The organism is Aeromonas sp. 601027, from assembly GCF_049174455.1.
GTDB classification, from domain to species: Bacteria; Pseudomonadota; Gammaproteobacteria; order Enterobacterales; family Aeromonadaceae; genus Aeromonas; species Aeromonas veronii_A.
The window spans coordinates 1-57671 of record NZ_JAAKTN010000016.1; the positions used below are offsets into that span (position 1 = coordinate 1).

At 57.0% G+C, this 57671-nt stretch carries 48 protein-coding genes, 4 tRNA genes and 1 riboswitch (1 of these 53 running past the window's edge); of the genes, 31 read left to right on the plus strand and 21 right to left on the minus strand.

Annotation, left to right across the window (positions count from 1 at the left end):
• The first annotated feature begins 521 nt into the window (after positions 1 to 521).
• Complete coding sequence (locus G5193_RS18170; protein WP_005339200.1) at positions 522 to 1013, plus strand: RNA recognition motif domain-containing protein; 492 nt, start codon at positions 522 to 524, stop codon at positions 1011 to 1013.
• Positions 1014 to 1020: 7 nt separating this feature from the next.
• Here the strand turns inward: G5193_RS18170 and murI are convergent, their stop codons facing one another.
• The 3 genes from murI to G5193_RS18185 all read right to left on the minus strand — a co-directional run bounded on the left by murI (position 1021) and on the right by G5193_RS18185 (position 4966).
• The gene (gene murI / locus G5193_RS18175; RefSeq protein WP_216979762.1) at positions 1021 to 1824 is read right to left on the minus strand and encodes a glutamate racemase; all 804 of its coding nucleotides are present in this window, start codon (positions 1822 to 1824) and stop codon (positions 1021 to 1023) included.
• Positions 1825 to 1932: 108 nt separating this feature from the next.
• Positions 1933 to 3798 (minus strand): TonB-dependent receptor domain-containing protein, encoded by a 1866-nt coding sequence (locus G5193_RS18180; RefSeq protein ID WP_421206738.1) that lies wholly within the window; start codon positions 3796 to 3798, stop codon positions 1933 to 1935.
• Between the two features lie 51 nt (positions 3799 to 3849).
• A riboswitch (cobalamin riboswitch) is annotated at positions 3850 to 4028 on the minus strand.
• Between the two features lie 35 nt (positions 4029 to 4063).
• Positions 4064 to 4966 carry a LysR family transcriptional regulator gene (locus tag G5193_RS18185; protein WP_107683393.1) on the minus strand — a complete coding sequence of 301 codons (903 nt, stop codon included), beginning with the start codon at positions 4964 to 4966 and terminating at the stop codon, positions 4064 to 4066.
• A 109-nt stretch (positions 4967 to 5075) separates the two neighbouring features.
• On the opposite strand from G5193_RS18185, the gene G5193_RS18190 reads away from it, so the two are divergent.
• The 4 genes from G5193_RS18190 to G5193_RS18205 all read left to right on the plus strand — a co-directional run bounded on the left by G5193_RS18190 (position 5076) and on the right by G5193_RS18205 (position 8002).
• The gene (locus G5193_RS18190) at positions 5076 to 6002 is read left to right on the plus strand and encodes a sodium-dependent bicarbonate transport family permease (protein WP_040069609.1); all 927 of its coding nucleotides are present in this window, start codon (positions 5076 to 5078) and stop codon (positions 6000 to 6002) included.
• Positions 6003 to 6006: 4 nt separating this feature from the next.
• Positions 6007 to 6309 carry a P-II family nitrogen regulator gene (locus G5193_RS18195; protein WP_005321666.1) on the plus strand — a complete coding sequence of 101 codons (303 nt, stop codon included), beginning with the start codon at positions 6007 to 6009 and terminating at the stop codon, positions 6307 to 6309.
• Positions 6310 to 6371: 62 nt separating this feature from the next.
• Complete coding sequence (purE, locus tag G5193_RS18200) at positions 6372 to 6881, plus strand: 5-(carboxyamino)imidazole ribonucleotide mutase (protein WP_335832887.1); 510 nt, start codon at positions 6372 to 6374, stop codon at positions 6879 to 6881.
• On the plus strand, positions 6878 to 8002 hold the full coding sequence (locus G5193_RS18205) for a 5-(carboxyamino)imidazole ribonucleotide synthase (protein WP_421206741.1): 1125 nt from the start codon (positions 6878 to 6880) through the stop codon (positions 8000 to 8002). The genes purE and G5193_RS18205 overlap by 4 nt, the downstream gene beginning before the upstream one ends.
• A 73-nt stretch (positions 8003 to 8075) precedes the next feature.
• Here G5193_RS18205 and G5193_RS18210 read toward each other — a convergent pair whose 3' ends face one another.
• The 3 genes from G5193_RS18210 to G5193_RS18220 all read right to left on the minus strand — a co-directional run bounded on the left by G5193_RS18210 (position 8076) and on the right by G5193_RS18220 (position 11922).
• Positions 8076 to 9266, minus strand: coding sequence for an L-lactate MFS transporter (locus tag G5193_RS18210; RefSeq protein WP_040069602.1), 1191 nt, complete (start codon positions 9264 to 9266; stop codon positions 8076 to 8078).
• A gap of 109 nt (positions 9267 to 9375) precedes the next feature.
• A complete protein-coding gene (locus tag G5193_RS18215) occupies positions 9376 to 10119 on the minus strand; it encodes a LytR/AlgR family response regulator transcription factor (protein ID WP_421206743.1) in 744 nt (247 codons plus the stop codon).
• A 129-nt stretch (positions 10120 to 10248) separates the two neighbouring features.
• Positions 10249 to 11922 carry a sensor histidine kinase gene (locus tag G5193_RS18220; RefSeq protein WP_160880862.1) on the minus strand — a complete coding sequence of 558 codons (1674 nt, stop codon included), beginning with the start codon at positions 11920 to 11922 and terminating at the stop codon, positions 10249 to 10251.
• Between the two features lie 133 nt (positions 11923 to 12055).
• On the opposite strand from G5193_RS18220, the gene G5193_RS18225 reads away from it, so the two are divergent.
• Positions 12056 to 12460, plus strand: coding sequence for a hypothetical protein (locus G5193_RS18225; protein ID WP_421203620.1), 405 nt, complete (start codon positions 12056 to 12058; stop codon positions 12458 to 12460).
• A 25-nt stretch (positions 12461 to 12485) separates the two neighbouring features.
• Here the strand turns inward: G5193_RS18225 and G5193_RS18230 are convergent, their stop codons facing one another.
• Both G5193_RS18230 and G5193_RS18235 read right to left on the minus strand, forming a co-directional pair.
• Positions 12486 to 16097 carry a response regulator gene (locus G5193_RS18230; RefSeq protein WP_421206745.1) on the minus strand — a complete coding sequence of 1204 codons (3612 nt, stop codon included), beginning with the start codon at positions 16095 to 16097 and terminating at the stop codon, positions 12486 to 12488.
• Between the two features lie 10 nt (positions 16098 to 16107).
• A complete protein-coding gene (locus G5193_RS18235; protein ID WP_421203623.1) occupies positions 16108 to 16731 on the minus strand; it encodes a response regulator in 624 nt (207 codons plus the stop codon).
• A 639-nt stretch (positions 16732 to 17370) separates the two neighbouring features.
• Here G5193_RS18235 and ecpA point away from each other — a divergent pair.
• From ecpA to G5193_RS18260, 5 genes are all read left to right on the plus strand, one after another.
• Positions 17371 to 17958: a common pilus major fimbrillin subunit EcpA gene (gene ecpA / locus G5193_RS18240; protein WP_421203624.1), complete on the plus strand. Its 588-nt coding sequence runs from the start codon at positions 17371 to 17373 to the stop codon at positions 17956 to 17958.
• A gap of 65 nt (positions 17959 to 18023) precedes the next feature.
• Positions 18024 to 18686, plus strand: a complete 663-nt coding sequence (locus tag G5193_RS18245) for a hypothetical protein (protein ID WP_421203626.1) — start codon at positions 18024 to 18026, stop codon at positions 18684 to 18686.
• Between the two features lie 51 nt (positions 18687 to 18737).
• Entirely contained in the window at positions 18738 to 21200 is a 2463-nt protein-coding gene (locus G5193_RS18250; protein ID WP_421206747.1) for a TcfC E-set like domain-containing protein, read from the plus strand.
• A 309-nt stretch (positions 21201 to 21509) separates the two neighbouring features.
• A complete protein-coding gene (locus G5193_RS18255) occupies positions 21510 to 22184 on the plus strand; it encodes a fimbria/pilus periplasmic chaperone (RefSeq protein ID WP_421206749.1) in 675 nt (224 codons plus the stop codon).
• 113 nt (positions 22185 to 22297) lie between these two features.
• Positions 22298 to 23914 (plus strand): hypothetical protein, encoded by a 1617-nt coding sequence (locus G5193_RS18260; protein WP_421206751.1) that lies wholly within the window; start codon positions 22298 to 22300, stop codon positions 23912 to 23914.
• Between the two features lie 388 nt (positions 23915 to 24302).
• Here the strand turns inward: G5193_RS18260 and G5193_RS18265 are convergent, their stop codons facing one another.
• The 4 genes from G5193_RS18265 to fabV form a co-directional block, all read right to left on the minus strand.
• The gene (locus tag G5193_RS18265) at positions 24303 to 24911 is read right to left on the minus strand and encodes a hypothetical protein (protein WP_421203633.1); all 609 of its coding nucleotides are present in this window, start codon (positions 24909 to 24911) and stop codon (positions 24303 to 24305) included.
• Positions 24912 to 25041: 130 nt separating this feature from the next.
• Complete coding sequence (locus G5193_RS18270; protein WP_421206753.1) at positions 25042 to 26226, minus strand: NAD(P)/FAD-dependent oxidoreductase; 1185 nt, start codon at positions 26224 to 26226, stop codon at positions 25042 to 25044.
• A gap of 150 nt (positions 26227 to 26376) precedes the next feature.
• Positions 26377 to 26901, minus strand: coding sequence for a non-heme ferritin (gene ftnA, locus G5193_RS18275; protein WP_005339225.1), 525 nt, complete (start codon positions 26899 to 26901; stop codon positions 26377 to 26379).
• A 92-nt stretch (positions 26902 to 26993) separates the two neighbouring features.
• On the minus strand, positions 26994 to 28181 hold the full coding sequence (fabV, locus tag G5193_RS18280; protein ID WP_227341711.1) for an enoyl-ACP reductase FabV: 1188 nt from the start codon (positions 28179 to 28181) through the stop codon (positions 26994 to 26996).
• Positions 28182 to 28582: 401 nt separating this feature from the next.
• Between fabV and G5193_RS18285 the strand changes: the two genes are divergently transcribed.
• Together G5193_RS18285 and trpS are read left to right on the plus strand one after the other, a co-directional pair.
• Positions 28583 to 29020 carry a universal stress protein gene (locus tag G5193_RS18285; RefSeq protein WP_005339229.1) on the plus strand — a complete coding sequence of 146 codons (438 nt, stop codon included), beginning with the start codon at positions 28583 to 28585 and terminating at the stop codon, positions 29018 to 29020.
• 192 nt (positions 29021 to 29212) lie between these two features.
• A complete protein-coding gene (gene trpS / locus G5193_RS18290) occupies positions 29213 to 30226 on the plus strand; it encodes a tryptophan--tRNA ligase (RefSeq protein WP_005357108.1) in 1014 nt (337 codons plus the stop codon).
• On the opposite strand, the gene G5193_RS18295 is transcribed toward trpS, so the two are convergent.
• Complete coding sequence (locus G5193_RS18295; RefSeq protein ID WP_227341710.1) at positions 30205 to 31164, minus strand: LysR family transcriptional regulator; 960 nt, start codon at positions 31162 to 31164, stop codon at positions 30205 to 30207. The genes trpS and G5193_RS18295 overlap by 22 nt on opposite strands.
• A gap of 91 nt (positions 31165 to 31255) precedes the next feature.
• On the opposite strand from G5193_RS18295, the gene G5193_RS18300 reads away from it, so the two are divergent.
• Positions 31256 to 32155: a DMT family transporter gene (locus G5193_RS18300; RefSeq protein ID WP_219265247.1), complete on the plus strand. Its 900-nt coding sequence runs from the start codon at positions 31256 to 31258 to the stop codon at positions 32153 to 32155.
• Positions 32140 to 32301 carry a hypothetical protein gene (locus G5193_RS18305; RefSeq protein WP_158111039.1) on the plus strand — a complete coding sequence of 54 codons (162 nt, stop codon included), beginning with the start codon at positions 32140 to 32142 and terminating at the stop codon, positions 32299 to 32301. The genes G5193_RS18300 and G5193_RS18305 overlap by 16 nt, the downstream gene beginning before the upstream one ends.
• A 504-nt stretch (positions 32302 to 32805) precedes the next feature.
• On the opposite strand, the gene G5193_RS18310 is transcribed toward G5193_RS18305, so the two are convergent.
• Complete coding sequence (locus tag G5193_RS18310) at positions 32806 to 33264, minus strand: DUF6314 family protein (protein ID WP_421206846.1); 459 nt, start codon at positions 33262 to 33264, stop codon at positions 32806 to 32808.
• 42 nt (positions 33265 to 33306) lie between these two features.
• Between G5193_RS18310 and G5193_RS18315 the strand changes: the two genes are divergently transcribed.
• Positions 33307 to 34161 (plus strand): carboxylate/amino acid/amine transporter, encoded by an 855-nt coding sequence (locus tag G5193_RS18315; RefSeq protein ID WP_204384776.1) that lies wholly within the window; start codon positions 33307 to 33309, stop codon positions 34159 to 34161.
• 6 nt (positions 34162 to 34167) lie between these two features.
• Here the strand turns inward: G5193_RS18315 and G5193_RS18320 are convergent, their stop codons facing one another.
• Positions 34168 to 35031, minus strand: coding sequence for a sensor domain-containing diguanylate cyclase (locus tag G5193_RS18320; protein ID WP_421206756.1), 864 nt, complete (start codon positions 35029 to 35031; stop codon positions 34168 to 34170).
• Between the two features lie 70 nt (positions 35032 to 35101).
• Entirely contained in the window at positions 35102 to 35815 is a 714-nt protein-coding gene (locus G5193_RS18325; RefSeq protein ID WP_005339249.1) for a 3-deoxy-D-manno-octulosonic acid kinase, read from the minus strand.
• 222 nt (positions 35816 to 36037) lie between these two features.
• Between G5193_RS18325 and G5193_RS18330 the strand changes: the two genes are divergently transcribed.
• The 8 genes from G5193_RS18330 to G5193_RS18365 all read left to right on the plus strand — a co-directional run bounded on the left by G5193_RS18330 (position 36038) and on the right by G5193_RS18365 (position 44004).
• Entirely contained in the window at positions 36038 to 37090 is a 1053-nt protein-coding gene (locus G5193_RS18330) for a glycosyltransferase family 9 protein (protein ID WP_421206758.1), read from the plus strand.
• Positions 37091 to 37393: 303 nt separating this feature from the next.
• Complete coding sequence (gene gmk, locus G5193_RS18335; protein ID WP_005339253.1) at positions 37394 to 38020, plus strand: guanylate kinase; 627 nt, start codon at positions 37394 to 37396, stop codon at positions 38018 to 38020.
• 79 nt (positions 38021 to 38099) lie between these two features.
• Complete coding sequence (gene rpoZ, locus G5193_RS18340; protein WP_005307060.1) at positions 38100 to 38375, plus strand: DNA-directed RNA polymerase subunit omega; 276 nt, start codon at positions 38100 to 38102, stop codon at positions 38373 to 38375.
• Positions 38376 to 38506: 131 nt separating this feature from the next.
• Positions 38507 to 40624 (plus strand): bifunctional GTP diphosphokinase/guanosine-3',5'-bis pyrophosphate 3'-pyrophosphohydrolase, encoded by a 2118-nt coding sequence (spoT, locus tag G5193_RS18345; RefSeq protein ID WP_005339255.1) that lies wholly within the window; start codon positions 38507 to 38509, stop codon positions 40622 to 40624.
• Positions 40625 to 40668: 44 nt separating this feature from the next.
• Positions 40669 to 41400 carry a tRNA (guanosine(18)-2'-O)-methyltransferase TrmH gene (gene trmH / locus G5193_RS18350; protein WP_421206760.1) on the plus strand — a complete coding sequence of 244 codons (732 nt, stop codon included), beginning with the start codon at positions 40669 to 40671 and terminating at the stop codon, positions 41398 to 41400.
• Positions 41400 to 42059, plus strand: a complete 660-nt coding sequence (locus G5193_RS18355) for a CatB-related O-acetyltransferase (RefSeq protein WP_421206762.1) — start codon at positions 41400 to 41402, stop codon at positions 42057 to 42059. Before trmH ends, G5193_RS18355 begins: the two co-directional genes overlap by 1 nt.
• Positions 42059 to 43099, plus strand: coding sequence for an alpha/beta fold hydrolase (locus G5193_RS18360; protein ID WP_421206764.1), 1041 nt, complete (start codon positions 42059 to 42061; stop codon positions 43097 to 43099). The genes G5193_RS18355 and G5193_RS18360 overlap by 1 nt, the downstream gene beginning before the upstream one ends.
• Positions 43100 to 43188: 89 nt before the next feature.
• A complete protein-coding gene (locus G5193_RS18365; RefSeq protein WP_005339262.1) occupies positions 43189 to 44004 on the plus strand; it encodes a Cof-type HAD-IIB family hydrolase in 816 nt (271 codons plus the stop codon).
• A gap of 34 nt (positions 44005 to 44038) precedes the next feature.
• Here the strand turns inward: G5193_RS18365 and G5193_RS18370 are convergent, their stop codons facing one another.
• The 5 genes from G5193_RS18370 to G5193_RS18390 form a co-directional block, all read right to left on the minus strand.
• Positions 44039 to 44554: a ricin-type beta-trefoil lectin domain protein gene (locus G5193_RS18370; RefSeq protein WP_421206766.1), complete on the minus strand. Its 516-nt coding sequence runs from the start codon at positions 44552 to 44554 to the stop codon at positions 44039 to 44041.
• Between the two features lie 179 nt (positions 44555 to 44733).
• Positions 44734 to 44810: transfer RNA gene (locus G5193_RS18375), tRNA-Pro, on the minus strand.
• A 76-nt stretch (positions 44811 to 44886) separates the two neighbouring features.
• A tRNA-Leu gene (locus G5193_RS18380) sits at positions 44887 to 44972 on the minus strand.
• 20 nt (positions 44973 to 44992) lie between these two features.
• Positions 44993 to 45068 (minus strand) — tRNA-His (locus tag G5193_RS18385).
• A gap of 51 nt (positions 45069 to 45119) precedes the next feature.
• Positions 45120 to 45196, minus strand: a tRNA-Arg gene (locus tag G5193_RS18390).
• Between the two features lie 232 nt (positions 45197 to 45428).
• Between G5193_RS18390 and G5193_RS18395 the strand changes: the two genes are divergently transcribed.
• The 7 genes from G5193_RS18395 to kdpB form a co-directional block, all read left to right on the plus strand.
• Entirely contained in the window at positions 45429 to 46025 is a 597-nt protein-coding gene (locus G5193_RS18395) for a TetR/AcrR family transcriptional regulator (protein ID WP_005339267.1), read from the plus strand.
• Complete coding sequence (locus tag G5193_RS18400) at positions 46022 to 47155, plus strand: efflux RND transporter periplasmic adaptor subunit (RefSeq protein WP_216952544.1); 1134 nt, start codon at positions 46022 to 46024, stop codon at positions 47153 to 47155. Before G5193_RS18395 ends, G5193_RS18400 begins: the two co-directional genes overlap by 4 nt.
• Before the next feature lie 15 nt (positions 47156 to 47170).
• On the plus strand, positions 47171 to 50251 hold the full coding sequence (locus G5193_RS18405) for a multidrug efflux RND transporter permease subunit (RefSeq protein WP_421206769.1): 3081 nt from the start codon (positions 47171 to 47173) through the stop codon (positions 50249 to 50251).
• 118 nt (positions 50252 to 50369) lie between these two features.
• The gene (locus G5193_RS18410) at positions 50370 to 52337 is read left to right on the plus strand and encodes an ATP-binding protein (protein WP_421206770.1); all 1968 of its coding nucleotides are present in this window, start codon (positions 50370 to 50372) and stop codon (positions 52335 to 52337) included.
• Positions 52338 to 52413: 76 nt separating this feature from the next.
• On the plus strand, positions 52414 to 53763 hold the full coding sequence (gorA, locus tag G5193_RS18415; protein ID WP_421206772.1) for a glutathione-disulfide reductase: 1350 nt from the start codon (positions 52414 to 52416) through the stop codon (positions 53761 to 53763).
• Positions 53764 to 54325: 562 nt separating this feature from the next.
• The gene (kdpA, locus tag G5193_RS18420; RefSeq protein ID WP_421206774.1) at positions 54326 to 56020 is read left to right on the plus strand and encodes a potassium-transporting ATPase subunit KdpA; all 1695 of its coding nucleotides are present in this window, start codon (positions 54326 to 54328) and stop codon (positions 56018 to 56020) included.
• A gap of 67 nt (positions 56021 to 56087) precedes the next feature.
• Positions 56088 to 57671, plus strand: the 5' portion of a protein-coding gene (gene kdpB / locus G5193_RS18425; protein WP_421206776.1) for a potassium-transporting ATPase subunit KdpB. 474 nt of this gene lie beyond the right edge of the window; 1584 of the gene's 2058 nt are visible here — the first part of the coding sequence; it begins with the start codon at positions 56088 to 56090; its stop codon lies beyond the right edge, outside the window.

The following is a 57671-nucleotide window of genomic DNA, read 5'->3' on the forward strand; positions in this document are numbered from 1 at the left end:
ATTGAAAATCAAAAATTGTTTTTGATGCTCGATGCTGTGAGTGCCCACACAGATTGCTTGATTCAAATTGTTAAAGAACGTCACGCTTGTCGCGTTGAGGAGGCGCATATTACGCTTCTCACCTCGAAAGTCAAGCAGTTGTTTTCGCTTTTCTTTCGGCGCCCACTTCGCTAGGAAGCTGGCTCATCAGTCCGGCGTGTTCCGCCGTGCTGGTAGGGGCGCATTATAGGGGGCGGCGCTGCGATGACAAGACTTTTTTTTGAAGATAATCACGAAAATTTCAAATTATTCAATTAGAAACAGCTTATTCAGTGTATATATACAATGTTATCCACAATCCGGTTGTTTCACTCCCATTTTAGCGTCATTTATGTCGCCTTCAGTGACCTTGGGAATGCCATACTGGAGCCGATAACCTCTCCCGAGTGGTCCATGGTAGCGCCAATCAGGAAAGCTGGTTACCATGGAGGTGAATATAGTGTTGCACCTTTTTTGCTTTCATTTACAAAAGGTCTTTTAAGATGAATTTATCCAAGTTTCCCGTATATATGCAGGCCGCAATCCTTGCTCTGGTATTGGCAGTGGTTGGCTACCTGGTTGCCCAGGCCCTGCAGTTCTCTTTGAAAGCGGAAGTGATTTTTGCAGCAGGTCTGGCCATCGGCGGTTTCGTGGTACCGCTGTTCCTGAAGCGAACCCCGGCTAATGTTGCCGAGTCGATCGCCAATCAGGAGACTTGCACCTTATATGTAGGCAACCTGCCCTATCGCGCCAATGAGATCGCAGTGCGCGAATTGTTTGCCGAACAGGGCCAGGTCATTTCCGTGCGGTTGATGAAAGACAAGGCAACCGGCAAGCGCAGAGGTTTCGGTTTCGTGGAGATGCCCGCCGCCGATGCCGCCAAAGCGATTGCCGCTTTGAATGATAAAGAGTATCAGCAGCGCACCCTCAAGGTGCGTGAAGCGAATGACAAACGTGATAAAGAGGAAAGAGAAGGTAGCGAAACTGACGCCTAACCGCTCGTCAGTACTTCACCTCTTCCAGTGATGACAGCCCCCATGCTTGCAAGGGGGCTGTCAGTTTTTGAGCCTCCCCATCCAGCCGGGTACAGTAAGCCCTGGCAATTACCTCTTCTATATGTACAGGCTGCACTGTGGCATGCCCGCCATTGTTCAGCAACCAGGCCACCCGTTTGGCAACAGCACTGCCCGAGTCAATAAGCTGGCATTGCGGCATCAGTTGCCCAATCTCTTCATTAAGTAGCGGGAAGTGAGTACAACCGAGCACCAGCGTATCCGGCTGCTCTTCCCCATCCAGCCAGTCGGCCAATACCTCGCGCAGCAACGCCATATTGACCGGCAAGCCCGCCAGCTTGTGTTCGGCTTCTATGACCAGCTCGGTGGTGCCCTTGAGCAGCACCCGCTTGCCGGGAGCAAACTGGGCGATCAGTTCGTGGGTATAGTCGCGGCTCACAGTGCCTGGCGTAGCCAGCAGACCGATACAACCATTGCGAGTCTGTGCAGCGGCAGGCTTGATGGCTGGCACCACCCCCACCACAGGAATATCCAGTGCCTCACGCAGGGCTGGCAGCGCTATGGTGCTGGCCGTATTACAGGCAATCACCACCAGATCGATATGATGACGGGCCACCATGGTGGTCACCAAGCGGGTGCAGGCAGCAATCAGGGCGGGCTCGCTCAATTCACCATAGGGGAAGTTGGCATTATCGAAGCAGTAGAAATAGTTGTGTGCCGGCAGAACGCGGCGGATCTCGCGGTAGATGGTCAGGCCACCCATACCGGAATCAAACACGAGAATATTGGCCACTTGAGCTCCCCTTTGGTGCAAGGCGGCGATCATACTCCCGCCTGCCGCCAATAGAAAAGGCCCTGCCAATAGCAGGGCCCCAGATTTTTCCGCTTGGCCGGGTCCGGCTTAGAGTGAGTAATCCATCGTCACGTAGTAAGCGCGCTCATCGGCCGGATACCCCACTGCAGTCTGATACTCCTTATCCAGCAGGTTGTTGATCTTGCCAGATACCTTGAGCGCCGGGGTGACCTTGTAGCCGACCGCCAGATTCCACACGCTGTAGCCACCGAGTTTGGTGGTGTTGGCCACATCGCCATAGCGCTCCCCCTGATAGATCCAGCTCAATGAACCATCAAACTGCTGCCACTGCGCCTGCGTCACCCACTTGGCCCCTTTACGGGAGATCAGCTGCAACTGCTTGTCGGTCACCTTGTCTTTGGGAGACTTATACTCGGCAGAGACCCTATGACTCAACCAGCCAGTGTCGAACTCCCCTTCCAGCTCGATCCCTTCAATGCGCGCCTTGCCAACGTTTTGTGGTGTCCACATCCCCTGACTGTTGGGAGCCCACTGGATCATCTGTTCGAAGTCATTGCGATAACCGGTGGCTCGCCACTCGACACCCGCAGTTTGACCATCCAGCATCAGCTCGCTGCTCTTCGACTCTTCCGGCTTCAGGTTAGGATTGCCAGAGCCCGGATAGTAGAGGTCATTAAAGGAGGGGGCGCGGAAACCGGTGCCATAGCGGGCGCTCAGGCGGTAATCCTCGACAAAACGCCAGCCTGCGCCAGTTTGCCAGGTGTTGTGACGACCAAACTGCTCGTTGTCATCACTGCGGCCGCTCAGCTCGGCCTGCCAGGTCTGGTTGTCGAACTGAGCAAGGGCATAGAGGCCGTTGTTGTCACGCTCTTTGGCGTCGGCCGGATACGTGGAGCCGGAGGAGCGGGAGCGATCATCCAGTCGATCACTCTGCCAATCGGCCCCGCCTCCCAGCGTCCAGCTCTCGTTCAATTTCAAGCTGTTGACCCAGTTCAGGCTGTACTGGCGGGTGTAGGTCCGGTTATTGGCCTGATCGCGGCCACTGTTGTCCTGATAGTCGTACGCATCCTGTTTGGAGAAGGCGCCACGCAACTCACTCAGATAGCGATCATCGTGATAGCGCGACCCCAGCTGATAGCTCTGGTTTTCAGTCCAGGTCTCGTTGCGCTGATGGGTGGCAGGCCCCCAGGCGGAAGCCGCAGAAGAGCGGTCGTACTGGGCGACATTGCGGAACCAGCGGGTTGTACCGAACAGATCCCAATTGCTGCCGAGCGCCTGCTGGTAGTCCAGCATGGCGTTGTAGCCCTGATGCCCGTGACGGTCACCATCGTTGATGCCGGGCAAGGGGTGTACGTTGTAACCCTCTTCATCATCAAAACCGCCAGCCACCTTGAGCTGACCCGCCTCACCTACCTGGCTGGCACTACTGAAAGCGGCCTGACGCTGTTGATGGGAACCAGCACCGATATTGAACTTGTGCTGATTTGTCCCCTTGTCGGGACGGGTAATGATGTTGATCACCCCACCGATGGCGTCGGAGCCGTAGATGGTGGCGCGCGGGCCGCGGATATACTCGATCCGCTCGACCTGATTGAGTGGCAGATTGTTCAGTTCGGTCATCCCGGCGGTCAGGGAGGCACTGCGTACCCCATCCACCAGCACCAGCGTCTGGGAAGAGGTGCCACCACGCACCCGCAGCGAGCTGAGCTGGCCTCGGCCACCATTGCTGACCACTTCCACACCGGGCAGGGTCTTGACCACATCGGTCACGGTCTGGGCTTGCAGGCGATCGATCTCGTCCCGGGTCACCACATTGACCGGGGCCAGAACGCTGGAGGCAGGTTGGGCGACGCGGGTAGCGGTCACCACCATGGTGGGATTGACGGGAATGGTCAGCTGCTGGGCAAACGCCGCCGTCGGCAACAGGGCAGCCGCCAGAAATTTCTTCGACATGAGAGATCCTTAAGTTCGCGTAAGTATCTACTTCGTGGCCGGTTTCTCTCGGCCCGAAATACGAACTCTGGCAGGTCTTCGGGCTCGGGGGCTGATGGCCTACGGCGACGGCTTCCCGCCTGACGGCAGTGCCCTGATGTCGCTTCGTTCCCCCTTACCGCTGCGCGCCAGCTCCGGATTTTCACCGGATTCCCTATTAAGCATGATGCGCCAAAGCGGGAGGATTATAGGCAGAGCCAAGCTGGATGTATAGCCATCCAGATTTCTATTTATTGCCAGCCAGCGCCGCCAACCGCTGCTGGGCGCCCTCCATCACCGCCTGTACCCCGGGATGAGAGAGATGGCGTCCTGCCGAGACCAGATAGTAAGAGAGGGTGACATCGGTGAGGGTCGCAATTCGCTCCACCCCGTAGAGGCGGCCAATTTCGTCAGCCATTGCCAGCGGTGCCGGGAAGATCCCCATCCCCGCCTTGCCGAACGACTTCATCAGGGTGGAGTCATCAAACTGCCCCACCAGATGGGGATGAATGCCCTGCTGGCGATACCACGCCAGCAGCCGATCGTGGGTGGCAGACTTCTCTCCGGGGATCAGCAGCGGCAACCCCTCCAGCGAGGCGGGAAAGCCGTCCCGCGCCCGAGCCGCCAGCTCCGGGCTGGCAAACAGCGCCAGCGGGCTGCGCCCCAGCTCGTGGTTGTAGCCGCGCACGCCACTGTCGGGGGGAAGCGGGCGATCGATCAGCACCATATCCAGCTTGTGACGGGCCAGCTCGCTGAACAGCTGCTCGGCCCGCTCCTCGTGGCATACCAGCCGCAGCGGCGTCGCCAGCGCCATGGCGGGAGCCAGCAGCTCGAACGCCAGGGTGCGGGGTACCGAATCGGCGATCCCCACCTGCATGGTCAGCTCCTGACTGGCGTGGCGCAGGGTGTGCTCCAGCTCGGCACCGAGCGAGAAAATCGCCCCCGCCTGCTCCTGCGCCTGCCGTCCGGCGGCGGTCAGCACCAGACGCCGCCCCACCCGGTTGAACAGCGCCACCCCGAGGGACTGCTCCAGCTCGGCGACCTGACCGCTGATGGTCTGCGGCGTGAGATGCAGCTGTTCGGCGGCCTGCGTCACGCTGCCGCTGCGTGCCACATGCCAGAAGTAGTAGAGCTGTTTGTAGTTGAGCATGCCGTTCCCTATCAGTTTTTACCGAACAACCATCAGCGAGAATCTGATTTTATCGAAACATTGCGGGCTCTAGCATGCAACCATTATCTGAACTGCCCTGCGAACCATCATGCTGGACGTTGTTGTACTCTTCTTTTTGTTTGGTCTGCTGGCCGGTCTGGTGCGCTCCGAGCTCAAACTGCCGCCTGCCCTCTACGACACCCTCTCCCTCTTTCTGCTTCTGGCCATCGGCCTCAAGGGCGGCGTCGGTCTGGCCCAGCAATCCCTGCAACCTCTGCTGCCACAACTGGCGCTGGTGATCCTGCTCGGCGTGGTGCAGACCCTGCTCGGCTTTGCCGTGCTGCGCCTCAAGATGAACCGGGTCGATGCCGCCGCCACCGCCGCCCACTACGGCTCGGTCAGCGTCGCTACCTTCGCGGTCGGAGTGAACTGGCTCACCGAACGGGGCATCAGCTTTGAATCCCAGCTCTCCATCTTCTTGGCTGTGATGGAGATCCCGGCCATTCTGGTGGGCATAGTGCTGGCCCGCGGCATCAGTCGCGAGACCCGCTGGCGCATGCTGGCCCACGAGACCTTCCTCGGCAAAGGGGTAACCCTGCTGCTGGGCGGCATGGCCATCGGCTATCTGGCCGGGCCGGATGGAATTGCTCCGCTCAAGCCGCTGTTTGTCGACCTGTTCAAGGGGGCGCTGGCACTGTTCCTGCTGGAGATGGGCCTCATCGTCGCCCGTCAGTGTCAGGACTTACGCAAGCATGGCTTCTTCCTGCTCGGCTTCGCCCTGTTGATGCCGCTCGCCTCGGCGGGACTGGGATTGGCAGCTGGCCAGCTGATGGGCCTCTCTCTCGGTGGCCTGACTCTGCTGGCTACCCTGGCGGCCAGCGCCTCCTATATTGCCGTGCCGGCCACCATGCGCATCGCCGTGCCTCAGGCCAACCCGGGGCTGTCCCTCAGCGCCGTGCTGGGGGTCACCTTCCCGTTCAACATCATGCTGGGGATCCCGCTCTACCACAGCTGGGCCCGCCACTTCACGGAGTAGCCACATGCAGACCGAGACCCGCACCCTGCTGACCGTCATTACGGAAGCCAATCTGGAGCCGACCCTGCTGCGCACCCTCACCCGCGAGGGGCTGCGCGGCTACACCATCACAGATGCCCGCGGCCGGGGGGATCATGGCGAGCGCAACGCCAGCTGGAGCGAGAGCGGCAACATCAGGCTGGAGGCGATCTGCAGCCGGGAGCAGGCGGAGCGGCTGCTGGCACACCTGCAGAGTCGCTACTACCCCGATTACGCCATGATCGCCTTTCTGCAACCGGTCGAAATCGTGCGACCCGAGAAATTCTGAGCCGGCTTGCCGGCTCTTTTGCCCACCAAAAGCAAACGTTTAACAGCAAGGATTCAGAGAAAATGAACACCCCTCCCCTGATCGGCCTGGTTATGGGCTCCGACTCCGACTGGCCCGTGCTGCAGGCCGCCGCCCGCATCCTCAAGGAGCACGGCGTGCCCTACGAGGCGCAGGTAGTCTCGGCCCATCGCACCCCGGATCTGCTGTTTGAGTATGCCGCCACTGCCCGCGAGCGCGGCCTGCGCGCCATCATCGCCGGGGCCGGTGGCGCCGCCCACCTGCCGGGCATGGTCGCCGCCAAAACCACCCTGCCGGTGCTGGGGGTGCCCATCCCCTCCCGTCATCTCAAGGGGATGGACTCCCTGCTCTCCATCGTGCAGATGCCCAAGGGGGTGCCGGTCGCCACCTTCGCCATAGGCGAGGCGGGGGCTGCCAACGCCGCCCTGTTCGCGGTCTCCCTGCTCTCCGTTGCACAAGACGACGACGCCCCCCGCTACCGGCAGCAGCTCGACGACTTCCGCACCCACGAGCGAGATCGGGTGCTGGCGCTGCAACTGGAGGAGCCGACATGATCCTGCCACCCGCCACCCTCGGCATGCTGGGGGGCGGCCAGCTTGGCCGCTACTTCGTGATGGCCGCCCATCGGCTCGGCTATAAGGTGGTGGTGCTGGATCCCGACCCAGCCAGCATCGCCGGTGCCGCCGCCGATCATCATATTGTCGCCCCCTATGACGACACTGGGGCACTGGTCGAGTTGGCCAGCCGCTGCGATGCCATCAGCTGCGAGTTCGAGAACGTGCCTGCCGCCACCCTAGCACTGCTCGAAAAACAAAAGCCGGTGCGCCCAGGCGCCAGCGCGGTGCGTATCTGTCAGGATCGTTGCGAGGAGAAAGCCTTTCTGCGAGGAGCAAACATCCCGATCGCCCCCTATCTGGCGCTACTGCCGGAAGAGCCCATCCCCGCACAGGCCAGCGAAATCTTCCCCGCCATTCTCAAGACGGCCCGCGAGGGGTACGACGGCAAGGGGCAGTGGCAGGTGAGCGATCTGGATGAGCTGGCGACGGCGCTGGCAGCCAGTGGCGTGCCCTGCGTGCTGGAAAAACGGCTGGCGCTGGAGGGGGAGTTTGCCCTGACCCTGGCGCGCAACCCGAGCGGCGCCATCAGCTCCCTGCCACTGGTGCAGAACTGGCACTGCGGCGGCATTCTCGATCAGACCCGCTCCCCGGCCAATGTGCCGGTGCTGGAGAGCGAGGCCAAGGCGATCGCCGAGCGGCTGATTGTCGCCCTCGATTACGTCGGGGTGCTGACGGTGGAGTTCTTTCTGGTGGAAGGCAAATTGCTGGTCAACGAGCTGGCGCCCCGCCCCCACAACTCGGGTCACCCCAGCCTCGACAACGCCGCATGCAGCCAGTTCGAGTTGCAGGTGCGGGCCCTGTGCGATCTGCCGCTGCCGGAGCAGATTGCCGTGCGCCCAGCCCTGTTAATCAACCTGTTGGGGGATCTCTGGCAAAGCGGCACGCCCGACTGGGCCACCCTGCTGGCGCTGCCCGACCTGCATCTGCACCTCTACGGCAAGGGCGACCCCCGCCCCGGCCGCAAGATGGGCCATATCACGGTAACCGGTGACGACTGGTCAACGGTGGAAGAGAGCTGCCGTCAGGCCCGCCAGCTGCTGGGGCTAACGCCGCGCTGATCGACCATCGGAAATGCAAAGACCCGGGCTATGCCCGGGTCTCTGTTTTTGCTTACTGTGGCAGGGAGACTTATCAGGCCCGCTCGACCGCTACCGGTGCCGGCAGGCGGATGGTGAGGGAGAGCACCAGCGCCACCACCAGCAACACCAGGATCAGGTGGAAGGTCGCCATAAAGCCGCCAAACAGGGAGGCCACGATGGAGCCGATGATGCTGCCCAGACCAAAGCCCAGATAGATGACACCGTAGTTCTTGGTCAGGTTGTTGAGACCGAAGAAGTCGCTCACCAGCGAGGGGTAGACGGTGATGGTGCCGCCGAAGCTGAACGCCACACAGGCGACCGCCACGAAGAACAGGTTGGCATTGAGCGGCACGAAGAGCAGCAGCGCCATGCCCGCCAGGGTAATCAGCTGGGCGATGGTGATGACCCGGATGCGGGACATCTTGTCGGAGAGGATACCCAGCACCAGACGGCCACCCAGGTTGGCCATGGCGATGATGGCGACGGCATTGGCGGCGACCACGGCTGGCAGGCCCACCATCTTCTCGCCGATATCCTTGGCCACGCCGATGACATAGAGGCCGCTCATGCAGGCGGTGAGGAACATCAGCGCCAGCATCCAGTACTGCGGCTTGCGCATCGCCTCGGCCAGGGTGAAGTCACGGCTCTCACTCTGCTGCACGGAGGCGGCCTGCTTGGGCGCATCCTTCATCAGCATGCCGCCCACCAGCACCATGGACATGGCGATCAGCCCCCACAGCTGGAAGGTGGTCTCAAGGCCGGAGCTGGAGAGCAGCAGCAGGTTGATGTATTTGAAACCGAGACTGCCGAGACCATAGGCCCCGATGGAACAGGCGGAGATCAGCCCCTTGCGCTCCGGGAACCACTTCACGCAGTTGGAGAGGGTCATCAGGTAGCCGGTACCGTCGGCAAAACCAACCAGAATGCCCGCGCAGAGGTAGAGCATGGCCAGATTGCTGGCGTGAGCGGTGAGGAAGAAGCCGATGCCGAGCAGCACGCCAGCACCCAGCGTCACGTTACGCACCCCGAACCGCTCCTGCAGCTTGCCCGCCATGGAGGAGGCGACCGCCAGCGAGAGGCTGAGCAGGCCGAAGGCGAAAGCGACCTGACTCACCGGCTCGTCCAGCTTGTCGGAGAGCTGGGCGTTGAACAGGCTCCAGGTGTAGACGGAACCCAGTGCGAACTGGGTGATAATGGTACCGATCAGTGTCAGATACCGGGTGCGATTCATCTCTTTGGTCATGATGCGTCTCGGTCGATGGCCTTAAGGAAATTGAGGCCACTATAGGCAAGACGCAGTTCGCGCCGATCGATTAAGGCATGAAATGCAGATCGGCGGGAATGAATGACAATCAGAGCCGCATCAGCTGACGGAACGCCTTGATGTTGCTGCGACTGACCGGCACCTCGAACGGCAGATCATGGAGCCGGATGAGATAGGTGCTGTTGAACCAGGGGACGATTTCGCGGATCTTGTTGATGTTGACGCAGTAGGAGCGGTGGCAACGGAAGAACCCCTCGGCCGGCAGCCGGCTGACAAACTCGCTGATGGTCATGGTCATCACGTAGCGATCATCGCGGGTGTAGACATAGGTGAGCTTCTCGTCGGCTTCCGCGTAGTAGATCTGCTCGCAGGGGGTGACGATGATGCGCTCCCCCTTCACCAGATTGACGGTGCGATTGTGCGGGCTGCTCCCCTCGCCGCTCGCCTCCCCCGTGGAGGCTGGCTGCGACTTGCCCGCATGCTCGAGCTTTTGCAGCAGATTGATGAGGCGCGGCTCGTTGTAAGGCTTGAGGATGTAGTCGAACGCCTCCAGCTCGAACGCCTCCACCGCAAACTCCTTGTAGGCGGTAACGAAGACAATGTGGGGCGGATGGCTCGACTTGTGCAGGTTCTTGGCCAGCAGCAGGCCATCGATGGAGGGGATCTGGATATCCAGGAACACCACATCCACCTCGTGATCCTGCAGGTATTTGAACGCCTCCAGCCCATCCTCGAAGCTCGCCACTATCTCGATCTGGCTGTGCTGACTCACCAGATAGATCAACTCCTCGCGAGCCAGATACTCGTCTTCCACTATGATCGCTTTCAACATGACATTGCCCCCTGAAGGAGCACAGGAGAAGCAAGCTCCTCACGAATCAAACATTCGTCTTCCACAATGATCGCTTTCAGCATGACAACACCTCTCGCGGCACACACTTATCCTCAACCATGATGGCTCTCAGCATGGCATCGACTCCTGATCCGGCAGATAGAAACTCACCTCGGTACCCGGCTCCAGCCGCTTGAGGTGCAGGCCGTCACCATAGAGCAGCTTGACCCTCTGATGCACGTTCATCAGGCCAATGCTGCGACTCTCCACCCGACCGGCGGCGACCCCGTCGATCACCGCCTGACTGATGCCGTAACCGGTATCGCGCACCGATACCCGGATGCCGCCCGCCAGCTGTTTCACCTCGATGGTGACCCGGCCCGGCGCGCTGCGGGGCTGGATGCCGTGCAGGATGGCGTTTTCCACCAGCGGCTGCAACAGCAGGCTCGGCACCTGAATGTGCACGTCGTCCACCTCGAACACCACCTCTAGCTTGTCGCCGAAGCGGGCCTGCTCGATTGCCACGTAGTCACGCACCTGCTGCAGCTCCTCCTGAATGTCGATAAGCTCATCCCCCTTGTTGAGGTTGTAGCGCAGGTAGTCCGCCAGATTGGCGATGAGCTGGCGCGCCTGCTGTGGCCGGATGCGGATCAGCGACGAGATAGCATTGAGGGCATTGAACAGGAAGTGCGGGTTGATCTTGCTCTGCAGGGCGGTGAACTCCGCCTTGCGGGTCATCTCCTTGAGTTGCTCGATGCGCGACACCTCCATCTGGGTGGAGATGAGCTGGGAGAGGCCCACCGCCATCTCCCGCAGGGAGCTGGTGATGCTGTGGGTGCGGCGGTAGTAGATCTTGAGGGTGCCGCTCACCGAGCCGTTTTCTCGCAGCGGAATAATGATGACCGAGTGGAAATCGGAGAGGTGATACTGGCGCAGATCGTTGTTGATGATGATCTGGTCGAGCAGCACCGCCTGCTGGGTCATGCCGCTGATGGCGTGGTGCTCATCCAGCTCGTAATAGTCCTTGCCCACCCCGACATAAGCCAGCACGTCATGGGTATCTGTGATGGCCACCGCATCGGCGCTGATGTCGCGCCGGATCACATCACACACCTGACTGAGAGAGTGGCGATCGATGTTCTGGAAGAAGGGCAGCGTCTTGTTGGCGATATCGAGCGCCAGCTTGGCCTGCTTGGCGGCAATCAGCTCCTTCTCGTCATCCAGATCCTGCACCAGCTTGATGATAAGGCCGATGCAGAGCGCCCCGGCGATCATCGGATAGGCGATATGGTTGACGATCTCCACCCCGACTTCGTGGGGCTCGGTCAGCAGCCAGATCAGCAGCATGGTGAGCCCTTCGCACAGCATCCCCGCCAGAATGCCGTAGAGCCAGAGCCGCGACTTGCGGCAGCGCAGGTGCAGCCAGGTGGCGAGCAGACCGGCGATGATGCTGGCGATGAGGCACGGGATCGAGGTGTGGCCATCCATGTCGATGAGATAGCGGTGCAGACCGGAGATGACCCCGGCCGGAATGCCGACCCAGGGGCCGAACAGAATGCCGCCCGAGATGATGGCGATGATCCGCACGTTGATCAGCGCCCCCTCTACCGGAATGCCGGTGTAGGTGCTGAACACCGCAAACAGGCAGAAGATGGAGGCTACCAGCACCAGCTCCGCCGGGGTGTGATCCCGCTTCTGGAACAGCCGCTGGAACGGCCGGGTGCGGGTCAGGAAGAAGAGGGTCATCAGCATCAGCGCCGCCCGTTCGAACACCGCCAACAACATCATTTGATTTTCGAGCAACACCCGCACCTCTCCCGCATGTAAAACAACAAGGCTGCGCATTGTGCCACTCCAGGTCGGTCTAAGCTTTTTCTAATGCTCGCCGATAGAGAAATTGACTCCATTCGGGGCCACCACACAGGAGATACACATCATGAAAAAGAACTTCCTGCTGCTTGCACTCCCCACCCTGCTGATTGCCAACCAGGTCGAGGCACAAACACTGAGCCAGACAGTGACCTGGCAAGCAACAGCCAGCAAAGACAGCCAATCCTCCGTCAGCTTGCTGCATCCGGGGCAACAAGCCATTTCCACAACAAACCCGGCGGCTCAAGTATTGGCAGCCAAGCTAACCTCTCCCGATAGCGGGTTAACGTTTAAAGCTCGCACCTTGTCGACGGCAAGTGATACCCCCACTGTGATGCTTAATGGCAAAAAGCTCACTACAAAGTACCAGTCAGTCCCAGCAACGGAACAATATTATCTTTCATATCAACAAACGGCCCAGTCTGCTGGGCAGCTAACCGAAAGTGGGTATGAGCTAGTAGCCTACTGGTAATCGCCTAAGACCGCAGTGAGAGGGGTTACTCCCCTCTCGTTTTGTGTGCTTTATTCCAATAATCGACCCCAGCCTTTACCTGTTGATACATATTTCGGACCTGTCTCAATGCTGCGGGCATGCAAACCGACAGACGAGGTGACTGCTCCCATTCGCTACAGCAGGCAACCAATTCATCCGCTCCCAGAATCCTGGCCCCCCCTTTCAAACGATGCAGCTGGGCCAAGAACTTCTGGCTATGACCTTGCATACAGGCTTCAGCAAGATGCTGCATGTCTTGTTCAGATGCAGTGACAAACTCATTAATCAATACGCTCATCAGCTCACTGTTCCCTACCGTAAGCTTGCTCAATTTATGCATGAATCGAGTAGCCATATCTTCAGGAGCCAGCAATATTTTCCCTGGGTGGTGGGTAGCCAAGCATGCCTTGAGGTCATCGAGACTCACGGGCTTGAACAAACAATCGTCCATCCCAGCCTCCATGGCCCTCTGCACTTGATCTTGGCGAGCATCTGCAGTCAAACCAATCACTACGGTACGCACGGCTTCATTATCTCGCTCCTGCTGGCGCAGCAAAGTGGTAAATTCCAAACCATCAATATCAGGCATATTGAAGTCGCTAATGATGATATCAACAGGCTCCTGTGACAACAGTTGCAGAGCGGATTTACCTGAGCTGGCCGTCAGCACCTCATGACCTAAAAATGTCAGTTGCTGGCTGACCAGCAAGAGATTTGTCGGGTGATCGTCAATAACAAGAATACGGTATCCCGCATTGTCATATGACGGAGTAAACCTCTCTTCTGAGCCACACTCTCGGACAGCCAAGGTTTCCGCAAGAGGCAAACGAAGCGACACGATTACCTTTGTCCCCAGTCCCAGCTCACTGTTTATTTCCAGATCACCTCCCATCATCTGACACAGAGTCCGGCTGATCATCAGTCCCAACCCGGTGCCAGATTTTTGTATATCGGCAGGTTGCGTAGCCTGACTAAAGGGCAAAAACAGATACTCCAAATCTTCCTTACTGATCCCGATCCCGGTATCAGCGACACTTACGGTGATGTCACACCATTCTCCATCTGGCCGTAAATCAACCGCCAGTTCGACACCGCCTTGGCGGGTAAATTTAATGGCATTACTCACTAAGTTGGAAAGCACCTGCTTATACCTAATAGGGTCAACCATGACGGCCACATCATGCTGGTCGTATAATTTCAAGGTCAGTCCCTTCTGACGTGCTACGACAGAAAAAACATTGATTACAGACTGGTTAAGCACATTGATTTGTTGCGGTGATGGAGACAGCTCCAGTTTGCCTGATTCAATTTTTGAAAGGTCCAGTATGTCACCTATCAACCCTAGTAAATCATGCGACGCTTGATAGGCGACTCGAATTGCATCACGGTCCTCCGTATTCAAGCCATCCTTTCTTAATGTCAACTCAAGCAAACCAATGATGGCATTCATCGGCGTTCTGATCTCATGGCTCATTGTGGCTAAAAAGGTTGACTTGGCACGACTGGCCGCCTGAGCATCACGGCTTGCATTATCTAGTCTCTCGATCAAAGAGACTCGTTCACTGATGTCTATCCAGCCACCGACAACACCATCGACCTCTTCTGAAAGGCCACGAAAAACCTGTATCCAGTGATATATATTTAAAACTCGATCGGTCAGCAGCAATACATGATCGCCATCTCTGGGCTCTGCATCCTGAAGAGTCCCTCGATAAACATCGCCAAGGACTGACATATATGGCCAGCGTCGCTCACATTCTTCTATTGTCAAGCCGATTAAGTCTCTTTTTTCAACATCAAAAAATGCCGCATAACTGCTATTACAGAGTATCAAGCGACCTGTTACATCCCTAGCATAAATAGGATGGGGAGTACTATCCACCAACTCTTCAATAAAGTTAAGCTGTGCATTCAGCTCTATTTCCGCTTTTTTTCTCAGCTTGACTTGCCGGCGCAAATAGAGTATCCAAAAAAAGGCTAATACCAGCGTCAGCAGTGCTGCAAAAATATACTTAGCATAAATAACTATAAACTCATAAAAAGACATTTCATCATGTTTTGCACTGACTCGCCAGCGAGATGCCAATATATCCAGCTCATCAGGTGGGATGGAGGCCAATACTTTATTGATGATGCCAATCAGGTTTGACTGATCTTGGTTGACAGCAAAGGATGCTCTTATTGGCATCGAATCAAAAAGCTCACCAGCAATGATCAAGCTATCTGAATATTCTGAGTTAATCAGATACTTGGCTGCTCGCAGTGGCACCAGTGCCATATCACATCGTTCAGAGAAGACACATTCCACCGCGTCAGTAAGTTTTTTCACCCATACTGGCTTATTGACTGATAGCTGGCCCCCATAAGGATATTCCAATCGAGCACCCTCAATCTGCGCAATACGGCCACGTTCTAATATCTCGCTGGCAGATGGTCGCTGTGGATTTTTCTTAACGACCATCACAATGGGATCAAGCATAAACGCACGGCTAAACAGCAGCGTGTCTTCACGAGCTTTCGTCGGGGTAATGACGATGGCATCAACCTCTCTGCGCCCCAGTCTTTCTAGCTGTTCAAGAGAAGAGCCGATAGGTACGGGAGTGACCTGAATGCCGAGCTTGGCACCAATCACCTGTAATACATCCAGAGAGATGCCATGCAGGTTACCTCTGACATCGATAAAGCTCAGTGGCGGTGCCCCTTTATTTACCGCAATTCTAAGCTCCCCTTTGCTATTGATCCATTGCCATTCCTCTTCCGTCAGCATGGCAGGCTTTGATTCGATAGATAGGCCCCCACCACTCCATCTTTTCAAAATAGAGTCATGATGGAACGTGGTGACGACACGGAGAGCAATATTCACTATATCTCTTAGGAGATCATCATCAGACTTGAGTCCAAATGCAAAACCATTGGTCTGCGCAAAAAGTGGTCTAACCAGATGCACACTGTCCTGATAAAGCTTATTGACAATAAAGTTACCTGATATCATGTCAATCAATACGGCATCAGCCTCACCATAGGCAACCGCAGCTACCGCACTGTATTTTGAGGCATGTATATCTATCTTCACACCAGGTAATATTTTTATTATTTCGGCCATAGGCAAATAACCTTCTGCCACCGTAATATTTTTTATCTTTTTATTATTTACACTGATGTTTTTATAGAGAGCCGGCTGATCTTCAAGATAGACATCCGTTAATAACAATCCATTATTTATCTCATACCCATTGGCAGAGCTGATCATGTCAGCCTCACCCATCTTGACAGCCATGATCGCGGCATCACGTGAAGGGTATTTTTTGGCAAAAATATCTATATCAAGAATTTTCGACAGCAATCCAAGTACATCGGCCGTTGCACCCTCATAGTTTTCTGAGCGAATGGTAATATCCAAGGGGGGGTTATCAGGCAATGGCACAGCCAATACCAATTGCTCTTTTTTACGCAACCATATTAGTTGTTCAGCATTAAATGCCGGCAAGGTGTTTTTATAGTTATACGATTTCTCACGAGAATGAATTTTAATATATTCGTCTTTCGATGATGCAAAGCTAAAAAAAGGTATCACCAGCATAATAGCAAGATATTTAATGAAGCTGTTCATTTTCATTGGCGTCCACTCAAAAAAGACTTTTGCTCTTTGCTAGTTCTATTAGCTCCACAATATTGGAAACATTTAACTTTGCCATCAGTCGTGCTTTATAAGTGCTGATGGTTTTTTCACTAAGCAACATATCTATAGCAATTTCCTTATTTGCCTTGCCAAGGCAGAGGTTGCGCAACACTGTCATTTCTCGACTTGATAGGGTGCTGAAAATATTATCTCCATCAATTAGCTCTGCATATTTCCCATGATGCATAACTTTTTTTGGAAAAGCTTTTTTCTGACTCTGGCATTTCAATATAGCCTTTTTAAGCATCATAATATCATCTAATTTTGAGACAAAACCATCTGCTCCGGCTTGCAAACACCTTAACATATTATGTTGACTATCGAGCGCGGAGAAAACAATGATAATAGCAGGCGATCCCTCCATTCTAATTCTTTTAATCACTTCTATACCATCCAAACTTGGAATTCCGATATCAATGATAGTAATATCCGGATTGATTTTTTTAAAAACTGACAGGGCATCAACACCATTATCAACCTCACCCGCAACTATATAATTTTCTTGTTGCAACAATATGCGAATGGCAACTCTTATTGCTGGATGATCATCCACAACCAATACTTTTCTCATGCTCCCTCCAGGACAGCTCCAACTGAAAACCAAAATAATGCTGTCTATTCTTAGCTTTACTTGAGTTCCTAAGGCGTATCAAGCCATAGCCAAGCTTTCTAATAGCTTAATGAACGCCTCATCAATCATGAATCTTATCTGGCATTTACTGCTGGAGCTAATACATGAATGTCTGATGCATCATGATTATAGCTGAATGTGGCCATCGCTAACGGAGAGAAAGATCTACTTGTAAATCATTGATAATTAATGCCTTTATAAGATTCCCTACATAACTATACGTTAATGAATGGTAAAGCAAAGGTACTTTCGATTACCACTTAACACATTGTTATGTCTAGCAATAACTATTTCGTAATAGATTGTTTCAAGCATCCCTGCCAAAACATCGATGCAACAACAGTCGACGAAATAACCAACAAAAAAACAACAAACCCCGTTGTTGTTTTTTAAATGCACCTTAGGAATTGTCCTACATGCTTTTTGGTCGCATCTCGAAACATGGCCGATTAATATTTTTCCATCTTGGCAAACAGGCATGTCGCGGTGAGATTCCGATAATAAGTGCATTGCATACCAGCCAAGACCACGAGAACGCATATTCAATCACCAGAATATAAAAACAACCGAGGATTTATAATGAAAAAGACTCTGATCGCCATCGTTCTAGCTGGCTTTGCGTCAACTGCTGCCCATGCTGCAGTTGAAGCACCTCCTTCCATTGCAACCTGGAAAGCCACAGCCAAGAAAGATACCAGTAGCGACCTGGTCGTCACTCCGCTGGGCAGCCTCGCATTCCAATATGCCGAAGGCATCAAGGGCTTTAACACCGTCGATGGCCTGTTCGACGTTAGCGTTCAGGGTAATGCCGGCGAGGTGGGCGCTGAGCTGACCGAATTTACCCTCAAGGCCAAGAAGTTGAGCGGTACCCTGAACCACCTGAGCGGCGGTTCAACTGTCGATGTGGGTGTGTTCTGGATGGGCCAGCCGGTCGCTTCCACAGGCTACACCACCCTGATTGACACCGCAGCCGGCATCAATGGTGGCAACCTGGCACCAGTTGCACAGGGCGCCAATACCGCTGGTGAGCGCACCAGTGCTCAGGCCGCCTTCAGCTTCAATATCGACAGCGCCACCGTCAATGGGACAAACGCTCCATTCACCACCCTGCCTGACGGTATCTGGTCTGGTGAGGTCAGCGTTGAGTTTGTCGCCAGCTGGGCCTAAACACGCCACCCGACTCCAACTGGGGGGCCAATCTGGTCCCCCTTTTTTAATTACGGAACACCATCATGCGATTCACGATCTTTCTGCTGGCAGGCCTGTTTTATCTGCCGGTGGTCAATGCGATCAACGTAGGGTCGGTCACGACCTTTATCGATAGCAATGAAACCGAAGTGGCCAAAGAGATTGAAAACAACAGTGACCAGGCTCGACTGGTAACGGTGAATATCTCGCGTATCTCATCCCCTGAAGAAGGAGGGGTAGACATTCCGATGGAGGTAGAGGGTGAATTGCTGCTCTCACCGGCACGCATGATGTTGCCCGCCAAGGGGAAGAACAACGTGCGTTTCTTCTATAAAGGTCCCGCTGATGACCAGGAGCGTTACTACCGCATCACCTGGCGCGATACGGCGCTCTCCATGGATGAGCAGCGCAACGAGAGTCGTCAGGCGATGGCCACTACCTCTGCCCAGATCGGCACCATTCTGGTGGTGACCCCACGCAAGGTACGCTTTGACTATCTCTTGAGCCATGGCGAGCTCACCAATCGGGGCAATGCCTCTTATCGGGTGGTGGCCTATGGTGTTTGCCGCGACCAACCGGGCAAGCAGTGCAAAGAGACCTATTACGACTTGCCGGGCAAACAGCGCGTCTTCAAACGGGTTGATACCAATCACGAGAAGAGTCACGTCGGTCTCTGGCTCGGCAAAGACTTTGCCACCGTCAAGTAACCTTGCAGCGACCAGCTCAAGCAGCAGACTAATCACTACTTTGGATAAATGATGCGCCCCTGGATTCAACAATATGCCGTCAGTGTTGCCGCTCTATTGCTTGCCACCAGCGCAGCCGCAGAATCGATCGCACCGTTGCGCCTTGCCAATGTCATCATTCCAGCCAGTTTTGCCAGTGCACTGCGCGATGGTTTGTCAGTCCCTGTGCTACTGCACTATCGGGATGAACTGAGCGGGAAAGAAACCCTCACCTCAGATCCGATTGGCAGTGCCACTCTGGTGCTCAGAGAACAGCAGTTGCAACTGCTGAATATCGACTTCGGTGCCAGCCAGCAACAGACGCAGCTCAACGAGGCGCTGGTCTCGACCCTCTCTGCCGATAGCGAACAACGCACCTTTGATGAGCAAGGTCATCTGGAGGTCAATTCCGATGCCAGCATGAAGCTGGATTTGCTCACCATGCAGTTGAATATAGAAGTTTCTCGCGATGCCTTTGGGATGGCCGCTACCCAAGATTCAAGCACCAGCCTGACACCCAGTGTAGAGGCGCTGACCAGCGTGCATCGTTACAACTTGGGCTACTCCTTCAACAACACGGATTACGGCTATCTCGACTCCAACTTTGTCCAGCTTGGCAGTACCTTCGGCTACGGGGCGCATCACATGACGCTGGATGGTTCTCTCTTCAACCTGGGCGAGCCACAGCAAAGCGGCACACTTTACAGTGCCATGTACGAGCGGGATCTGGATGATCGTCGTCTGGCCGCTGGCATGGTATCGACCTGGGATTTGCAAACATTGGGCATGGTCACAGCCCTGAACAGCAGACGTATCTATGGTGCTTCTTATGGCAACCAGGCCCAGTCTCGCCAGCAGAACGCCAACCAATCCACGACCCCGGTGCAGGTCTTTATGCCCGCCAACGGCGAAGCGCGCATCTATCGGGATGGCCGTCTGATTGGGCTGCAGAACCTCAATATCGGCAACCAGAGTATTGATACCACTTCCTTCCCTGGTGGTGTCTATAACGTCACCGTTGAAGTCTATGTTGATGGACGTTTGACCGACACCAGCACCCAGCGCGTCACCAAATTGGGAGGGGGCAACCAGTTCGTCGGCCGTTGGGGCTGGCAGTGGTGGGGGGGCTGGATGGAATCAACCTCAGATGAGCAGGGTGACTCTCCCTTGTTGGGCGTATCTTTCTCTCGCACCCTGGATGCCCTCACCTATTCCGGTACCAGCTATGCCTTCAACCAGGCCGTTGTTGCTGAAAGCGGGATACAGTGGCAGGCCCATGAACGCATCAACCTGGGCGCCCAGGCCATGGCCTCTTCTGATAGCGCCTGGCGAGCAGGTAGCAACATCAGCGTACAACCGATCGACAATGTGTCACTCTGGGCTTCACAAGAGAAGCTGAGCAGCGGCTCACGCCTTAACCTCAGCGAAAGCCACCTCTACTCATCAGGACTCAGTTTGAGCCTTGGCGGCTGGCTGAATGGCCTGGGCCAACTCTCGTTCAGCACTACCCATGACAAAGAGATAGGCAGCACACGCAACTATCTGGACTACTACCAGCACCTCTATTCCGGTCGCTATGGCAACCTGTCGATGCGCGCCAGCGTGCAGAGCGGCAATGATGACCGCATCGGTAGCAACAGCAACAAGAGCATCACGCTCGATTACAGCTTGCCGCTGGGCCAGCTGTTCAGCATGGGCATGAGCAGCAACGAACAGGGCCAGAGCATTGCCAACCTCAACTACCAGCAGCGGTTGGAGGGGGTTGTCAACCTGGCTTCTCTCAACGTCCAAAAGGTCTTGAACGGTGATGAACGAGGTTCCCCCGCCCTCTCGGGTACCTTGGGCTTCGAGCATCAAGTCATTAGCGGCACCTCCAGTCTGTCGCGCAGCAGTCAGGGTGATCTTAACGGCAACCTGATCGCACGGGGCTCGATCGCCACTGCGGGTGAACACCTGGCAGCATCAGGCAGGAACGAGGCCAACGCTGGCGTGCTTATCGATACCGGGTTATCTGGTGGTGGACAAATGCTGGCCAAGGTCAATGGCCAGGACTATCCCCTGCAAGGTGAGAAAACCTTCCTGGCCCTGCAACCCTATCAGGAATATGAAATCGAGCTGCTCAACAGCAAAACCAGCATGGACAGCTATGAAATAAACACCGGTAAACAACGTTACACCCTGTTTCCCGGCAACGTGGCCACCCTGGATGCGCGCAACAATATCAAAGAGATGGTCACAGTGTTTGGCATCATCAAGGCAGAGGATGGCAGCCTGCTGACCAATGCCAGGTTGGATAATCACATCGGCAGCACGGTCACCAATGAAGCAGGGGAGTTCTCTCTGGATGTGGATAAAGCCAACCCCATGTTGATGTTCCGCCGCGGCAGTGATTTTTGTGAGGCGGAGTTGGATCTTGAAGAGCAGACTGGCGCCGCCTGGATAGGGGTCATTACCTGCAAGGGGCTGCCGACATATGCGATGGTGACAAGGAATTAACCGTGAAGACCTCTCTTTGCTCGACGCAATGGTTGTACGCTGCGCTGACTGCACCGGATATTGGGTCATTGTGATTAAGCACGACGCCATCATTTCCTGTTAATTGAAAACGAAACCGAGGACAGCTGGCTTGTGAGACCGATAAAGGTGGTACAAGCAGCACCTTATCAAGGAAGGATGTATCACTCCGGGTAATGTTGATGACAATCAAAGCTCCGGTCACTCATCGAATGATCGACAGATGGTGAATAGCAAAATGCCCCAGGCCATGATGAAGGTCACCAGAACTTATTATTGGAAGAGATAGATATGTATCGTACTTTCTTGTGTTTGATCTCGCTGGTTTGGGGGCTCCCCGTCACAGCCATTGATATAGGTGCCATGACAGCAATCATGGAACCATCAAGTGATTTGATAGCGCGGACCATTATTAATAATGACCGTTTACCCAAGGTGTATGAAGTCAAAGCACAGAAGATAAGCGACCCCACAGCCAAAGGCTACCCATTGGCCATGTTGCCCGGTGAGCTGCTGTACACCCCCAAACGCTTTGTACTGCACGAAGGGCAGAGGCAAAATGTCAAACTCTATTACAAGGGAGCCAAGGATGATCAGGAGCGCTACTATCGCGTCTTTTTTGTCGAATCACCCGCAGCCCAGCTTGAAAAAAAACCACCCGTCGATCGCAAAGGTACACTGGAGCTGAACATTGAGGTGCAATCCATTCTGGTGGTGCGACCCCGTCAGGAGAAATTCAATTACGAGCTCGATGAAAGCGAAGGGACGATTCGCAACACAGGCAACACCTTCTTTGAGTTTATTGTCAAACAAGGCTGTGATGAACCAGACAGCACGGCAGATACCAAATATCTGCTACCGGGGGAGACTTGGTATAACAGCAAGATTTCACAATCCGGCAATCAGAAGCTGATCGTGTATGACCGCCGTTTTATGACCATAGGTCAAGCATGCTCACCAGCTTAACGCATAAGCGTATCCGCTTCTCTTCGTGATGATGCATCCCTAAACGTCGCGGACTGAAAACAGTATTCAAGACACGACTGGGTTGACATATTTTGAACATATCAGGATAACTCATGACACATCTTTCCAAAATATTGCTGCTACTGCTAGGTAGTTACCAGGTGATGGCCAACACCCCGGTCCGTTATATCGACAAAGAATCGAATCTGGTCATCGTAAGCGTAGAGGGGCACCCCGATTTGCTCATTCGTACGCCTAAACCTACTGATGTTAACATCTATAACCTGGACAAGACCAATGGAGTGTTGGCTTTTAGTAACGATGATAATTTTTTACCACGAGTCTTACCTGATGGTTACAAACTGGATGTATGGGAGGATGGCCCCATTTCCTTCCCGTATGCAAGTTTGCTGTGTAGCAATAATAATGGTGGCAATTTTAGGCAGGGGTGCAGCGGTTTCAGTCCACGAGCGAGGCCTGCTCAGATAGACGCCAAAGGCTTTTATGGCTTCAGCGACTATGGGCACAGTTCCTATGGTTTGAGCAGCAGATTATCGCAAAATACACTCTGGTATCTGCGCGATGCGCCGGTAGGCACATCGATAGTGCGTGACCTCCACTATTGCATCTACCAAGATACAAACAATTCCAATCGTTGCACCGCCCAAACCCAGCCACACGACTGGCGCGTGCGTAAATTAACCACCAATAAGGCCGGGCACATCAAGTTTGTCAGCAAAGATATCAATGAAGAGATTGTGATAGATAGCAATGGCAACCCTACTCCTGCCCCCGGTGGGAGCGGCGCCTGTATTGCTGACAGGGTGGGCGATAGCGATGGGCTCACATGCACCATTGCCTCATACAACCTAAGCTGGGTACCGGCTCCGTATCCCCCTTATTCACCCTTAGATGAATATTTCTTTTCTATGGTTCTCAAGCAAAGACTATCTGGTAGCAATGAATTAATCGCCTTCAAGTTTGGCCCACAAATTAACTGGGCGCCTATTTATCCTGGGAATACAACTATAGTGAACTCAGCAAGGATTAGAAGCCGGAGCGGAACAGAACAGATTAAAGTATTTTTCAATAATGCACTTCTCAAGAGAATGTACAAGCAAAATAAAATACATTTCGATGACATTGCGGAACTGTATGCCACATATTCAACCGGTTACCTGTTTGGTCTATCCATACCTTTTAGGGGAGGGTTTGAGTTTATACCGCGAGCACAGACAGTGAGCATCAAGTCGGCCGATGGTAACCCATCGCCTTATCAGACCGGTGAGGTGGGCAAGGACAATCTGGTGTTTAACTACGAGCTGTCGGAAACCGGTTATACCAATGCGGCCCGACTGGAGGTCAAAGTCACGCAAGATGTCGGTATTCCCCATCAGGGTCGGTGTACCTTCTACCCGGACGGACAAATCGAATCCTCCCGGGCAGTGCCTGTGCCTACCAGCATCATCTTCAGCTCTGCTGGTAACCAGCCGGTATCCACGCCCATAGAGTGTAATGGTCCTCCCATAGACCTGAGGTCCAGAAAGATTATTGAATCACGACCAGCACAAGAATGGGATGAGGGGGGTATAGGTTATACCCGCTTCTATGACCTGGGCCTGCAATTTTCACTCACTGACAATATGACCAGAAAAACAGTGAGCGGTGATGACTGGGAAGGGCTCGTTCATCAGAGTGGAAAAATCATTCTTACCGGTATCTGGAATTGATGCTGCCAATATATTAACCAAATTAATACCTGGCTTTGCCAGGCTGAGATAACACAACAATTAAGGCAGATGCCATGATGAAATCATGGCATCTGCCTTAGTATAACATTACTACACATTCTTGTTCTGTATATTTATAAAACCACAGTTATAAATATCTCAAAACTGCGCACCACTCTAAATAAAAGGCAACTATACTATGCTTTTTATGCGTTTAAAAACTCATTTAAAAGTCATCAACATGACAACAACTTAATTGAATAGGCGAGAGTGGTAACATCGGCATAAAAACGCCCAATAGGGAGGGTAGCCTATGCAATAGGCTGAGACTGATTCAGTATAAAATGACGAAAACAATCGCAATATGGCTTTCAATTCATTATAGATTTTATTGTTTTTGCAACAGTAGTCCTTCCTTAAATAGCTGGCGGGCATGTTCAGCATCGATATGTTCAAACAATGCTGGATCAGGACAATGAAGAACCTGAGTACGTAACCGATGAATATCTTGCCCCGCAAAGGCGGGTTTATTTGTAAGAAATAATGCGTAAACATTTTGATAGACAGACGCACGATTTTTCTTTGCCAATTCAGATGCTGTATGCCACAAAGTATTACCCGCAGTATCGATCAGGCATTTCCCACCTTTGGAAAAAACCCGAACCGGCAATTTCAATGGCAACTCAGGGAGACGCTTGCACGACTGTGCCGGCACCTGACCCTTGATTAGTGGCCGTCCTGGCGATGACCAATAGATAGTTTGTTGCGAACTTAATAACTGACAGGATACTGGAATACGCAGGGTAAACAAATCTTCGATTATACCGCCTTGTAATGGCACCAATTTATCATCACCCCGTAAAAATAGCTCTCCCTGGACGCTGGGTGTGATTAGCATCATGCGCAAGAATCCATCCCGATAGCTTTGGAACTGAAATGACTCTGCAGCCCATGACCATTGGAAAATACATAACAACCCTATCACCCGAGCAATCATCTAATACCCCTTTTTCATAAGGGGCATATTTCATTGCACTCAGTTGAACAATAAAAGAACTCGCCACACAAAAAGGAAAGTTCTTACATGAATAGGTATGGCAAGATCTCTGCACAGATTTTTCTTCCTATCAACAGAACTGACCAGCCACCCAGCCGGAGGACCAGGCCCACTGGAAGTTGTAACCACCGAGCCAGCCGGTCACGTCCACCACTTCGCCGATGAAGTAGAGGCCCGGTACCTTGCGCGCCTCCATGGTCTTGGAGGAGAGCTCGTTGGTATCGACGCCACCCAGGGTCACTTCTGCGGTGCGATACCCCTCGGTGCCGTTGGGCAGGATCTGCCAGTCACCCAGCAAATTGGCCACCGCTTCCAGCTCCCGCTCGTTGTACTGGCGCATCGGCTTGCTGACCAGCTGGCCCAGCTCCACCAGCTTGTCGACGAAGCGCTTGGGCAGCTCGCGCCCCAGCACGGTTTTCAGCTCCTGCGCCGGGTGAGCCTGCGCCCACTCGCGCAGGGCAGCCGGAATATCCAGCTCCGGCAGCAGGTTGATGTGGATCTTCTCACCCGCATGCCAGTAGGAGGAGATCTGCAGGATGACGGGGCCGGAGAGGCCGCGATGGGTGAACAGCATCGCCTCCTTGAAGCGAGTGCCATCCTCGGCGGTCACCGCCACCGGCAGGCTGATGCCCGCCAGATCGGCGAACGCCTCTTTCTCCGCCTGATGGAGGGTGAAGGGCACCAGACCGGCGCGGGTCGGCAGCACCTTGAGACCGAACTGCTCCGCCAGCTTGAAGCCATAAGGGGTCGCGCCCAGCTTGGGCATGGAGAGACCGCCGGTCGCCACCACCAGCGAGTGGCAGCCGATCTCACCCTTGCTGGTGGTCAACACAAAGCCTTCGTCCTGCTTGCTGACGGTGAGGATTTCGGTCTGGAACTGCAGGGTCACCCCGGCCCAGTCGCACTCGGTGAGCAACACATCGACGATATCCTTGGCGCTCTCGAGACAAAACAGCTGCCCCAGGGTGCGTTCGTGATAGCTGACCCCGTGGCGATCCACCAGATCGATAAAGTCCTGCTGGGTGTAGCGGGCCAGCGCCGACTTGCTGAAGTGGGGATTCTCCGACAGGTAGGCGTGAGCGCCCGCCTGATGGTTGGTGAAGTTGCAGCGGCCACCGCCACTGATGAGGATTTTGCGGCCCGGCTTCTTGGCGTTGTCGAGCACCAGCACGGAGCGGCCACGGTAGCCCGCCTGCGCCGCACACATCAATCCGGCCGCACCGGCCCCGATCACCACCACATCGACCTGCTTCATCATCACTCACTTATCAAAATAGAAACGGCACCTGGCCAGAACCGAGATTGCCTCTGGCGGAACAGAACCATAGTGGCTGCCCACCAGAATAAACAACGGCCCTTAAAAGGGCCGTTATTGTACTGGCTGAACACTAAGTGTCCACGACTATCAGGCGTTGCTGTCCATGATGCTGGCAGGGGCGCCCTTGGCCAGTTCGGCCAGCTCCTTGTCGATGAAGTAGAGGCCTTTGCCATCTTCACCCACCAGACCCAGACGGTCGACGATGCTCTTGAACAACTTCTCCTCTTCATGCTGCTCGGCCACATACCACTGCAGGAAGTTGAAAGTGGAGTAGTCCTGAGTGGTGAAGGCTACGTGGGCCAGACCATTGATGCACTTGGTGATGTGGTACTCGTGCTCCAGGGTGGTACGGAACACGTCGCCCAGCGACTTGAACTCGTGGGGAGGGGCATCGATGGCACCCAGCTTGGGCATGGCGCCGGTCTCGCTCACGTAGGTGAACAGACGCTCCATGTGCTGGCGCTCCTCGACCGCGTGCTGACGCAGGAAGGTCGCCGCCCCTTCAAAGCCCTTGTCTTCGCACCAGGCGCTCATCTGCAGATAGAGATTGGAGGAGTAGAACTCCAGGTTAATCTGCTCGTTCAACTTCTCAATCATGGCTTGGGCCAGCATCTTGTTTCTCCTCAGTGATTTGGTATCGATTGTCGCCACACTCCCGCCGCGAATCAACCCGCCAACGAGAGGGAGATCCCGTTTCTTTCAGCTCAGGGGGTCAGCTCCCCAAGGGAGGCGACATCCACGGGCGCAGCATAATCTACGCCCGGCAGCTCGAAGCCGTTGAGCTGCATGAAATCCTGCCGCAGCCCGGCAAAGTCCCCCAGCGCGTGGAAATTGTCCGGCGTCACCTTGGGCCAGAGCGCCGAGACGGCGGCCTGAATGGCCGAGTCCAGCTCGTGGTCATCCATTCGGATCAGCCGGTTGCCATCGGCCACCACCCCATTGGGCCCGTACATCTTGGCGGCAAACAGTCGCTGCATCTGCTCGATGCAGCCTTCGTGCACACCGCGCTCCTTCATCACCCCCATCAGCAGGCCCAGATAGACCGGCAACACCGGAATATAGGCGCTCGCCTTGGTTACCAACGCCTTGCAGACTGACACCCAGGCATGGCCACCAATCTCGGCCAGCTGCAGGTTGATGGTCTCGGCGGTGGCGTGCAGATGCTCCTTGGCATAACCGATGGTGCCATCCCGATAGAGGGGATAGGTGGATTCGGGGCCGATATAGGAGTAAGCGACGGTTTGGGCACCGGGGGCCAGACAATCGGCCTGCTGCAACGCCTGCATCCAGAGCTGCCAATCCTCGCCCCCCATCACGGTGACGGTATCGCGGATCTCCTCCGGCGTGGCAGGCGCCAGCGACTGCTGCACCAGAGTATCGCGCTCCAGATCCAGCCCCCAGCCGCTGAATGGCTGGCCGGTGGTCTTGAGCACGGAGCGCACCTGCGTGCCGTCGGGCAGCACCCGGATGCCGCTCGCCATCGAATAGATCACCAGATCCACCTGCCCCAGCTGCTGACGGATGGTGTCGATGGCCTGCTGACGCATGCCGTCGGAGAAGGCATCACCGATCAGGTTGATGGCGATACGCCCCTCCTGCTCCGCCTCCTTGCGAAACCAGATGTTGTTGTACCAGCCGGCGCTGCCCAATCCTTTGTCGGAAGGGCCGCGCTCGAAGGAGATACCAATGGTGTCGGCACCGGCACCAAAGGCGAGTGCAATGCGCGACGCCAGCCCGAAACCGGAGGAGGCACCCAGCACCAGCACCCGCTTGGGGCCGTTGAACGGGCCAGCGGCCTTGATCCGTTCGATCTGCTGCTGCACGGCGGCGCGACAGCCGATGGGGTGACAGTTGCGGGCAACACAACCTTGAATCTGGGGATGAATGATCATGGGAAGGCCTCCAAAGAAACTGGCTACAGCATAACCAAATCGAAGGAGATTAACTTGATGCCGGATCGCTATCAGTCAGAAAAGCCGCGGGAATTGAGGCAGAAAAACAAAAGGGAGCACGTGGCTCCCCAAAGCGGTATTCAGATGCTTTTTGTTGTTTTGTGTTCATTGCGAAGCACGGGCCCATCCTATGCCTCTCCCCCCTGATCGGCAAGCCGAGGGGTGTGACCGGCGTCAAACTCTTGTTTAATTTATAGGCAAATAGTGGTTAATAACTGAGTGGCTGACCCTGTGTCACACGTCATTAAACTCATTTAAATCCCAAAACTGTGCCTGAGGCACCATTTTAGTTTCAGCAGAGATTGGTATAGTGGACTGAAGGATCGGTAAGGAGAACCCCCATGAGTGGAACAACCTATTACAAGCATATTCTGGCCGCGATCGACCTCTCTGAAGATAACCGCAAGGTGATCGACAAGGCGGTGGACAGAGCCCGCTCCAACGGCGCCAAGCTGTCGGTTATCCATGTCGATGTGGACCTCAAGGATCTCTACACCGAGATGATCGATATCGACATCGACAACGTGCAGGATCAGGTGATCGCCGAAGCGAAAGAGAAGCTGGAGGCATTTCTGGCCTCGGTGGACTATCCCATCGAGAAGAAGCTGGTGATCTGCGGCGATCTGAGCGAGCGGGTCAATCAGGCGGTCAAGGAGTACGAGATCGACCTGCTGGTGTGCGGCCATCGCCAGAGCTTCTGGAGCCTGCTCACCTCGAGCGCCCGTCAGCTGATGAATACGGTGCCCTGCGATCTGCTGGTCGTCCCCTTGCAGAAGTAATGAAACCGGCGTAGTTTGATTTGCTATGAACATGACCGCATTCAATCACAACTACTGGTGGTGCTGCTCCTAAACAGGCGGCACCGCGTTTCCATTCAAGATTTCCCAAAGAAAACACCGTGACCGCCGAGAGGCGGTCAACTGTTTTTATCCCTTTGTCGCCTCCCGGCTCACCCAACTGGAGAGAGTGACATGCACAACCCCGTAATCCTTACTGGCGATCGTCCCACCGGCAAACTGCACATCGGCCACTATGTCGGCTCCCTGCGCCAGCGCGTCGAAGCCCAGCACCACTACCGTCAATTCGTGATGATCGCCGACCTGCAGGCGCTGACCGACAACGGCCACAACCCGGCCAAGGTGACAGACAACGTGCTGGAGGTGATGGCTGACTATCTGGCGGTCGGCCTCGACCCGGCCAAGACCACCTTCTGTTTGCAGAGCGCCCTGCCCGCCCTCGCCGAACTCACCTGCTACTACCTCAATCTGGTCAGCGTCGCGCGGCTGGAGCGCAACCCCACCGTCAAGGCGGAGATCCAGCAGAAAGGGTTCGAGCGCACGCTGCCGGCCGGTTTTCTGGTCTATCCGGTGAGTCAGGCCGCCGACATCACCGCCTTTCGCGCCAGCCATGTGCCGGTCGGGGAAGATCAGCTGCCGATGCTGGAGCAGACCAACGAGATCGTCCGCCGCTTCAACTCTCTGGTAGGCAAAGAGGTGCTGACCGAATGCCAACCGATCCTGAGTGACACCGGCCGCCTGCCCGGCATCGACGGCAAGGCCAAGATGTCCAAATCCCTCGGCAACACCATAGAGCTCGGCATGTCGGCGGAAGAGGTCAAACAGGCGGTGTTCGCCATGTATACCGACCCCAACCACCTCAAGGTGAGCGATCCGGGTCAGGTGGAGGGAAATACGGTGTTCGCCTATCTCGATGCCTTCCATCCCGACAAGGCGCTGGTCGCCGAGATGAAGGCCCACTACCGGTGCGGCGGACTAGGGGACATGCGCTGCAAGCAGGTGCTCAATGACTGCCTGCAAACCCTGCTCGCCCCGATGCGGGAGCGCCGGGCCGCGGCTATCGCCGACAAGAAGATGCTGCTGGAACTGCTCTATCAGGGCACCGAGCAGGCCCGCATCATCACCGATGAGGTATTGGCGGAGGTGAAAAGCGCCATGGGGCTCGACTACTTCGCCAGCATCCGCTGAGCGGGGGTCCCGAGCGCATCGTCGCCGTAGAGGTCGAACACCAACTGGTGCAGCAGGCTCTTGAACCAGCCGATCGCCTCGTCGTGAGCGGTGAGCGGGTGCCCCGCCATCAGGTAGACGATGGGGATTGCGGGGTCGAGCTGGTGCATCCGCAGCGGGTAGTAGCGGCAGAAGTGGCGCCCGATCATCTCGGGCACCACCACCAGATAGCGGCCGGTCGCCATCAGTGGCGGCACCGCCATAAAGCTCGGCAACCGCACGCCCAGCTCCCGCTCCACCCCGAAACGGGCCAGCCAGAGCTCCACCATCGCCTGACTGTGACCCCAGCTGGAGGTGTGGATGTGGGGGCGGCTCACCAGCTCGACCGGAGTCAGCACATCGGGCAATTCGCTGCCGAGCGGCGACAGGCAGACCAGCGGGTTGTTGAACCACTCCTCCCGCCACAAGCGGGGTGAGAGATGATTCGCCCCGGCGAAACCGATCACCAGATCCAGCTCACCCTTTTCCAACTCCCGCTCGTAGTCGCTGTCCGCCAGCTCGCACACCTCAAGCCGACAGTGAGGGGCCTGCCGATGGAGCCTCTCCACCAGCACCGGCACCAACCCATGCTCCACCGAGCCCGGGGTGGCGATACGGAAAATCCGCCGCGCAGTGGTGGGATCAAACCCTTTGGCCTGCCGCAATCCCTGCTCCAGCATCGCCAGCGCCTGGCGCACCGGCCCAGCCAGCGCCTTGGCTCGCTCGGTCGGCATCATCTCGCGCCGACTCATCACGAACAGCGGGTCATCCAGCGCCCCCCGCAGCCGCCCCAAGGCGTGACTGACGGTGGACTGGGAGAGATGCAGCCGTTCGGCGGCACGGGTGACATTGCGCTCCTGCATCAGCATGTCGAATACGGCGAGCAGGTTGAGGTCGAGACGGGCGAGCGAGCTATCCATCGATATTAGCCATAGTTAAATGCCAACAATTCATTTTTACCATAGTAACAGATTGCCTAGAATGCGCTGGCTTAATACATCGGAGATTCAAATGCGTAGCTATCTGTTATTGCTGGCCATTGGCCTGCTGTGGGGTTCCCAATTCATTTTCATGCACCAGGCCGTTGCCGAGTTGCCCCCCATTCTGGTGGCTGCCGGTCGTGCCCTGTGCGGCAGCCTGACCCTGGGTCTGCTCTGCCTGTTCATGCGGCTCAAGAGTGAGCACACCCCGTGGCGCACCTATATGCTGATCGCCCTGCTGGATGCCACCATCCCCTTCATCATGGTCGCCTGGGGCCAACAGTATGTGGATAGCGCCATCGCCGCCGTGGTCATGGGTTGTATCCCGTTTGTGACCATTCTGGCTGCACCGCTGTTTATTTCTGGTGAAAGAATCACCAAAGCCGGTCTGCTTTCCGTGATCATCGGCTTTGCCGGTGTGCTCACCCTGTTCTGGCCGAAACTCTCCCAGGGCATGAACGCCGGTCTGCTCGGTGCCATGGCCATCCTGCTGGGTGCCAGCTGCTTCGCCATCGGCCTGCTGATGATCAAGCGCTTCGCCAAGGACCATCCGGTCGTGGTCGCCCGCAATATCCTGATCTCCTCGGCAATCCAGTTGCTGCTGGTCGCCCCCTTCATGGTTGACCTCAGCAGCCTGGCCCTGCCGAGCACCCAGGCCCTGAGCGCGATTACCGTGCTGGGTACCCTCTGTACCGGTCTGGTCTACTTCCTCTACATGGCGCTGATCCAGAAGGCCGGCCCGACGTTCGCCTCCTTCAGCAACTATCTGGTGCCGCTGTTCGGCGTGATGCTGGGTGCCCTGTTCCTCGGCGAGCAGATCCACCCCACCACAGGTGTTGCTCTGGCCCTGATCCTCGGCTCGGTCGCCATGAACCAGTGGGCGCAACAGCGTCGTATGCAGCGCGAGGTCTCCCTATGTCAGGCATCCTGACCACACTGTGCGGTGGTCTGGTACTGATTGCCGGCTGGCAGTATCGCCAGCGGCTGGCCGGGATCCTGGGCCTGCTGATGGTACTGCTGCCCTGGCTCTTCGATAGCAAGCTGCAAGCCATGCTGAGCTATGCCCTGAATGCCTGAAGTCCATCTCTGAATGTGTGACGAGAGTCTATCTCTCCTGTTTTTGGGACTGTTTTAAAAAACCTCCGATTTGTCCCCCGCTACCGGCGCTCTGCGCCGGTTTTTTTATGTTCGAGATCAGGAGAAGACCGTTACCTGTTATCAACTGTTTTGATGGGGGGCTGATCTAACAGTGGTTTCTCACCAACAGTGAATCCTTAAAGAACTGGGTATTAGGAATAAAACCGACTCATTAAGGTAATTTACATGCGTACTGATCTTGTCATATCCGATACCCTTCATGCCTTGGCGACCAATAGTCCGTTAGAAAACCTATGCGTTGCCGTAGCAGCGTTTGCCCTGATAAGGCTGATAAACGCTTTTGCAGAGCTACTGACAACATAAAGTGTGAGCAACACCTTCACGGGAAACTTAGCCGAGCTCGCCAGACTGATACACATTCCACCAGTCAGCCTGATATATCAGACTGACTGGCCAAAAAAGCCAACGACAACCATCTGAAACTCAAACCGAATAGCGATAGCTGAGTCGCTCGTTCTTGCGCGGCCCGGTGATCTGCCAGCTCAGCAGAAAACCGCCGTCTATCTCGGTCAGCTCGGCGCTGTAGTGATCCGCCCCGCACAGATGGGGCTCGGCGGTCAGCCAGCAGCCATCCCCCTGCGGCAGCAGCTCGAACAGTTCGACCGGCTCCTCATAACGCAGATGGGAGAGACGGATCCCCCGCGCACTGCGCTGCCACCAGAAGCGGTTGTGCATGGCGAGCTCCCTACCATGAGGCGTGATGTAACGGCCATGCTCGTTAAACAGCCAGCCCCCCTGATGATCGGCCACCTGCACACGCCCCTCGCCCCGACCATTCCAGTCGGTCGCCGACCCCTCGCCATTGCTGGCGGTAAAGAAAAATGCTCCGACCTGTGGCAATCGCGCCCATAAACGCTGGATTGCCGCTTCCATCTCGGCCATCATAGCCCCCTTAAAATTGACAACTGACGATAAATCAAACACATGAACTACTTGATAGGGGTCACCCTGCTCTGGTCATTCTCCTTCAGCCTGATCGGGGTCTACCTCGCCGGTCAGGTGGATGCCTACTTCTCGGTGCTGACCCGCATCGCCCTCGCCAGTCTGGTGTTTCTCCCCTTCCTGCGCCGCCGCTGGCTGCGCCCCGATCTGGCGGCCAAGCTGATGGCGCTGGGCGCCATCCAGCTCGGCATCATGTATCTCTTCTACTACCACTCCTTCCTGCTGCTGACGGTGCCGGAAGTACTGGTCTTTACCATCTTCACCCCCATCTACGTCACCCTGCTCCACGATCTGCTGGAGGGGCGCTTCAAGCCCACCTATCTGTGGGGCGCCCTGCTGGCGGTGCTCGGGGCTGCCGTCATCCGCTTCGACGGCCTGACCGAAAGTTATGTGCTGGGATTTCTGGTGGTGCAGGGGGCCAACCTCTGTTTCGCCCTAGGTCAAGTGGGCTACAAGGTACTGCTGGCAAGGGAGGCGGAGCAACCGCCGCAACTGGCGGTGTTCGGCTGCTTCTATCTGGGAGCGCTGGTGATCGCATTGCCCGCCTGGTGGCTGCTGGGCAAGCCGCAATACCCAACGTCAGGGTTGCAGTGGGGCATTCTGCTCTGGTTGGGGGTGGGTGCCTCCGGCCTCGGCTACTTCCTCTGGAACAAGGGGGCGACGCTGGTCACCAGCGGGGTGCTGGCCATCATGAACAATGCGCTAATTCCGGCCGGCTTGCTGGTCAATCTGCTGCTCTGGGGCAAGGATACCGACCTGACCCGACTGACCATCGGCGGCCTGCTGATGCTGGCCTCGCTCTGGGTCTGCCAGCGTGACAAGCGCGGCCTACCCTGACCGCACTCAGCCGACGACGGTGTTGTGCTCCCGTCTGGCCTGACTGTGACAGCTGGCCAGCCGGGCCAGCAGATGATCGAGCAGCTCGCCAGCCTGACTCTGTACCAGTCCGATACTGACGGTGACCGGCCGCTGTGACAGCAGGCTGGCATCGGCAATCTCGAGGCGCAGCCGCTCGGCGATCTCCAGCGCACTCATCCGCTCGGTCTGGGAGAGCATCAGGATAAAACCGTCCTCATCCCAGCGGGCGAAGGGATCTTCCCGCCGCAGTTCGTGACGCACGATACGCGCCAGCTTGGCCAGCATGGCGTCGCAAGCCGCTTCACCAAACAACTGCTGGATTTTGGCCATGTGATCGACCGAGAACTGCAACAGACTGAAAGTGCCGCTCTCGGTCGCCAGCCGCTCTTCAAGCAGTTGCTCGAAACGGCCACGGCTCTCCAGTCCGGTCAGCGGATCGGTGCCATGTCGCTCCTCCACCAGCACGGCAGCGGGATCGAGGTGACGGACGACCCCCAGCAGATAACCCCGCTCATCGCGACGCATCCGCTCTTCCAGCCGGATGTAGTGACCGTGATGATGCAGAATGCGGTATTCGAGGCGCAGACCGCTGCTGCGGCCGCTCTGGCAGGCGAGCAGGGCATCTTCCAGCCGGGTAACATCGTCGGGATGCACCCGATCCAGCCAGCCAAGATCATCCGGCCAGCACTCTCCCAATCCCAACAGGCGCAGGCAGGAGGGATCACGCTGCAGTCCATGTTGGGCTGACCAGCTCCAGATCCCCGCCTCCAGCAGCGCCATGGCATCAGACAGCAGACCCGGATCAAGCCGGGCAGTCACATCGACCAAAGGTGTCTTGAGCATTTCCATGGGGCGCCTCGAAACAGGCTCTGAATACCTGCTCAATAAGTAACATTGGCGTTCACGCCGAGCAACAGGGTCAGAGCGCTTTTCCCTGATACCCGTTCATCAAGGTCTGCCAGTTCTCCGGTACGAAGTGGAAACTGGTATGCAGTTGAGACTCTTTATTGAATGAACGAAGCAAGCGTTCCAGATTGGCCTTCTGCCATTCACCGGGGGAACGGATCGCACCCTTGTCAAAATCGATCACCCACACCTTGCCCTCTTTATCGAGCAGCAGGTTGTGACTGTTGAGATCGGCGTGATAGACCCCGGCATCGTGCAGCTGGCGCACCGTCTGGCCTATCTTGTGCCACACCTCGGTCGCCACCGGCCCCTGCTTGAGCAGCGCCACCATATCCTTGGCACCGCGAATTCGCTCAATCAGGATATCGGCACGATAGAAGGGGCCCTGTTTGACCATGCGGGCACCAAACGGACGCGGCACCGGCAGCCCCAGCTCGCACAGCTTGGCCAGCAGGGTGTATTCGGCCATGGCGCGGCTCGACTCAACCCCTTCGAACCAAAAGCGATCCCGCACCACCTTGCCCACCATGCCGCCACGATAGTAGTGGCGCAGCACCAGATGGCGGGACTCATCCTTAACGAACCAGGTCACTCCCCGTCCGATGGAGGTTCCCACCACCTGACGGTTGTTCTGCCACCAGGCAGGATCGAATAACTGGGGAGAAGGGTCGCGAAAGGCCCCTTCGGCATACCAGCAGATCTGGTTGTGTTCGGTCTGTACTCGCATCGTGGAGATCCCGCTCGGTGGGTCATGGATCGCAATTTTTCAATTGGCGATGAGGCTGCCGCTCTGGCATGCCCGCAATAGTGGCCTTTAATCAACAACGTGCAGAGACAGGTCATGGCGCTGGGCCCGGCCTATCCCGGCTGACGATTGTGCGCAATTTTACAATCCAGAGGGGAGTTTGCATAATGCCATCCACCCTTTTTGCCAGCCGTGCGCCACAACATGCCGCTATTTCAAACGCCCCCCTCCTCCATCTGCATCCTGCGGCTCTCCGCCATCGGGGATTGCTGCCACGCACTGGCGCTGGTGCGCGTCATCCAGCGGGAGTGGCCACAAACCCGCATCACCTGGATCACCGGCAAAATCGAGGCAACCCTGTTTGCTGATCTGCCCGGCGTCGAAGTAATCCCCTTCGACAAGAGCAAGGGGTGGCGCGGCTATCGCGATCTCTGGCATACCCTCAAGGGGCGCAAATTCGATGCCCTGCTCCACCTGCAGGCTGCGATGCGGGCCAGCATTGCCACCCTCGGCATCAGCGCCAAGGTCAAACTCGGGTTTGATCGGGAGCGGGCCAACGACGGCCAGTGGCTGTTCACCAACCACAAAGTGCCTTCGCCTGCCTCCCCCCATGTGCTGGACGGTTTCCTCGCCTTCGCCAAAGAGCTTGGCATCAAGGATCTGACCCCGGACTGGCAACTGCCCATCAGCGCCGATCATCAGGCGTGGGCAAGGGAGAAGATTGGCGGCAAACCGACTCTGCTTATCTGCGCAGCCGCCAGCAAGGCATTCAAAAACTGGACGGCCGCAGGCTATGCCGCGCTGGCAGATCACGCCGCCAACAAGGGCTTTCAGGTCTATCTCTGTGGCGGGCCTGCCAAACTGGAGCGGGATCTGGCTGCCGAGATCCAGCGCTTAAGCCAGAGCAAACCGGTCGATCTGGTGGGGCAGACCAACCTCAAGCAACTGCTGGCGCTGATTGGTGAGGCGAGTCTGGTGCTGGCCCCCGATACCGGCCCCACCCATATGGCCACCATAGTGGGCACGCCGGTGATCGGTCTCTATGCCCACCACAATCCGGCCCGCACCGGCCCCTATCTGTGCCGCGACTACGTGCTCAGCGTCTATCAGGAGCTGGTCGAACAGGAGACCGGCAAGCCGCTGGCCGAATTGAGCTGGCGCACCCGTCTCAAAGACCCGGAGGCCATGCGAAAAATCACCAGCGAGCAGGTGATCACCGCCTTCGACCGCCTCTGTGCAGATCGTCAACTGCCGTAATGACAGGGCACCTCGGGAATTCCGAGCCATCAGGCAGGGATAACCTGATAGCCTCTGCCCTCAGCCAAAGGCACAATGCAGGCTGATGTGGGTTACGCTCCCGCAGCAAGCTACGAATACTTTGATCGGCTGGAATATGATTCCGGCCGTTTTTTTATTCGCCGCATTCTGGTAAAATTCGCCGCCTTTACATCACCCTGACTCAAGAATTTTCCGCGTTTTGCGTTTGGCTGTCTCCCTTTCGGGCACAAGACGGCGGTCTCTGCTACAACCAAAACAGCGGTTTCGATTAAAGGTAATAATATGGCGCAACAAGGCACACTCTATATCATCTCTTCTCCGAGCGGCGCGGGTAAATCCAGTCTGCTCAATGCCTTGCTGACCAACCACAATCAAGCTGGCAAGATGCAGCTATCGGTTTCCCACACCACTCGCGCCACCCGCCCGGGCGAAGAGCACGGCGTACACTACCACTTCGTTCAGGTGGAAGAGTTCAAGGCGCTGATCGAGCGTGGTGATTTTCTGGAGTGGGCCGAAGTATTCGGCAACTACTACGGCACCTCACGCGCCGCCATCGAAGCCTGCCTGGCCAAGGGGATCGACGTATTCCTCGACATCGACTGGCAAGGTGCCCGCCAGATCCGCGAGCAGATGCCGACCAAATCCATTTTCATCCTGCCCCCCAGCCGCGAAGAGCTGGAGCGCCGCCTGATTGGGCGCGGTCAGGACAGCGCCGAAGTGATTGCCGGCCGGATGGCGAAAGCCATTGCCGAAATGGTGCACTACGACGAGTATGACTATGTCATTATCAACGAAGACTTCGAGCAGGCGCTGTTCCAGCTCAGGTCCATTATTGAGTGCCAACGGCTGGAGATGCGTCACCAGCAACAGGCTCAAAAAAACTTGCTGCAACAGCTACTGGCAGAGTAAGCCAAAAACAAGTAAACTTTTGCGTCATTTTTAAACACTGCTTTTCTAAATACAGAAAGCCCAAACACTGGAGTCCTGCATGGCACGCGTTACTGTAGAAGATGCTGTAAAACAGGTAGGTAACCGTTTTGACCTGGTGCTGGTCGCCGCGCGCCGCGCTCGTCAAATCGCGGTACAAGGCAAAGATCCCCTGGTCGACGAAGAGAACGACAAGCCGACTGTGATCGCCCTGCGTGAGATCGAGCTGGGTCTGGTGAACAATCAAGTGATGGACACCCAGGACCGCTACGAACAGCAAGAGCAGGAAGCCGCCGAGCTGGCTGCCGTTGCTGCCATCGCCGAAGGCCGCGGTTAAGTTATTCCTCCGGTTGGCACCCGCCCGGGTGCCGACTGTTCATCCCCATTTACAACCGCTCGAAAACCTCGCAAACTCAGGGCTATACCCTCAATTCCACGAATTGCCGTTTCACCGCTGCGGGGACTGTCTTGTATTTATTTGAAAACCTTAAAGAAATAGCCAGTTCCTACCTGCCGCCAGAGCAGGTTGAGAAGCTCAAGCAAGCCTATGTGGTGGCCCGTGATGCCCACCAGGGCCAGATGCGTTCCAGTGGCGAACCCTATATCACCCACCCTGTTGCCGTTGCCCGAATCTTGGGTGACATGCGCCTCGATCATGAAACCCTGATGGCCGCCGTACTGCACGACGTCATCGAAGACACCTCGGTCACCAAGGCCGATCTGGCCGAACAGTTTGGCAATGCGGTTGCAGAACTGGTGGCCGGGGTCTCCAAGCTCGACAAGCTGAAATTTCGCGATCGCAAAGAGGCGCAGGCCGAGAACTTCCGCAAGATGGTGATGGCAATGACCCAGGATATCCGGGTCATTCTGATCAAGCTGGCCGACCGCACCCACAACATGCGCACCCTGGGCTCCCTGCGCCCTGACAAACGCCGCCGCATCGCCCGGGAAACCCTCGAAATCTTCGCCCCCATCGCCAACCGCCTCGGTATTCACACCATGAAGAACGAGCTGGAAGAGCTGGGTTTCGAGGCGCTCTATCCCATGCGATCCCGCGTGTTGCGCGAATCGGTGCGCCGCGCCCGTGGCAATCGCCGCGAGATCATCGACTCCATCCAGAGCGAAATCAGCGGTCGTCTGAAAGAGGCGGGGATCGAGCATCAGGTCAGTGGCCGCGAGAAGAATCTCTTCTCCATCTACAACAAGATGGAGAAAAAAGAGCTGCAATTTCATGAGGTAATGGATATCTACGCCTTTCGGGTAAAGGTGAAGGACATAGATACCTGTTACCGGGTGCTGGGGCAGATGCACAGCCTCTACAAACCGCGCCCCGGCCGCTTCAAGGATTACATCGCCATCCCCAAGACCAACGGCTACCAGTCGCTGCACACCTCTCTGGTGGGGCCGCACGGGGTACCGGTCGAGGTGCAAATTCGCACCGAGTTCATGGATCAGATGGCCGACAAAGGGGTTGCCGCCCACTGGGCCTACAAGCAGGATGGCGACAGCTCGGGCACCACTGCCCAGATCCGCGCCCAGCGCTGGATGCAGAGCCTGCTGGAATTGCAGCAGAGCGCCGGCAGCTCGTTTGAATTTATCGAAGGGGTCAAAACCGACCTCTTCCCCGACGAGATCTACGTGTTCACGCCGGAAGGACGAATCATGGAGCTGCCCGCTGGCGCCACGCCGGTGGACTTTGCCTATACGGTGCACACCGACATCGGCCACGCCTGCGTCGGTTCGCGGGTCGACCGCCACCCCTACCCGCTCAGCAGCCCGCTGCACTCGGGCCAGACGGTGGAGATCATCACGGCGCCGGGGGCTCGCCCCAATGCAGCCTGGCTCAACTTCGTGGTGACCACCAAGGCTCGCTCCAAGATCCGCCAGTTCCTCAAGAACCTGCGCACCGAAGAGTCGGTGGTGCTGGGTCGCCGCCTGCTCAACCATGCACTAGGCGCCAAGAATATCGAAGATATTCCCGAGCCACGCATCAAGCAGGTGCTGGCCGATACCAAGCACGAAAATCTACAGGGGCTGCTGGCCGATGTGGGCCTCGGCAACGCCATGAGCGTCATGGTGGCGCGCCGCATGCTGGGGGATGAACTGCCGCCGGAAGAGCAGCCCAAAACCAGCAGCAAGAAGATGCCGATCAAGGGTGCCGACGGCATGCTGGTCACCTTCGCCAACTGCTGCCGTCCGATCCCGGGGGATGCCATTATCGCCCACATCAGCCCGGGCAAGGGTCTGGTGATCCACCAGGAAGCCTGCCGCAACATCAAGGGCTACAGCAAGGAGCCGGACAAGTACCTGCCGGTGCAGTGGGAAGTGGACAAGGAGCAGGAACAGGAGTTCCGCACCGGTATCAGCATCGAAATCGTCAACCATCAGGGTGCGCTGGCCGAGCTGGCCAACGTGATTGCCGCCACCGGCGCCAACATTCACGCCATCAGCACCGAAGAGAAGGATGGCCGGGTCTATCAGGTCAGCCTGCTCATCACCACCAAGAGCCGCATCCACCTGGCCAACATCATGCGCAAGATCCGCGTGATGCCCAACGTGCTCAAGGTGAGCCGACAGAAGAACTGAACACAGGCGGCGCAAGCCGCCTGCTGCTTTTATTGAGACAAGCCATGACCCCCGAACGCTTCAAGCGCATCACCGACATGCTGGCCCAGCGTCAGCTCGATTTGACCGTCTGTATGGAAGAGGTACACAAACCTCACAATCTGGCCGCCATCGTGCGTACCGCCGATGCCATCGGCATCCACCGGGTACACGCCGTCTGGCCCAAAACCTGGATCCACAAGCGCAAGGGCACCGCCCGCGGCAGCCAGAACTGGGTGGATGTAAAACTGCACCCGGATATCGGCACAGCCGTTGCCGAGCTGAAAGCCTCCGGCATGCAGATCCTGGCGACCCATCTCTCTGAAAGCTCGGTCGATTTTCGCGCCATCGACTACACCAAACCGACTGCCATTCTGGTGGGTCAGGAAAAGCACGGCATCGGTGAAGAGGCGCTGGCCCTGGCCGATCACCATATCGTCATCCCCATGGTGGGCATGGTGCAGTCCCTCAACGTCTCGGTGGCTGCCGCCGCCATCCTCTACGAGGCGCAGCGCCAGCGCGAGCTGGCCGGTTGCTATCAACGCGGCTGCCCGCTCACGCTGGAGGAGCAAAACAGCATCCTGTTCGAGGGGGGTTATCCTATCTATGCCCAGCTCTGCAAAGAGAAAGAGATGCCCTACCCCCAGCTCGGCCCGGCCGGTGAAATTCTGGCGGACGAAGAGTGGTGGCAACGGATGCAGCTGACCCGCAAAGGGTGGGCGCAGCAGAGCGAGCAGGACGATCCGCAGGAGGAGTGATGGAGAACCCTTTTGGCAGCTGGCTGGAATCGCAAATCATCCGGGATCACCTGACCAACCCGAACATAGAGGCCGGCGACTACAGCTACTACTCCGGCTACTATCACGGCAAGCCGTTCGAGGATCACTGCGTCCGTTACCTGCTCGGCGATGGCTCGACCCGCGACACCTGGGAGAGCGGCCTCTGGGGCGAGGTGGATCAGCTGATCATCGGCAAGTTCTGCTCCATCGGCTCGGGCGCCACCTTCATGCTGGCGGGCAATCAGGGCCACCGGCTGGATTGGGTTTCCACCTTCCCGTTCAATCCCGACACCTTTGGCGAAGGGGCCCGTAGCGGCTTTCTGCGCAAGGGAGACACCCGGATTGGCAACGATGTCTGGATCGGCTCGGAAGCGATGATCATGCCCGGCATCACCATAGGTGATGGTGCGGTCATCGCCACCCGCGCCGTGGTGACCAAGGATGTGGCCCCTTACACCATAGTCGGCGGCAACCCGGCCCAGCCGATCCGCCGCCGTTTCAGCGATGAGCAGATCCTCATGCTGCAAGAGATGCAGTGGTGGGACTGGCCCCTGCCTCGCTTGCAAGCCTGCATGGCGCTGCTCTGCTCGGGGGATATCGCGGCCCTTTATCACCATTGGCAACAGGAGTGTGCCTGATGAAACCACTCTCTCTTTCCCTGTTGGCCCTGACCCTGTTTTCTGCCGGAGCCCTTGCCGTGACCAATACCTATCAGCTCACCAGCGAAGCCGATGTACCCAGCCTTTACCAGCAAACCCTGCCCGACTTCTGGCGCCAGCATGCGGTTGAAGGAGAGTTTAAGGGCAAGAATGGCGTCACCATCCGCTATGTCGCGCTACGGCAAGCCAAGGTTGATCGCGCCATCCTGATCGTCAATGGCAGGGTCGAGAGCTACCTCAAGTATCAGGAGCTGGCGTGGGATCTCTGGCGTCAGGGCTACAGCCTCTATCTCATCGACCATCGCGGTCAGGGGATGTCCGACCGGATGCTGGATGATCCACAGAAGGGATATGTCGACCAGTTCGACGATTATGTCGTCGATCTGAAGCAGTTTCACGACCAGATAATCATGGCGGACCAGCCTGCCAAGCTGTTCCTGCTGGCCCACTCCATGGGCGGAGCCATCTCGGCCCGCTATCTGGAACGCTGGCCCGATGATATCAAGGCGGCCGTGCTCTCCTCCCCCATGCTGGGCATCAATCTCGGCGGTCTGCCCAAGTGGCTGGCCAAGGGATTGGCGAGCACCATAGGCACGGTCGGCGGCTGGATTGGTGAGCCTCCCTACGGCCCCGGTCAGGGCGCCTATCAGGATCACGGCTTTGCCGACAACGAACTGACTCACAGCCAGCCCCGCTATCAAGCCTTCCGCCAAATCTACGAGCAGCACCCGCAGATCAAGCTGGGTGGCGCGACCGCCCACTGGATTTATCAGGGGATCACCGGTGCAGATGCCGCAATCGCCGATGCGGGCGCCATCAAAACCCCGCTGCTGGTGCTGCAGGCTGGCAACGACAGCGTGGTGGACAATGCCGCGCAGGATCGCTTCTGCACCATTGCCAGGTGCGAAGGGGGCAAACCGCTGCGCATCGAGGGGGCCTGGCACGAGCTGTTTATCGAATCCGATGACAAGCGCCAGCCCGCCCTGACTGCGATGGTCGACTTTTTCGCCCGCTTCTGAGCTGGCTATTTTTTGTAACCCTAAATAAATGGGGTGACAGTGCGGGCTAAGGTAAACTGCCCCTGTTTTCAATCGATGCCGAGGTAATGATGTTCAAGGTAGTTGTATCCGATCTCGATGGCACTCTGCTCAACAAGCAGCACCAGATCTCTCCCCGTACCCGGGATACCCTGCACCGCCTGGTAGAACAAGGTGTGAAATTCGTGGTCGCCACCGGCCGTCATCACGTTGACGTTCGCAGCTTCCGCGATGCGCTGGGGATGGACATCTACCTTATTACTTCCAATGGCGCCGTGGTCCATGACAAACAGGATCAGCTGATTTTCAACCAGCCGCTGCCGACCGAGATCGCCGCAGAACTGATTGCGCTGGAGCGCGACCCCTCTATCCACCTAAATGTCTATCAGGGTGATGACTGGGTGGTGGAAGAGGAGCTGCCCTGGCTGCTGCAGTTCCACGACGAGTCAGGGTTCACCTACCGTCTGGTCGATGACCTGAAGCAGGAACCGAAAGAGCAGATCAACAAGGTGTTCTACATCGGCGACCACGAGAAGCTGCTGAAAATCGAGGCACACCTCAACCAGCGCTATGGCGATCAGCTCAACGTCACCTTCTCCCTGCCGGACTGTCTCGAAGTGATGCACGCCGGGGTGCATAAGGGCAATGCTGTGCGTGCCGTGCTGGAGCAGAACGGGTTCGATATGTCCGAGGCGATCGCCTTCGGGGATGGCATGAACGACTTCGAGATGTTGACCATGGTGGGACGCGGTATCGTGATGGGCAACGCCCATGACCGCCTGAAAATGGCGCTGCCGGAGTATGAGCAGACCCTCACCTCCGACGAAGATGGCGTCGCCGTCTATCTGGAGAAGCTGTTCGAGCTGGAGAGCGTCAGCGCCGCCTGATCCTCTTCATCCCGACATTCGATTCAACAAAGCCTCACCATGTGAGGCTTTGTTTTTTCAGGGTTTCCAGCCAGGGATTGGGCCGCTGCCAGCTGAAGCTCTGGTTTGCGCCACCGTAACATTCGGCCAGCCGCAGCGGCGTGCCGGGGGTATGGCGTCGCCCGGCCACATCGAGGCAGCGGGAGACCTTGCTATTGAACAGCTTGTCTTTCTGCCACTCCCACTGCGCCTGACCGTCACAGGGGGCCAGCATCACTTCGCTGTCGTTTTTAGCTTGCAAACAGAGATCCTGCAGGCGCAACTCACCCAGATCCCACTCGAACAGTTGATCGTCTTTTCCGCTGCAAGGTTGTGCCAACACCTTCTGTTGGGACACTGCAACGCAAAAATCACCGCTGGTTAGCAAGGGGGAGAGAGAGCGATCCTCCTGCGGTTGTGATGCAATGGAGCCAATCATCACATCGGTGGATGGCGGCTTGATGGTACACCCCCCCAGCAGCAAGGCAGCCAGCAGGGCAGGAGAGCAAGCAAAGGAAATTTTGTTATTCATGGAAAAATGCCTGAAATGGGCCGATGACATCCGGTTGTCAGTGACTCGAGGCTGAAGCATAACCGAAAGGCGGGGCGCGCTGCCCAAATAGAGTGTAAACAGACGTAACAGGGAGAGAGTACTGGCACGGCGGAGGCCGGAAAGCAAAAAACCCCGCCGAAGCGAGGTTTTTCTAAACGTGGTCGGTGATAAAGGATTCGAACCTTTGACCCTCTGGTCCCAAACCAGATGCGCTACCGGACTGCGCTAATCACCGAGGCTATTTCTTTCAAAATAGTTTACTTCAAAAAAACAAAGACGACCTGATGGCCATCCTCGTCATACAGCAAGTATGGTGCGAAGAGAGGGACTCGAACCCTCACACCCGGGGGGCACTAACACCTGAAGCTAGCGCGTCTACCAATTCCGCCACCTTCGCGTACCTGACAAGCTGTAAAATGGGGTGGCTGATGGGGCTCGAACCCACGACAACCGGAATCACAATCCGGGACTCTACCAACTGAGCTACAGCCACCACAGCTGTTTTCGTTCCACAACAACGCCCGTTTAACCGACGCACTTTTGATGGTGCGCCCGACAGGATTCGAACCTGTGACCTCTGCCTCCGGAGGGCAGCGCTCTATCCAGCTGAGCTACGGGCGCTACGCTGTCGAACGGGGCGCATTATTAATGATGGTTGCTGGTTTGTCTACACTTTTCTGTCACCGAAACACTGTTCGTTGCTTTTTCAAGCACATTGCGCACTTTTCTTCCACTATTCCCCTGCTGCCAGCCGAAAAGGGGCAGATCGCTGTCACAAATCACCTTGCTGCCTTGACTTGATTTGATGCCCATCTAGAATGAATGAACGTTCATTCAATCGAAAGTCACACTGATGATTCTGGATAAAAAAGAGAGCATCTTCAACGCGGCCCATGAGGTGCTGGGTGAACGGGGTTTTCATGGTCTGTCGATTGCAGAAGTCGCCAAGAAGGCCAATGTTGCCACCGGCACCATCTATCGCTACTTCGGCGACAAGGATGATCTGATCCGGCAACTGCACCAGCACACTATCTTGCAGTGTGTGCCCATGGTCATGGCCGATGTAGCAATCGATAAAGTTTCATTTCAACAATTTCGCCAATTATGGCTCAATATTCATGCCATTTTTGTTAACGAACCCAACGCTATCCGGTGCAAATTGCAGTACGAGAGCTCTCCGCTAGGGGCAGAATTGGAGACCAATCCTGTCATTCTGGCCGCCTGGGAGCCTCTGGACCGATTTTTTGAACAGGGCGTTGAACAAGGATTGTTTATTGATTTACCGATACGGGCACTCCAAGTGTTGAGTCTGGACAGTGTCATGCATCTGGCCCTGCAGTGCAGGGTGCACAACATCACGCTGACCGAATCGCAGTTGGAAACCGCGATCCGGGCCAGCTGGAATGCCATTTTATCCCCCAATCTTTCCACCTCAGGAGCCTGTTCATGAAAAAGTGGATGGCCATTATGTTGCTGATAGCGATCGCCTTGTTTGGCAGCGTCATCGGCTTCAATTTGTTCAAACAGAAGATGATTGCCCAATACATGGCCAACCGGCCGGAACCCGAGTTCCCCGTCACCGCCATGGTGACCAAGGCGCAGGATTGGGTACCGACCATCGAAGCGATCGGCTTCATCGAGCCGAATCAGGGGGTGACCCTCTCCACCGAACTGGCTGGCACCATTGATGCCATCACCTTTGAGTCGGGCAAACCGGTCAAGGCTGACCAACTGCTGCTGAGCCTGGACTCCACCGTGGAGAAGGCCAATCTGCGCGCCTCCCAGGCCAAGCTGCCAGCGGCAAAAGCCAAATTCGAACGCTTCCAGAACCTCTACAAGACCAGCTCCATCTCCAAAGAGCAGCTGGATGAAGCCGAAGCGGCCTATCGCTCGCTGGAAGCGGATATCGAGAGTCTGAAGGCGACCATTGCCCGTCGTGAAGTGCGCGCGCCCTTTAGCGGCGTGGTCGGCCTGCGCAATGTGTTCCTTGGCCAGTATCTGCAACCAGGCACAGATATCGTGCGCCTGGAAGATACCAGCGTGATGCGTCTGCGCTTCACCGTGCCCCAGACCGATATCTCCAAAATCAAGCTGGGCCAGACCATCAAGATCAATGTGGATGCCTATCCGCAAACCCAGTTTGACGGCCATATCACCGCCATCGAGCCTGCGGTCAACTTCCAGAGCGGCCTGATCCAGGTACAGGCAGACATTCCGAACAACGACGGTCAGCTCCGTTCCGGTATGTTCGCCCGCGCCAGCATCATTCTGCCGACGGTGAAAGATCAGATCGTGATCCCGCAGACCGCTATCTCCTTCACCCTTTACGGTCAGAACGTCTATGTGCTCAAAGAGGGCGAAGAGACCGACAAAGAGGGTAACAAGGTGAAAGTGCTGCGAGCCAAGCAGGTTGTGGTCAAGGCGGGTGAGCGCCGTGGCAACGATGTGCATGTGCTCTCTGGCATTCAGGCCGGTGACCAGATCGTACTGTCGGGTCAGGTTCGCCTGAGCAACGACACCAAGGTGCATGTGGTCGAGAACGATGCCCTGGCCGTTCCGGCACAAACCCCGATGCTGTAAGCGCGGAGATCTGCGATGCGATTTACTGACATATTTATAAAACGGCCTGTGCTGGCGATCTCGCTCAGCTTCCTGATCGCCTTGCTGGGCTTTCAGGCCATCTTCAAGATGCAGGTACGGGAATACCCCGAGGTGACCAACACGGTGATCACCGTCAGCACTGGCTACTATGGCGCCAGTTCTGATCTGATCCAGGGGTTCATCACCCAGCCGCTGGAACAGGCGGTCGCGCAAGCCGACAACATCGACTTCATGACCTCCTCCAGCCAGCTGGGTAGCTCCACCATCACTGCATACATGAAGCTCAATACCGACCCCAACGCCGCGCTGTCCGACATCCTGGCGAAGGTGAACTCGGTGCGCTCTCAGTTGCCGAAAGAGGCGGAAGACCCCTCGGTCACCTCCTCCACCGGTTCAACCACGGCGGTGCTCTACCTCGGCTTTACCAGCCCGGAGCTCAACTCCAGCCAGATCACCGACTATCTGGAGCGGGTTATCAAGCCGCAGCTCTTTACTGTCGGCGGGGTCTCCAAGGTTGACCTCTACGGCGGTGTCGAGTTTGCCCTGCGGGTATGGCTGGATCCGGCCAAGATGGCGGCCTTCAACCTGACTGCCAGCGACGTGATGACGGTGCTCAACAGCAACAACTATCAGTCCGCGACAGGTCAGGCGACCGGTTACTTCACCCTGTTCAATGGCAATGCCGAGACCCAGGTCAAGGATGTCGACGAGCTGAAGCGACTGGTGGTGGCTACCCGCGACGGCAAGGTGATCCGTCTGGCGGACATCGCCAAGGTAACCCTCGAGAAGAGTCACGATGTCTATCGTGCCAGCGCCAATGGTCGCGAAGCCGTGGTCATGGCGGTCAATGCCGCCCCGACAGCCAACCCCATCAACATCGCCCGCGATGTGCTGGCACTGCTGCCGAGCCTTGAGCGCAATATGCCGAGCACCATGCGTCTCAACGTGATGTATGACTCCACCGTGGCGATCAACGAGTCCATCCACGAGGTTATCAAGACCATCCTGGAGGCAGCCGCCATCGTTCTGGTGGTCATCACCCTGTTCCTCGGCTCGTTCCGCGCGGTCATCATCCCGATCATCACCATTCCGCTCAGTCTTATCGGCGTGGTGATGATGATGGATATGTTCGGCTTCTCGATAAACCTGATGACCCTGCTGGCGATGGTGCTGGCGATCGGTCTGGTGGTGGATGACGCCATCGTGGTGCTGGAGAACGTCGACCGCCATATCAAAGAAGGTGAAGAGCCGTTCCGGGCCGCCATTATCGGTACCCGTGAAATTGCGGTGCCGGTTATCGCCATGACGGTCACCCTGGCGGCGGTATACGCACCTATCGCCCTGATGGGGGGTATCACCGGCTCCCTGTTCAAGGAGTTTGCCCTGACCCTGGCAGGTGCCGTGTTCGTCTCGGGCATCATCGCCCTGACCCTGTCACCGATGATGTGTTCCAAGATGCTCAAGGCCAACGAGCAACCGGGCAAATTCGAGAGCACGGTCCACCACCTGCTGGAACGGATGACCGATCGCTACGACAGCATGCTGCACGCCGTGATGAAAAAGCGCCCCGTCATCGTGGTGTTCGCCGTCATCGTGTTCGCCAGCCTGCCGTTGCTGTTCAAGTTCATCCCGAGCGAACTGGCACCGTCAGAGGACAAGGGGGTAATGGCCGTGCTGGGTACCGCACCGTCCAACGCCAACCTGGACTACATCGAAAACACCATGGCGGATGTGAACAAGATCCTGGACGAGCAGCCCGAGATCGCCTTCTCCCAGGTCTTCTCAGGGGTGTTCAACGCCAACCAGGCGTTCGGTATCGCCTCCATGGTGCCTTGGAGCCAACGTGAAGCGAGCCAGAAAGAGGTGCTGGATCGGGTCGCCAATCTGGTGAAAGACATCCCGGGTATGGCCATCACCACCTTCCAGTTCCCGGAACTGCCGGGAGCATCGAGTGGTCTGCCGATCCAGTTCGTCATCACCACCCCGAACAGCTTCGAAAGCCTGTTCCTGGTGGCCGGTGAAATTCTGGCCGCGGCGCAGAGTAACGGTCAGTTCGTCTATTCGGATCTCGATCTGAACTACGACTCCGCCACCATGAAGATCCGCATCGACAAGGACAAGGCGGGTGCCTACGGCATCACCATGCAGGATATCGGTATCACCATGGGCACCATGATGGCGGACGGTTACGTCAACCGTATCGACCTGGATGGCCGCTCCTACGAGGTGATCCCGCAGGTCGAGCGCAAATACCGTCTCAATCCGGAGTCCATCAAGGGCTACTACGTGCGGGCCGCAGATGGCAAGTCGATCCCGCTCGGCAGCCTGATCACCATTGAAGTGGTTGGCGAGCCCCGCGCCCTGCCCCACTTCAACCAGCTGAACTCCGCCACTATCGGTGCCGTTCCGGCTCCGGGTGTGGCCATGGGTGATGCGATCAACTGGTTCCAGACCACCGCCGACGAGAAGCTGCCGCAAGGCTATCGTTACGACTTCATGGGTGAAGCCCGTCAGTTCGTCACCGAAGGCAATGCGCTCTATGCCACCTTCGCGCTGGCACTGGCCATCATCTTCCTGGTGCTGGCGATCCAGTTCGAGTCGGTGCGTGACCCGCTGGTCATCATGGTCTCTGTACCGCTCGCCATCAGCGGGGCCTTGATTGCCCTGGCATGGGGGATGGCGACCATGAACATCTACTCCCAGGTGGGCCTCATCACCCTGGTGGGTCTGATTACCAAGCACGGTATCCTGATCTGTGAAGTAGCAAAGGAAGAGCAGCTGCTGCGCGGCATGAACCGGATGGAAGCCGTGATGCAGGCCGCCAAGGTGCGTCTGCGTCCGATCCTGATGACCACTGCCGCCATGATTGCCGGTCTGATCCCGCTGCTCTACGCCGCTGGCGCCGGTGCGGCACAGCGTTTCAGTATCGGTATCGTCATCGTGGCAGGTCTTGCCATCGGTACCCTGTTCACCCTGTTCGTGCTGCCGGTGATCTACACCTATCTGGCTTCCGAGCACAAACCCTTGCCGGTATTCGATGAAACCATTCCGCCCAAAGCAAACGGCGGACATTAATCATCAATCACATGCGAAGGCCCCGATACGGGGCCTTTTTTATGCTTCGCAGGAAAGACGACATAAGTGCATGAAGCAGTTAAACTAAAAAACACCACATCCAGACCGCAAGGACGCCATGTCAGGACTCTTCACCAAGACCGCCAGGGCCGTAGGCCGCAACGGACTCTCATATCGCCTGCTCTCCTACATTCTGGTCTGCAGTACCGTATTGGCGATGATCATTACGGCGCTGCAACTCGCCTGGGATTACCGCAAGGATGTTGCCGTCATCGAAGACAGCATCGGCCAGATCGAGGCCTCGTTCCTGCAACCCATCGCCGCCAGCTTGTGGAACCTGGATGAAGAGCAGGTCAAAGTGCAAATTGAAGGGATCATGAACCTGCCCAATATGCAGTTCGTGATGGTCAAGGAGATGCTCGGCAACTCCGAAGTCCCGCTGCTGACCCAGGGGGTCGAGCGGGAAAGCTATGATATCTCCCGAGAATTCAACCTCACCTATCAGGGGGAGATTGTCGGCAAGCTGTTCGTTGCCGCCTCTCTCGAGCAGATCTACCAGCGCCTCATCGAAAAATCGGTGCTGATCATGGTCAGCCAGACCATCAAGACCCTGGTGGTCTCATTTTGTATCCTGATCATCATTTACTATCTGGTGGTCAGGCACATCAACCGCATCGCCAACTACGCCCAGAAGTTCAACCTCGATCGGCTCGACATGGCGCTGGAGCTGGAAGGCCGCCCGCAGCCGCGCAAGAAACCCGACGAACTGGATACCCTGGTATCCACCCTCAACCAGATGCGCACCCGGCTACGTGACGAGCTGGTCGCTCGTCATCAGGCGGTGGAACAGCTGCAACAGGAGCGGGATTTCTCCGCCACCCTGATCAACTCCGCCAACATGGTCATCTGCTGCATGGAACCAGACTTGACCATCGCCAGCATCAACCCGGCAGCCATACTGCTGACCGGCTACCACCAGCAGGAGCTGTTGCAACACAACTGGCTGGATCTCTTTGTCAGCCCGGCGCAACGGGAAGAGCTGAACGATATTCTGGCGGCGGAAGGTTCACTGGCGGACAAAGAGGTCATCATGCATGACCAGCAGGCCCACGAGCTGGTGCTGCAGTGGACCTTCGTACCCTTCTATGAAGGGCCGAACCTCAAGTACCAGATCGGCTTCGGCTACGACATCACCCAGCTGAAAAAGGTCGAGCGGGAGATAATCCAGCTCAACGAGCAGCTGGAAGGAAAAGTGGTGGAGCGTACCCGCAGCCTGAGCGAAGCCAACAACCAGCTGGGCAAGGCGTACGACGACCTGAAACAAGCCCAGCAAACCCTGGTGGAGTCGGAGAAGATGGCCTCCCTCGGCTCGCTGGTGGCCGGGGTGGCACACGAGATCAATACCCCAATCGGCATCAGTGTGACCGCCTCCTCCTACCTGCAGGAACGGGTTGCCGATTTCAAATCTCATATAGAGTCAAAACAGCTGTCGCGTTCCTATCTCAACGAGTTCACCGTCAACCTCGACGAGTCGATGCAGCTGCTGCAGAGCAACCTGCGGCGCGCCTCCGAGCTGATTGCCAGCTTCAAGCAGGTGGCGGTCGACCAGTCATCGGAAGCACGCTACAACTTCAGCCTCGCCGACAACCTCCATCAGGTGGTGGTCTCGCTTGGCCACAAACTGAAGAAGAGCCAGTGCGAAGTGGATATCCAGTGCGATCCCAAGCTGTCTATATTCTCCTTCCCGGGCAGTTTTACCCAGATCTACTCGAACCTGATCCTCAACTCCATCAACCACGGGTTCGACAACTGGGACAAACCGAAGAAGATCACCATCAAGGTGGAACAGCAGGGAGAGGAGCTGTTTATCGACTATTCGGACAATGGCCGCGGCATCCCGCCCGAAATCTTGCCGCGCATCTTCGATCCCTTCGTCACCTCCAAGCGGGGTCAGGGTGGCAGCGGTCTGGGCACCCACATCATCTACAACCTGGTGGTGCAACTGCTGAAAGGCCGTATCAGCTGTGCCAGCGAACCGGGCCAGGGCGCCCAGTTCCATATTCGCCTGCCGATCCAACATAACTGAGTGCTGGCTCTTGTGAGCCAGCCGCTTTATCCCCATCATGCTGTGATTGCATTCTTAATGAGCGGAGAACCTCGCAATGGCACAGCATTTTGACTATATCGCCATCGGCGGCGGCAGCGGCGGTATTGCTTCTGCCAACCGGGCTGCCATGTACGGTAAGAAAGTTGCCCTGATTGAAGCCAAAGAGTTGGGTGGAACCTGCGTCAACGTAGGCTGCGTACCGAAGAAGGCTATGTGGTATGCAGGCCAGATCGCCGATGCCCTGAAATATGGCGCCGACTACGGCTTTGACACCACCCTCAACCACTTCAACTGGGCCAAGCTGGTCGAGTCCCGCCAGGCCTACATAGGCCGCATTCACCAGTCCTATCAGAACGTGCTGGGCAAGAACCAGATCACCGTCATCAAGGGCTTCGCCCGCTTCGTCAGCAGCAACACCATCGAGGTCAATGGCGAGCACTACACGGCCGATCACATCCTGATCGCCACCGGTGGCCGCCCGGAAATTCCGGCGATCCCGGGTGCCGAGCTGGGTATCGACTCCGACGGTTTCTTTGACCTGCAAAGCCAACCCAAGCGGGTTGCCGTGGTGGGTGCTGGCTATATCGCGGTCGAGATCGCAGGGGTGATGCAGGCGCTCGGCTCAGAGACCCATCTGGTGGTGCGCAAGCACGCGCCGCTGCGCAACTTCGACCCCATGATCCACGAGACACTGGTCGAAATCATGGCGCAGGAAGGGCCCAAGCTGCACACCCACGCCATTCCCAAGGCCGTGCTCAAGAACGCTGACAACAGCCTGACCCTGCAACTGGAAGATGGTCGCCATCTCACCGTCGACTGCCTGATCTGGGCCATCGGCCGGGTACCGGCTACCGACAACCTCAATCTGGCTGCCGCAGGCATCACGCAGGACGAGAAGAGCTTTATCCCGACCGACAAGTTCCAGAACACCGCCGTCGCCAACATTTATGCGGTGGGTGACAACACGGGGCGCATCCAGCTCACCCCGGTAGCCGTCGCTGCGGGCCGTCGCCTCTCCGAGCGGCTGTTCAACAACAAGCCGAACGAGCACCTCAACTACGATCTGGTGCCGACCGTGGTGTTCAGCCACCCGCCCATCGGCACCATAGGCCTGACCGAACCTGAAGCCATCGCCGAATACGGCGAGGACCAGGTGAAGGTCTACCGCAGCCAGTTCACCGCCATGTACTCGGCACTGACCCAGCATCGCCAGCCCACCCGGATGAAGCTGGTCTGTGTCGGCCCGGAAGAGAAGGTGGTCGGTTTGCACGGTATCGGCTTTGCCATGGACGAGATCCTGCAAGGTTTCGGCGTCGCCATGAAGATGGGTGCCACCAAAGCGGACTTCGACAACTGCGTGGCTATCCATCCGACCAGTGCAGAAGAGTTCGTGACAATGCGATAGGTACGTTTGAAGTTGGCCTGTCATTATCAGGCCAACTTCAACAACTGCGTTCCCATGCCTCATCCCACCAGCGCGGAAGAGTCTGTCACTATGCGTTAAGGGTAGATGAAGTTGGCCTGTCACGAGCAGCAGGCGTCTACAGCCATGTAACCCCTTCCCCCAAACCCGGCTCAGGCCGGGTTTTTTGATCCCTCCTCGCTATTTCTCTCGCAAATCCGTCGTTCTTTACGCCGATTTTACGCCTGCCACATGGCGCTTTATGGCGCCTTTACGCCTGTTTTACATACCCTTTTCAGCGTCAATGACACCAACAGAGTCGATATGGTCTTACATCGGCTCTCGCAGCTAATTATCTCAATGGAGTCGATATGAATTGGCTATATCTGCTGCTTGTCCTCGCCTTGATGGCCTATCTGATGTGCGCACTCACGCGCAGTCACGAGTGAGGGACTACCTAGATGCAGCAAGAAATTATCTACCCGGTGGCCAGCAAACTGCCGAGCCTCGTGAGCAATCCAATGCGTGCCCTGACGCACCGTGACCACGAGTGAGGAACTAGAACATGTGGCAAGAAATAATCTATCCGGTGGCCTTCGTGCTGCTGGTTCTGCTGCCGGCACCGCTGCTGGGCAACTACATCTACCGGGTATTTGAAGGCAAAATCCGCTGGCTGGCACCGGTCGAGCGCGCCACGCTGGCTTGCTGTGGCACCGATGGGCGGGAGCAGGATTGGAAGTCCTACGCCCTCAGCCTGCTGGCCTTCAACGGCGCCGGTTTCGGTCTGCTGTTCCTGATCCTGATGGCGCAGGGGTTGCTGCCCCTCAACCCGCAACAACTGCCGGGTCTGAGCTGGCAACTGGCATTCAACACCGCGGTCAGCTTTATGACCAACACCAACTGGCAAGCCTATTCCGGTGAGGCCAGCCTCTCCTACTTCAGCCAGATGGTTGGCCTGACCACCCAGAACTTCGTCTCCGCAGGGACGGGCGCCGCCGTCGCCATTGCCCTGTTCCGCGGCATCGCCCGCCAGCAGACCATCAACCTTGGCAACTTCTGGCAGGATCTGGTGCGTTTCTGCCTCTATGTGCTGCTGCCCATCGCGCTGATCATGGCGCTGGTGCTGGTGTGGCAAGGGGTGCCGCAAAGCCTCTCCGCCTATCTGCCGTTCCACGGTGTGGAAGGTCAGGAGCAACTGCTGCCCCTCGGCCCGGCGGCCTCGCAGATCGCCATCAAGCAGCTGGGCTCCAACGGCGGCGGCTTCTTCGGTATCAACTCGGCACATCCGTTCGAGAATCCGACAGCCCTCTCCAACTGGCTGGAGATGGTCGCCCTGCTCACCATCGCCGCCGCCATGGTCTTTACTCTGGGCCGCTATGTGAAGGACATGGCCCACAGCCGCGCCATTCTCGGTGCCATGACCCTCATACTGGTGCTGGGGCTCTTCGTCTCCCTCTCTCAGGAGCTGAAACCGGATCACGCCCTCGCCCAGCTCACCACTGACGCCAGCAACATGACTGGCAACTGGGAAGGCAAGGAGAGCCGCTTCGGCCCTGTGCTCTCCAGCATCTGGGAAGTGGCGACCACTGCCGCCTCCAACGGTGCCGTCAACGCCATGCACGACAGCTTTACTCCGCTCGGCGGCATGGTGGGCATGATCAACATGCTGCTGGGCGAGGTCATCTTCGGCGGGGTCGGCTCCGGTATCTACGGCATGATGCTGTTCGTGCTGCTGACCGTGTTCCTGTGTGGACTGATGGTGGGACGTACCCCGACCTATCTGGGCAAACGGCTCGGCATCACCGAGATGAAGTGGGTGGTTGCCAGCATGCTGGTAATGCCGGTGGGGGTTTTGGTGATCGGTGGTGTCACCCTGCTGATGCCGGATGCCAACACCATCATCGGCCATGATGGCCCCCACGGTCTGTCACGCCTCATCTATGCCTACGCCTCGGCTGCCGGCAACAACGGCTCCGCCTTCGCCGGTTTTGCCGCCGGTGACAACTGGCAGTGCATCGCCATCGGTCTGGCCATGCTGCTCGGTCGCTTCGGCTACATCATTCCGGTACTGGCCATCGCCGGTCAGCTGGCCCGTGCGCCCCGTCAGGAGACGAGCGAAGGGGACTTCCCCATCAGCGGCCCGCTGTTCGTTACCCTGCTGATCATCACCGTCCTGCTGATAGGTGGCCTCTCCTTCCTGCCGGTGCTGGCACTGGGCCCGGTGGCCGAACATCTGAGCCTGATCGGAGGAGCACTCTGATGAACCTGACCCTGTCGATCACCATCCGGATGCCAATGGCCAACTATCTGATGCTGGGAGCTTTCCAATGAGCAAGTCCACTGCAATGAGCACCGACACCATGTTGGTGAAGGGCAAAAAACAGAAATCACAGATCATCCAGGCAATGGTTGAGGCCCTCTATCGCTTCAATCCCAAGGCGCTGTTTGGCAGCCCCATCCTGTTCACCCTCTGGCTGGCTGCCGTGATGGCCACCGTGGAATCGCTGTTGGGGCAGCCCTTCTCGGGGGTTGCTCCCTCGCTGGCCTGGCAGTTGACCGCCTGGCTCTGGCTGACCCTCTGGTTTGCCAACTTCGCAGAAACTCTGGCCGAGGGACGCGGCAAGGCCCGTGCCGATAGCCTGAAAGCGGGCATGAGCCAGCTCAAGGCCCGTCGGGTGATCAATGCCAAAGATGGTCAGGGCGAGTGGGTGCCCGCCACCAGCCTGATGAAGGGGGATCTGGTGCTGGTACGCAGCGGCGAGATGATCCCGGCCGACGGCGAAGTTGTCGCTGGCATCGCCTCGGTCAACGAGGCGGCCATCACCGGCGAATCAGCCCCCGTCATCCGCGAGTCGGGTACCGATCGCAGCGGCGTGACCGGCAACACGACGGTCGTCTCCGACGAGATCTGGGTACGCGTCAGCAACAATCCGGGCGAAAGTACGCTGGATCGGATGATCGCACTGGTGGAAGGGGCCAAGCGCCAGAAGACCCCCAACGAGATGGCGCTCGACGCCCTGCTGGTGGGTCTGACCCTGATCTTCCTGCTGGTGGTCGCCACCCTGCCCTGGTTCCTCGACTACAACGGCACCCAGGTCCCGCGTCTCTACCTGATCGCCCTCTTCATCACCCTGATCCCGACCACCATCGGTGGCCTGCTCTCCGCCATCGGCATTGCCGGTATGGATCGACTGGTGAAGCTGAACGTCATCGCCAAGTCTGGCCGTGCCGTGGAAGCGGCTGGTGACGTGCGCACCCTGCTGCTGGACAAGACAGGCACCATCACCTTCGGCAACCGGATGGCTGACGAACTGATCCCGGCACCGGGCGTCGACCCCGCCCTGCTGGCACAAGCCGCCATGCTGGCCTCGCTGGGTGACAATACCCCGGAGGGCAAATCCATCCTGACTCTGGCCAGCAAGAGCATGGCCAAGCCGATCCAGCTGGAGAGCGACAAGGTGATCCCCTTCAGCGCCGAGACCCGGCTGAGCGGACTGGATCGCAACGGTCATCAATATCGCAAGGGTGCGGTGGATGCCGTGTTGAACTACCTCAGCCTCGACCGCAAGGCGGTGCCTGAGCTGGTGATCAAGTCAGTCGACAGCATCGCCCGTCAGGGTGGCACCCCGCTGCTGGTATGCACTCAGGAGAAACTGCTGGGGGTGGTCTACCTCAAGGACATCATCAAGCCCGGTATCAAGGCTCGCTTCCAGATCCTGCGCCATATGGGGATCCGCACCGTGATGATCACCGGTGACAACCCGAAAACCGCCGCCGCCATCGCCGCCGAAGCCGGGGTGGATGACTTCATCGCCGAAGCGACGCCGGAGAAGAAGCTCGCCTATATCCGGCAGGAGCAGGCCGATGGTCGTCTGGTTGCCATGTGCGGCGACGGTGCCAACGATGCACCG

Excerpts from the sequence above, each read along its gene's own strand:
- G5193_RS18170 (WP_005339200.1), top strand. The coding sequence starts at position 522 with ATGAATTTATCCAAGTTTCCCGTATATATGCAGGCCGCAATCCTTGCT.
- G5193_RS18180 (WP_421206738.1), bottom strand. The coding sequence starts at position 3,798 with ATGTCGAAGAAATTTCTGGCGGCTGCCCTGTTGCCGACGGCGGCGTTT.
- G5193_RS18185 (WP_107683393.1), bottom strand. The coding sequence starts at position 4,966 with ATGCTCAACTACAAACAGCTCTACTACTTCTGGCATGTGGCACGCAGC.
- G5193_RS18190 (WP_040069609.1), top strand. The coding sequence starts at position 5,076 with ATGCTGGACGTTGTTGTACTCTTCTTTTTGTTTGGTCTGCTGGCCGGT.
- G5193_RS18195 (WP_005321666.1), top strand. The coding sequence starts at position 6,007 with ATGCAGACCGAGACCCGCACCCTGCTGACCGTCATTACGGAAGCCAAT.
- purE (WP_335832887.1), top strand. The coding sequence starts at position 6,372 with ATGAACACCCCTCCCCTGATCGGCCTGGTTATGGGCTCCGACTCCGAC.
- G5193_RS18205 (WP_421206741.1), top strand. The coding sequence starts at position 6,878 with ATGATCCTGCCACCCGCCACCCTCGGCATGCTGGGGGGCGGCCAGCTT.
- G5193_RS18210 (WP_040069602.1), bottom strand. The coding sequence starts at position 9,266 with ATGACCAAAGAGATGAATCGCACCCGGTATCTGACACTGATCGGTACC.
- G5193_RS18215 (WP_421206743.1), bottom strand. The coding sequence starts at position 10,119 with ATGTTGAAAGCGATCATAGTGGAAGACGAGTATCTGGCTCGCGAGGAG.
- G5193_RS18225 (WP_421203620.1), top strand. The coding sequence starts at position 12,056 with ATGAAAAAGAACTTCCTGCTGCTTGCACTCCCCACCCTGCTGATTGCC.
- G5193_RS18230 (WP_421206745.1), bottom strand. The coding sequence starts at position 16,097 with ATGAAAATGAACAGCTTCATTAAATATCTTGCTATTATGCTGGTGATA.
- G5193_RS18235 (WP_421203623.1), bottom strand. The coding sequence starts at position 16,731 with ATGAGAAAAGTATTGGTTGTGGATGATCATCCAGCAATAAGAGTTGCC.
- ecpA (WP_421203624.1), top strand. The coding sequence starts at position 17,371 with ATGAAAAAGACTCTGATCGCCATCGTTCTAGCTGGCTTTGCGTCAACT.
- G5193_RS18245 (WP_421203626.1), top strand. The coding sequence starts at position 18,024 with ATGCGATTCACGATCTTTCTGCTGGCAGGCCTGTTTTATCTGCCGGTG.
- G5193_RS18250 (WP_421206747.1), top strand. The coding sequence starts at position 18,738 with ATGCGCCCCTGGATTCAACAATATGCCGTCAGTGTTGCCGCTCTATTG.
- G5193_RS18255 (WP_421206749.1), top strand. The coding sequence starts at position 21,510 with ATGTATCGTACTTTCTTGTGTTTGATCTCGCTGGTTTGGGGGCTCCCC.
- G5193_RS18260 (WP_421206751.1), top strand. The coding sequence starts at position 22,298 with ATGACACATCTTTCCAAAATATTGCTGCTACTGCTAGGTAGTTACCAG.
- G5193_RS18265 (WP_421203633.1), bottom strand. The coding sequence starts at position 24,911 with ATGATTGCTCGGGTGATAGGGTTGTTATGTATTTTCCAATGGTCATGG.
- G5193_RS18270 (WP_421206753.1), bottom strand. The coding sequence starts at position 26,226 with ATGAAGCAGGTCGATGTGGTGGTGATCGGGGCCGGTGCGGCCGGATTG.
- ftnA (WP_005339225.1), bottom strand. The coding sequence starts at position 26,901 with ATGCTGGCCCAAGCCATGATTGAGAAGTTGAACGAGCAGATTAACCTG.
- fabV (WP_227341711.1), bottom strand. The coding sequence starts at position 28,181 with ATGATCATTCATCCCCAGATTCAAGGTTGTGTTGCCCGCAACTGTCAC.
- G5193_RS18285 (WP_005339229.1), top strand. The coding sequence starts at position 28,583 with ATGAGTGGAACAACCTATTACAAGCATATTCTGGCCGCGATCGACCTC.
- trpS (WP_005357108.1), top strand. The coding sequence starts at position 29,213 with ATGCACAACCCCGTAATCCTTACTGGCGATCGTCCCACCGGCAAACTG.
- G5193_RS18295 (WP_227341710.1), bottom strand. The coding sequence starts at position 31,164 with ATGGATAGCTCGCTCGCCCGTCTCGACCTCAACCTGCTCGCCGTATTC.
- G5193_RS18300 (WP_219265247.1), top strand. The coding sequence starts at position 31,256 with ATGCGTAGCTATCTGTTATTGCTGGCCATTGGCCTGCTGTGGGGTTCC.
- G5193_RS18305 (WP_158111039.1), top strand. The coding sequence starts at position 32,140 with ATGTCAGGCATCCTGACCACACTGTGCGGTGGTCTGGTACTGATTGCC.
- G5193_RS18310 (WP_421206846.1), bottom strand. The coding sequence starts at position 33,264 with ATGGCCGAGATGGAAGCGGCAATCCAGCGTTTATGGGCGCGATTGCCA.
- G5193_RS18315 (WP_204384776.1), top strand. The coding sequence starts at position 33,307 with ATGAACTACTTGATAGGGGTCACCCTGCTCTGGTCATTCTCCTTCAGC.
- G5193_RS18320 (WP_421206756.1), bottom strand. The coding sequence starts at position 35,031 with ATGGAAATGCTCAAGACACCTTTGGTCGATGTGACTGCCCGGCTTGAT.
- G5193_RS18325 (WP_005339249.1), bottom strand. The coding sequence starts at position 35,815 with ATGCGAGTACAGACCGAACACAACCAGATCTGCTGGTATGCCGAAGGG.
- G5193_RS18330 (WP_421206758.1), top strand. The coding sequence starts at position 36,038 with ATGCCGCTATTTCAAACGCCCCCCTCCTCCATCTGCATCCTGCGGCTC.
- gmk (WP_005339253.1), top strand. The coding sequence starts at position 37,394 with ATGGCGCAACAAGGCACACTCTATATCATCTCTTCTCCGAGCGGCGCG.
- rpoZ (WP_005307060.1), top strand. The coding sequence starts at position 38,100 with ATGGCACGCGTTACTGTAGAAGATGCTGTAAAACAGGTAGGTAACCGT.
- trmH (WP_421206760.1), top strand. The coding sequence starts at position 40,669 with ATGACCCCCGAACGCTTCAAGCGCATCACCGACATGCTGGCCCAGCGT.
- G5193_RS18355 (WP_421206762.1), top strand. The coding sequence starts at position 41,400 with ATGGAGAACCCTTTTGGCAGCTGGCTGGAATCGCAAATCATCCGGGAT.
- G5193_RS18360 (WP_421206764.1), top strand. The coding sequence starts at position 42,059 with ATGAAACCACTCTCTCTTTCCCTGTTGGCCCTGACCCTGTTTTCTGCC.
- G5193_RS18365 (WP_005339262.1), top strand. The coding sequence starts at position 43,189 with ATGTTCAAGGTAGTTGTATCCGATCTCGATGGCACTCTGCTCAACAAG.
- G5193_RS18370 (WP_421206766.1), bottom strand. The coding sequence starts at position 44,554 with ATGAATAACAAAATTTCCTTTGCTTGCTCTCCTGCCCTGCTGGCTGCC.
- G5193_RS18395 (WP_005339267.1), top strand. The coding sequence starts at position 45,429 with ATGATTCTGGATAAAAAAGAGAGCATCTTCAACGCGGCCCATGAGGTG.
- G5193_RS18400 (WP_216952544.1), top strand. The coding sequence starts at position 46,022 with ATGAAAAAGTGGATGGCCATTATGTTGCTGATAGCGATCGCCTTGTTT.
- G5193_RS18405 (WP_421206769.1), top strand. The coding sequence starts at position 47,171 with ATGCGATTTACTGACATATTTATAAAACGGCCTGTGCTGGCGATCTCG.
- G5193_RS18410 (WP_421206770.1), top strand. The coding sequence starts at position 50,370 with ATGTCAGGACTCTTCACCAAGACCGCCAGGGCCGTAGGCCGCAACGGA.
- gorA (WP_421206772.1), top strand. The coding sequence starts at position 52,414 with ATGGCACAGCATTTTGACTATATCGCCATCGGCGGCGGCAGCGGCGGT.
- kdpA (WP_421206774.1), top strand. The coding sequence starts at position 54,326 with ATGTGGCAAGAAATAATCTATCCGGTGGCCTTCGTGCTGCTGGTTCTG.